Here is a 57671-nt window from a genome sequence, read left to right on the forward strand (position 1 = left end):
ATCCGGTGGTTACAGCAGTCTTCGGTGGAGCGGTAGTTCAGTCGGTTAGAATACCTGCCTGTCACGCAGGGGGTCGCGGGTTCGAGTCCCGTCCGTTCCGCCACTTATTAAGACATTAAGCCTGCCTTGTTGGCAGGCTTAATGGCAAAAAACTTTAGGGGCGTAGCTCAGTTGGTAGAGCACCGGTCTCCAAAACCGGGTGTCGCGAGTTCGAGTCTCTCCGCCCCTGCCATATAGAATCCTTTGCTTCGGCAAAGGATTTTTTTTGCCTGAAACACGGCAGATAATTCTCTTCTTAATTTCAGCCAGCATCCCTGCTGGCTGATGCATCAATCCATTACATTGATTTTTAAAAGATCTTTTATCTGAGATTGCTTATCACTGTTTTGCAGCCAAATTGCATACAGCGGCCTGGTAAGCGTGGTGGAATCCATCACGGTGTGCAGCCCTGCTTTAGTGTCTGCCCAGCGAACAGGTAACCAGGTACAACCTTTTAGCAGAGGCAGCTGCTGACAGGCGATCTCTGCCGAGCTGGTCGTTAACTGCGGAACATCATCAGGTGCAATCAGTCCCGTCTCGTGCTGCTGAAAATCCGGTCCCCATTCCAGGCGTAAATAGGTCAGGTCTGCCTTCATCATCGAAGGTTCGGACGCATAAAGTGCCAGGCCAAACTGGCCCACAATCTGGCTGCTAAATTCGTCCATCTTGGGGGCTTCGGTTGTGATCAGAAGATCAAGCTGGCGTTCATGAAGTTGCTTAACCAGCGACTGCCGTTGCGCAATCCTGGCTTCAAATTGCAGGTGGCCATGTGAATGATACAGCCGGGTAAGCCACTGACTTAGCATGCATTCCCACAGAGAAGCGCTGGCTCCTATCGAGAACTCATTATGCCTCGAAGTATGTGCCACCTCTTTACGTGCCGCCTGCCAGGTATTCATGAGCGTTTCTGCGTACGGCAGCAGTTTCTCACCGGCAGGCGTTAAGCGAATATTGTTGCGATGGCGGGTAAAAAGATTCACACCCAGTTGATTTTCCAGCTGTCGAATACGAAAACTGACTGCTGACTGCGTCAGGTAAAGGGCTTCAGCTGCTCGCCCAAAGTGACGTGTTCTGCTCACTTCAAGGAAAGTTTTAAGCAATTCCGTATCCACATCTTTCTCCGCAAAATTATTTGTCGTTATGATTTAAATGTTTTGTTTTACACTCTGTCAAGCGTAACTAATACTCCGCGCCATAAATAGCTCGGCCAAAGAATTAGGAGCGTGTAGGATGGCGGAAAGCTTTACGACGACTAATCGTTTTTTCGACAATAAACATTATCCGCGCGGGTTCTCTCGTCACGGCGATTTCACCATCAAAGAAGCTCAACTGCTTGAGCGCCATGGTTATGCCTTTAACGAGCTGGATCTGGGTAAGCGTGAACCTGCAACCGAAGACGAAAAACAGTTTGTTTCTGTTTGCCGTGGTGAGCGTGAGCCGGAGTCTGAAGCGGAACGCGTATGGATCAAGTACATGGCGCGCATTAAGCGTCCTAAGCGCTTCCATACGCTGTCTGGCGGCAAGCCGCAGATGGAAGGTGCAGAAGACTACACCGAGTCTGATGACTAAAGAGAAGAGAAGGGGCTACGGCCCCTTTTTTTATGCCAGCAATTTCTGCAAATGCAGCAGCAAACGATCGATAGCGCGGTAGCTCAGCGCCTCCTGCAAATGTTTCCTCTCAATGTCATTGCACCCCTCTACGTCAGCAATGGTTCTGGCCACCTTCAGCAAACGCTGCCACGCACGTATGGACAGCCCGAACCGCGTTAACGTCTCCTCCAGCCATCCCGCATCCTCAACATTAAGTGAACAAAACTGCCGGATCCCGGCATTATCCAGCCGCGCATTCAGCCTGTTCTGACGAGCGTACTGCCGTGTCTGGGCTGCAATCACCCGTTCGCGTACCTCCGCTGAGCTTTCACCCGTTATGCCCGTTTGCCTGAGCAGACCCGGCGGGGGAAGGGGAATTTCGAGGGATAAATCGAAACGGTCGAGGAACGGGCCGGATAACTTACCCAGATAGCGCAACGTTTGCTCTGGTGTACAGCGGTTATGGTTGCCCTGGTAGTGACCCGTCGGGCTGGGATTCATCGCCGCGACCAGCTGAAACTGTGCGGGATAGCTTATTTTGGCTCTGGTGCGTGAGATATATATCTCACCGGATTCAATGGGCTCCCTCAGTGCATCCAGCACGCGGCGCTCAAATTCAGGTAGTTCATCAAGAAACAGAATGCCATTGTGTGCCAGCGAGATCTCTCCCGGCCCCGGAATCGCCCCGCCGCCGACCATTGCCGTCAGTGAAGCGCTATGATGCGGCGAACGAAAAGGACGGCGGCGCCACTGTTTTTGCAACGATGTCGAACTGATAAGGCTAGATATGGCGGCGCTTTCCAGCGCTTCATGATTATTGAGCGGTGGAAGTAACCCACTCAACCTGCTTGCCAGCATGGTTTTACCCGTACCTGGCGGCCCAATTAACAGAAGATTGTGTCCACCTGCAGCCGTAATCTCCAGCGCCCGTTTCCCTTGCTCCTGTCCCATAATCTCGCTGAGATCCTCTGGTGCATCCGCTATAACATCATCACACTCCTCCGGCTCGGACAGTTCATGTCGCCCTTCCAGCCAGGCACAAACTTCCTGTAAATGCCCGGCGATGAGACACCCCTTCTCGGCGATAAGACTCACTTCTGATGCGTTTTCATTGGCGACAATGATTTGCCGCCCTGCTCGTATGGCTTCCAGCGCTCCCGATATCGCACCGGGAACGCCTCTTAACGCGCCTGTGAGCGCGAGTTCGCCAACGAACTCATACGAGCCTAGCCGTGTCGTATTAAGCTGCTCAGAAGCCGCGAGAAGGGCAATTGCGATAGGTAAATCGTATCGTCCCCCCTCTTTAGGCAAATCGGCGGGGGCAAGGTTGATGGTGATCTTCTTCGCGGGGAAGGTATAACCGCTATTTATTATTGCGCTGCGAACGCGATCCCTGGCCTCTTTAACCGTCGTTTCAGGTAACCCGACAAGCGTGAGTCCGGGTAGCCCATTGCTCAAATGAACCTCGACGGAAATAAGCGGTGCCTTTACCCCGAGAGCCGCACGCGTATAAACAACTGACAGTGACATTTGCACTACCTCCTGGCGTGACTATGCCAGCACCTGCTTTGTCTGTTTAGCGTCATTTTGCGAATTTACGCCGCCTGTTCAGGGATTTTAAGCGCACACTGAAACCCTTGCATAACCGTGGAAGCCTCCTCGCAGAATGTAAAAAGCCCCGTTTTGACGCTAAGAACCGCAGTGAAAAAATGAAAAATATTCATTTTCTAATTTCCGTATATAAAACAACGGTTTTAAGAAATATGATTCGCGGCCTAATCAAATCCGTCATAAATAAATCTTGTGTTTGATTTAAAAACTGTGATAACTCTTTAGGTATTCCTTCGAACAAGATGCAAAAAGAACTGAAAATGACAGCCCTTCTACGAGTGATTAGCCTGGTCGTGATTAGCGTGGTGGTGATTATTATCCCACCGTGCGGGGCTGCACTTGGACGAGGAAAGGCTTAGAAATCAAGCCTTAACGAACTAAGACCCCCGCACCGAAAGGTCCGGGGGTTTTTTTATGACTAAAAAATGTAAATGAGGAGCAGAGAATGACGACTAGCACAAAATTCTGTTTCTCCCGATTTATGACGGGGAACTAACTATGAATGGGGCACAGTGGGTAGTACATGCGTTGCGCGCGCAGGGAGTCGAAACCGTATTCGGTTATCCGGGTGGCGCAATTATGCCGATTTACGATGCACTGTATGACGGCGGCGTGGAACATCTCTTGTGCCGACACGAGCAGGGCGCAGCGATGGCAGCCATTGGCTACGCCCGCGCGACCGGTAAAACCGGCGTGTGTATGGCGACTTCAGGCCCGGGCGCAACGAACCTGATCACCGGCCTGGCTGACGCGCTGCTGGATTCCGTTCCCGTTGTCGCCATCACCGGGCAGGTGGCGTCGCCGTTCATCGGTACCGATGCTTTCCAGGAAGTTGACGTCCTCGGTTTATCGCTGGCCTGCACCAAACACAGCTTCCTCGTCCAGTCTCTGGAAGAGCTGCCGCGCGTAATGGCAGAAGCGTTCGACGTGGCAAACTCCGGTCGTCCCGGTCCGGTTCTGGTTGATATCCCGAAAGATATCCAGGTGGCTCTCGGCGATCTGGAACCTCACTTCTCTACCGTTGAAAGCGACGATGCGTTTCCGGAAGCGGAAGTTGAAGAGGCCCGTCAGATGCTGGCCCAGGCGAAACAGCCGATGCTGTACGTCGGCGGTGGCGTAGGCATGGCGCAGGCCGTTCCTGCCCTGCGCGAATTTATCGCAACAACGCAGATGCCAGCGACCTGCACGCTGAAAGGTCTCGGTGCAGTCGACGCGGATTACCCCTACTATCTGGGCATGCTGGGGATGCACGGCACCAAAGCGGCAAACCTGGCGGTGCAGGAGTGCGATCTGCTCATCGCTGTAGGGGCCCGTTTTGACGACCGCGTTACCGGCAAGCTGAATACCTTTGCGCCGAACGCCAAAGTCATCCATATGGATATCGACCCGGCGGAGATGAACAAGCTGCGTCAGGCGCATGTCGCCTTGCAGGGCGATCTCAACGCGCTCTTACCGGCATTGCAGCAGCCGCTGGATATCAACGCATGGCGTCAGCACACCGCTGATATGCGCGCCGAGCACGCCTGGCGTTACGACCACCCCGGCGAGGCCATCTACGCGCCGCTGCTGTTGAAGCAGTTGTCCGACCGTAAACCGGCTGACAGCGTCGTCACCACCGACGTAGGCCAGCACCAGATGTGGTCCGCGCAGCACATGACCTACACCCGTCCGGAAAACTTCATCACCTCCAGCGGGTTAGGGACGATGGGCTTCGGTCTGCCGGCAGCCGTTGGCGCGCAGGTTGCCCGCCCGAACGACACCGTTATCTGTATCTCCGGTGACGGCTCCTTCATGATGAACGTTCAGGAGCTCGGCACCGTTAAGCGCAAGCAGTTGCCGCTGAAGATCGTGTTGCTCGACAACCAGCGTTTAGGAATGGTTCGCCAGTGGCAACAGCTGTTCTTCCAGGAGCGCTACAGCGAAACGACTCTCACCGATAACCCCGATTTCCTCACCCTGGCCAGCGCCTTCGGCATCCCTGGTCAGCACATCACCCGTAAAGATCAGGTTGAAGCGGCGCTCGACACCATGCTGAACAGCGATGGGCCTTACCTGCTTCATGTCTCAATCGACGAACTCGAGAACGTCTGGCCGTTGGTACCGCCTGGTGCCAGCAACTCACAAATGATGGAGAAATTATCATGATGCAGCATCAGGTCGCCGTACAGGCTCGCTTCAACCCGGAAACCTTAGAACGCGTTTTGCGTGTGGTGCGTCATCGTGGTTTTCAGATTTGCTCTATGAATATGGAGACGGCCACTGACGCCCGGAATATCAGTATCGAATTAACCGTTGCCAGCCCGCGGTCGGTCGACTTACTGTTTAGTCAGTTATCAAAGCTGGTAGACGTTGCCCATGTTGCCATCTGCCAGAGCACAACCACATCACAACAAATCCGCGCTTAAGCGTGACAGGACGAAAAAATGACGACAAAAAAAGCTGATTACATTTGGTTCAACGGTGAGATGGTTCGCTGGGAGGACGCGAAGGTCCACGTGATGTCCCACGCGCTGCACTACGGTACCTCCGTATTTGAAGGCATCCGCTGCTACGATTCTCACAAAGGGCCAGTGGTGTTCCGCCATCGCGAACACATGCAGCGTCTGCATGACTCAGCCAAAATTTATCGTTTCCCGGTTTCTCAAAGCGTCGATGAGCTGATGGAAGCCTGCCGCGACGTTATCCGTAAAAACAACCTGACCAGCGCCTATATTCGTCCGCTGGTGTTTGTGGGCGATGTCGGTATGGGCGTGAACCCGCCAGCCGGCTATACCACAGATGTGATCATTGCCGCGTTCCCATGGGGTGCCTACCTGGGTGCAGAAGCCCTGGAGCAGGGGATCGACGCAATGGTCTCTTCCTGGAACCGCGTGGCGCCAAACACCATCCCGACCGCCGCGAAAGCAGGCGGTAACTATCTCTCCTCATTGCTGGTCGGTAGCGAAGCGCGCCGCCACGGCTATCAGGAAGGTATCGCCCTCGACGTAAATGGCTACATCTCTGAAGGTGCGGGCGAAAACCTGTTTGAAGTAAAAGACGGCATTCTGTTCACGCCGCCGTTCACCTCGTCCGCACTGCCGGGCATCACCCGTGACGCCATCATCAAGCTGGCGAAAGATCTGGGTATCGAAGTGCGCGAGCAGGTGCTGTCCCGCGAATCCCTGTATCTGGCGGATGAAGTGTTCATGTCCGGTACGGCGGCTGAAATCACGCCGGTACGCAGCGTGGACGGTATCCAGGTGGGCGAAGGCCGCTGTGGCCCGGTCACCAAACGTATTCAGCAAGCGTTCTTCGGCCTCTTCACCGGCGAGACAGAAGATAAATACGGCTGGTTGGATCAGGTTAATCACTAAGCATAAATTTGGGACGGCACGCACCGTCCCATTAAATAGTCAGACGGGAGTCAATAAAGCATGCCTAAGTATCGTTCAGCCACCACCACCCACGGCCGTAATATGGCGGGAGCCCGCGCGCTGTGGCGCGCCACCGGAATGACCGACGCCGATTTCGGCAAGCCGATTATCGCCGTGGTGAACTCCTTCACCCAGTTTGTACCGGGCCACGTGCACCTGCGCGATCTCGGTAAGCTGGTTGCCGAGCAAATCGAAGCCTCTGGCGGCGTGGCAAAAGAGTTCAACACCATTGCGGTGGATGACGGTATCGCGATGGGGCACGGGGGCATGCTCTATTCACTGCCGTCGCGCGAGCTGATCGCCGACTCCGTAGAGTATATGGTTAACGCCCACTGCGCCGATGCGATGGTCTGCATCTCCAACTGCGACAAAATCACCCCGGGGATGCTGATGGCCTCCCTGCGCCTGAACATTCCGGTGATCTTCGTCTCCGGCGGCCCGATGGAAGCGGGGAAAACCAAGCTCTCCGACAAAATCATCAAGCTCGACCTGGTCGATGCGATGATCCAGGGCGCGGACCCGAAAGTTTCTGACGAGCAGAGCGACCAGGTGGAACGCTCCGCGTGCCCGACCTGCGGCTCCTGTTCCGGTATGTTCACCGCCAACTCCATGAACTGCCTGACCGAAGCGCTGGGCCTGTCTCAGCCGGGCAACGGTTCGCTGCTGGCGACCCACGCCGACCGTAAGCAGCTGTTCCTCAACGCCGGTAAGCGCATCGTTGAGCTGACCAAACGCTACTACGAGCAGGACGACGCCAGCGCGCTGCCGCGCAACATCGCCAGCAAAGCCGCGTTCGAAAACGCGATGACGCTGGATATCGCCATGGGCGGCTCCACCAACACCGTTCTGCACCTGCTGGCTGCCGCGCAGGAAGCCGAAATCGACTTCACCATGAGCGACATCGACAAGCTGTCCCGCAAAGTCCCGCAGCTGTGTAAGGTCGCGCCGAGCACCCAGAAGTACCATATGGAAGACGTACACCGCGCGGGCGGCGTGCTGGGCATTTTGGGCGAGCTGGATCGCGCCGGGCTGCTGAACCGTGAAGTGAAAAACGTGCTCGGCCTGACGCTGCCGGAGTCGCTGGACCAGTACGACGTGATGCTGACCAAAGACGACGCGGTGAAAAAGATGTTCCGCGCCGGTCCTGCCGGGATTCGCACCACCCAGGCGTTCTCGCAGGATTGCCGCTGGGACACTCTGGACGACGACCGCGCCGAAGGCTGCATCCGCTCGCTGGAACATGCCTATAGCAAAGACGGCGGTCTGGCCGTGCTGTACGGTAACTTTGCGGAAAACGGCTGCATCGTGAAAACCGCAGGCGTGGACGACAGCATCCTGAAATTCACCGGTCCGGCGAAGGTATACGAAAGCCAGGATGAAGCGGTAGAGGCGATTCTCGGCGGCAAAGTGGTGGAAGGCGACGTGGTTGTCATTCGCTACGAAGGGCCGAAAGGCGGTCCCGGCATGCAGGAGATGCTCTACCCAACCACCTTCCTGAAATCTATGGGACTCGGTAAAGCGTGTGCGCTGATCACCGACGGGCGTTTCTCCGGCGGCACCTCCGGCCTCTCTATCGGCCACGTTTCCCCGGAAGCGGCAAGCGGCGGCAACATCGCCATCATCGAAGACGGCGACCTGATCGAAATCGACATTCCGAATCGCGGCATTCAGCTGAAGCTGAGCGACCAGGAAATTGCGGCCCGTCGTGAAGCGCAGGAAGCCCGCGGCGACAAAGCCTGGACGCCGAAAGACCGTCAGCGTGAAGTCTCCTTCGCCCTGCGCGCCTACGCGAGCCTTGCCACCAGTGCAGATAAAGGCGCGGTGCGCGATAAATCTAAACTTGGGGGCTAATGATGGCCGAGTCACAACCCTTATCCGCCGCCCCTGAGGGGGCGGAATACCTGAGAGCGGTGCTACGCGCGCCGGTCTATGAAGCCGTGCAGGTTACGCCCCTGCAGAAAATGGAAAAACTCTCTTCGCGCCTCGACAACGTCATTCTGGTGAAGCGCGAAGACCGCCAGCCGGTGCACAGCTTTAAGCTGCGCGGCGCCTACGCGATGATGGCCGGGCTGACCGACGAGCAGAAAGCGCGCGGCGTGATTACCGCGTCTGCGGGCAACCACGCCCAGGGCGTGGCGTTCTCGTCTGCTCGTCTGGGGCTGAAAGCGCTGATCGTGATGCCGGTCGCTACCGCAGATATCAAAGTCGACGCGGTGCGCGGTTTCGGCGGCGAAGTGCTGCTCCACGGCGCCAACTTTGACGAAGCCAAAGCCAAAGCGATCGAGCTGGCGCAGCAGCAGGGTTTCACCTGGGTGCCGCCGTTCGACCACCCGATGGTGATTGCCGGGCAGGGCACGCTGGCGCTGGAACTGCTGCAGCAGGATGCCCATCTCGACCGCGTCTTCGTCCCGGTAGGCGGCGGTGGCCTGGCCGCAGGCGTGGCGGTGCTGATCAAACAGCTGATGCCGCAGATCAAAGTCATTGCCGTTGAAGCGGAAGACTCTGCCTGCCTGAAAGCGGCGCTGGATGCCGGTCATCCGGTAGACCTGCCGCGCGTCGGGCTGTTTGCCGAGGGCGTGGCGGTGAAGCGTATTGGGGATGAAACCTTCCGCCTGTGCCAGGAGTATCTCGATGATATCGTCACGGTTGATAGCGACGCCATCTGCGCTGCGATGAAGGATCTGTTCGAAGATGTGCGTGCGGTGGCGGAACCGTCAGGCGCGCTGGCGCTGGCGGGGATGAAAAAATACATCGCGCAGCACAACATTCGCGGCGAGCGGCTGGCGCACGTGCTGTCTGGTGCGAACGTGAACTTCCACGGTCTGCGCTACGTTTCCGAGCGCTGCGAGCTGGGTGAACAGCGGGAAGCGCTGCTGGCGGTGACGATTCCTGAAGAGAAGGGCAGCTTCCTGAAGTTCTGCCAGCTGCTGGGCGGTCGTTCGGTGACGGAGTTTAACTACCGTTTTGCCGATGCCAAAGACGCCTGCATTTTTGTCGGCGTGCGTCTGAGCCGCGGCGTGGAGGAGCGTAAAGAGATCCTCAACCTGCTGCATGAGGGCGGCTATAGCGTGGTCGATCTTTCTGACGATGAGATGGCGAAGCTGCACGTGCGCTACATGGTCGGCGGGCGTCCATCAAAGCCGCTCAGGGAACGTCTGTTTAGCTTCGAGTTCCCGGAATCACCGGGCGCGTTGCTCAAGTTCCTGCACACGCTGGGCACGCACTGGAACATCTCTCTGTTCCACTACCGCAGCCACGGCACCGACTATGGCCGCGTGCTGGCGGCGTTCGAACTGGGCGAGCACGAGCCGGATTTCGAAACGCGGCTGAACGAGCTGGGCTATGAGTGTCACGACGAAACCCATAACCCGGCCTTCCGCTTCTTCCTGGCAGGCTAAGGGCTAAGCTGCGGGTAGGCCGGGTAAGCGCAGCGCCACCCGGCTTTAGTGGTTCGGCAATATCTGCCAGAACGCATCAATAAGCGGCTCATGCAGCCGCTTTTTTTGTGCGCACACGCCAAGCTCAAACGGCGTCTTCTCGTCGCTGCGCTCCAGAATCATCACGCGATTGCGCACCGGTTCGGGGCTGTTTTCCAGCACCACTTCCGGCAGCAGCGCCACGCCGCAGCCCAGCGCCACCATCGACACCATCGCCTCATGGCCGCTGACCGTGGCGTAAATCGACGGGTTGCTGATTTTCTGACGGCGGAACCACAGCTCGATACGGCGGCGCACCGGCCCCTGATCGGCCATGATAAACGGCACCGTCGACCAGTCCGGTTTTTCCACCGACACCTGGTTACGCACCGGGCAGGGCAGCGCCGGGGCAATCAGAACAACCGCCAGATTCTCCAGCATTGAGAATGCCACCGCGCCCGGCAGGGTTTCGGGTTTCCCGGCAATGGCGAGATCCGCTTCGCCCGTCACCACTTTTTCCATTGCGTCGGAGGCGTCGCCGGTGGTGAGCTTAATTTCAACCGACGGATGCGCCGCGCGGAAGCGGTCAAGAATGGGCGGCAGATGGCTGTAGGCGGCGGTCACGGAGCAGAAAATATGCAGCTCGCCGGAAAGCGACGGCCCCTGCTGGTCAATTGAGTGTCGCAGCTGCTGGTACTGTAGCAGCGTCTGCTGGGCAAAAATGCGCAGCTCTTCACCCGCTTCCGTGAGGGTGACGGTGCGGTTATCGCGCACGAACAGCGGCTGGCCGAGGTCCTCCTCAAGGCGCTGGATCTGGCGTGAAAGCGTGGAGGGGCTAACGTGCATCGCCCGGGCGCTGCGGCCAAAATGGCGGCTTTCCGCCAGGTGCAGGAACATTTTCAGATCGCGTAAATCCACCGATTCCACTCCCTCTTTTTACATTGCAAAAATTGCAATATGACGTTGTGAATATATCAATTTCCGCAATAAATTTCCTGTTGTAATGTGGGTACATTCTCGCTGAAACGCGAACCGAACAATAAGACACACAACATCACGAGGTATCATCCATGGCTAACTACTTTAATACACTGAACTTGCGCCAGCAGCTGGCGCAGCTGGGCAAATGCCGCTTCATGGCGCGCGACGAATTTGCCGATGGCGCGAGCTACCTTCAGGGTAAAAAAGTGGTCATCGTCGGCTGTGGCGCACAGGGTCTGAACCAGGGCCTGAACATGCGTGACTCCGGTCTGGATATCTCCTACGCCCTGCGCAAAGAAGCAATTGCCGAGAAGCGTGCTTCCTGGCGTAAAGCGACCGAAAACGGCTTCAAAGTGGGCACCTACGAAGAGCTGATCCCGCAGGCGGATCTGGTGGTTAACCTGACCCCGGACAAACAGCACTCTGACGTTGTGCGTTCCGTACAGCCGCTGATGAAAGATGGCGCCGCGCTGGGTTACTCCCACGGCTTCAACATCGTTGAAGTGGGCGAGCAGATCCGTAAAGACATCACCGTGGTGATGGTGGCACCGAAGTGCCCGGGTACGGAAGTGCGCGAAGAGTACAAACGTGGCTTCGGCGTGCCGACGCTTATCGCAGTTCACCCGGAAAACGATCCGAAAGGCGAAGGCATGGCGATTGCCAAAGCGTGGGCAGCGGCGACCGGCGGCCACCGTGCGGGCGTTCTGGAATCGTCCTTCGTTGCCGAAGTGAAATCTGACCTGATGGGTGAGCAGACCATTCTGTGCGGTATGCTGCAGGCCGGTTCTCTGCTGTGCTTCGACAAGCTGGTGGAAGAAGGCACCGACCCGGCCTACGCGGAAAAACTGATTCAGTTCGGCTGGGAAACCATCACCGAAGCGCTGAAGCAGGGCGGTATTACGCTGATGATGGACCGTCTGTCCAACCCGGCAAAACTGCGTGCTTACGCGCTGTCTGAACAGCTGAAAACCATCATGGCACCGCTTTTCCAGAAACACATGGACGACATCATCTCCGGCGAATTCTCTTCCGGCATGATGGCGGACTGGGCGAACGACGATAAAAACCTGCTGACCTGGCGTGAAGAGACCGGTAAAACCGCGTTCGAAACCGCGCCACAGTACGAAGGTAAAATCGGCGAGCAGGAGTACTTCGATAAAGGCGTATTGATGATCGCGATGGTGAAAGCAGGCGTTGAGCTGGCGTTCGAAACCATGGTGGATTCCGGCATCATCGAAGAGTCCGCGTACTACGAATCTCTGCACGAGCTGCCGCTGATCGCGAACACCATCGCCCGTAAGCGTCTGTACGAAATGAACGTGGTGATCTCTGATACCGCAGAATACGGTAACTACCTGTTCTCTTACGCCTGCGTACCGCTGCTGAAAGAGTTTATGACCACTCTGCAGACGGGCGATCTGGGTAAAGCGATTGCGGAAGGTGCCGTGGATAACGCGCAGCTGCGTGATGTGAACGAAGCGATTCGCAGCCACCAGATCGAGAAAGTGGGTCACAAACTGCGTGGCTACATGACCGATATGAAGCGTATCGCGGTAGCGGGTTAACACCTGGTGCGGGCTGATGCCCTCACCCCGCCCCTCTCCCACTGGGAGAGGGTGAAACATTCAAGGCCTTCTCTTAGAGAAGGCCTTGCTGTTTATTTCCGATACAGTACTTTAATAATGTGGTAGCCGAACTGCGTGTGCAGCGGGCCGGTTGGCTCCAGCACCGGGCAGGAGAACACCACTTTATCGAACGCCGGAACCATCTGGCCCTGGCGGAACTCACCCAGATCGCCGCCGCGTTTGCCTGACGGGCAGATGGAGTGCTTCTTCGCCAGCTTGCCGAAGTCGGCACCGTTTTTAATCTGCTCCAGAAGATCTAAAGCCAGTTTCTCTTCTTTAACGAGGATGTGCACTGCTGCTGCTGTTTTTGCCATGATCGTGCCTTGAATAGGTTGAAATAAATCGGGGCGCAATATACCACGCGTCAGCGGCGATAAAGCACCTTAATGATATGGTAGCCAAATTTGGTTTTTACCGGGCCGTAGGGCTTCAGGAGAGGGCAGCTAAAGACCGCCCGATCGAACGGGCCGACCATCGCACCTTGTTGAAACTCGCCGAGATCCCCGCCATTGCGCCCGGACGGGCATTTAGAGTAACGCTTCGCCAGATGATCAAAGCTGATGCCGCGCTCCAGCTTGACCAGGATCTCCTGAGCCAGTTTCTCCTCTTTTACCAGAATATGCAGGGCTGCTGCGGTCTTTTTCATGGTTCTGCTCTACGGGTTAAACGCGATTTCTCCACTTTATCATTAGCCGGTAAATCTGCGCCCGGCTTTCTGCTACAATCCACACCCCGTTCGAAGATTGAGCAACACTCCCATGCGTTTAAACCCTGGACAACAACAAGCGGTCGAATTCGTTACTGGACCATGCCTGGTGCTGGCAGGGGCCGGTTCGGGTAAAACCCGCGTGATCACCAACAAAATCGCCCATTTGATCCACAACTGCGGATATCAGGCGCGACACATTGCGGCGGTCACCTTTACCAATAAAGCGGCGCGCGAGATGAAAGAGCGCGTCGGTCAGACGCTGGGTCGTAAAGAGGCGCGCGGCCTGATGATCTCCACCTTCCACACGCTGGGGCTGGATATCATCAAACGCGAGTATGCGGCGCTGGGAATGAAGTCCAACTTCTCGCTTTTTGACGATACCGATCAGGTGGCGCTGCTCAAAGAGCTCACCGAGGGGCTGATCGAAGATGATAAAGTGCTGTTGCAGCAGCTGATCTCGACGATCTCGAACTGGAAAAACGATCTGATGACGCCGGCCCAGGCCGCGGCGATCGCCAAAGGCGAACGGGATCGGATTTTCGCCCACTGCTACGGTCTGTACGATGCGCATATGAAAGCGTGCAACGTGCTGGACTTTGACGATCTGATCCTGCTGCCCACGCTGCTGCTGCAGCGCAATGAAGAGGTGCGCGAGCGCTGGCAGAATAAAATCCGCTACCTGCTGGTGGATGAATATCAGGACACCAACACCAGCCAGTACGAGCTGGTGAAGCTGCTGGTGGGGCAGCGCGCGCGTTTCACCGTGGTAGGCGACGACGACCAGTCAATTTACTCCTGGCGCGGTGCACGCCCACAAAACCTGGTGCTGCTGAGCAAAGATTTCCCCGCCCTGCAGGTGATTAAGCTGGAGCAGAACTACCGCTCCTCCGGGCGTATCCTGAAGGCGGCAAACATCCTGATTGCCAATAACCCGCACGTGTTTGAGAAGCGTCTCTTCTCCGAACTGGGCTACGGCACGGAGCTGAAAGTGCTCAGCGCCAACAATGAGGACCATGAAGCGGAGCGTGTGACGGGCGAACTCATCGCTCACCACTTCGTCAACAAAACCGAATATAAGGATTACGCGATCCTCTATCGCGGCAATCACCAGTCGCGCGTCTTTGAAAAGATGCTGATGCAGAACCGCATTCCGTACAAAATCTCGGGCGGCACGTCGTTCTTCTCGCGGCCAGAAATCAAAGATCTGCTGGCCTATCTTCGCGTGCTCACAAACCCGGATGATGACAGCGCGTTTCTGCGCATCGTGAATACGCCTAAACGCGAGATTGGTCCGGCGACGCTGCAAAAGCTCGGCGAGTGGGCGATGACCCGCAACAAAAGTATGTTTACCGCCAGCTTCGACATGGGGCTGAGCCAGACGTTAACCGGACGCGGGTATGACTCGTTAACCCGCTTCACCCACTGGCTCGGCGAAGTGCAGCGTCTCGCGGAGCGGGAGCCGGTGGCGGCAGTGCGCGATCTCATTCACGGCATCGACTATGAGTCCTGGCTGTATGAAACCTCAGCCAGCCCGAAGGCGGCTGAGATGCGCATGAAAAACGTTAACCAGCTCTTCAGCTGGATGACCGAAATGCTGGAGGGCTCTGAAATCGACGAGCCGATGACCCTGACGCAGGTGGTCACCCGCTTTACCCTGCGCGACATGATGGAGCGCGGCGAGAGCGAAGAAGAGGCCGATCAGGTTCAGCTGATGACGCTGCATGCGTCAAAGGGGCTGGAGTTCCCGTATGTGTATCTGGTCGGCATGGAAGAGGGATTGTTGCCGCACCAGAGCAGCATTGATGAAGACAACGTCGACGAGGAGCGCCGTCTGGCCTACGTGGGGATCACCCGCGCGCAGAAAGAGCTGACGTTCACGCTGTGTAAAGAGCGCCGCCAGTACGGTGAACTGGTACGCCCGGAGCCGAGTCGTTTCCTGCTGGAACTTCCGCAGGATGACGTGATCTGGGAACAGGAGCGCAAAGTGATTACCGCAGAAGAGCGGATGCACAAGGGTCAGGCTAACGTGGCGAACATCCGCGCTATGCTGGCAAAAGCCAAAGAGAAAGGATGAGTTCGAAGGGGTTGTAGGCCGGGTAAGGCGAAGCCGCCACCCGGCAATGTTCAGCGTATTACTTTACCTCAAGCACCCAGTGCACGTAGCTCTGCCACTGGCACTCCTGCTCGATCATCTCTGCCCCTAACGGGTGACGATCAATCCATTTCTCCGGCAGCGCCAGCGAAAGCTTCTCGTCATCGGCCACCAGATTAATGGCAGGCAGCAAATCATCGCGGCGGCGGCTGGCAAACAGGATCGCCAGACGCAGCAGGCGGCACAGATGCTCGGCCACGCGAGGCGGTACGGCGTTTTGCTGATGCAAAGAGGAGAGATCGACGGCGTTGGTCTGGTTCAGCAGCAGCGTGGCCAGCAATTTTTTCTGCGCAGGCGTATAGCCCGGTAAATCCAGGTTTCGCACCAGATACGCTGCATGAGCCGGTGCCTGCTTAAAATCAATGCTCAGCCCCACTTCATGTAGCGCACAGGCGCTCAGCAGTAAATCCCGGCTCAGATGGTCAAGATCCCAGACGTTAGCAACCTGATCGGCGAAGCGTGACGCCAGCTGCGATACGCGTCCTGCCTGATCGATATCAACCAGAAAACGACGCTGAACGTTGCGCAGGGTACGGCTGCGGATATCCTGATCGACCGACAGATGTAACATCCCGTAGACCAGACCTTCGCGCAGCGCGCCGCCGGCCAGGGTCATACACTGGATGTTCAGCTCGGTGAAAATGGCGATAAGAATAGCCAGTCCGCTCGGGAAGACCAGCGCGCGTTCCAGCGTCAGGCCTTCAATTTCCAGCTCTTCCAGGCGTCCGCACTGAATGGCGCGCTGTTTCAGCTGCTGAAGTTTGGCAAGCGTAATCCGCTCGTCCATTCCCTGCGCCATCATGATTTCCTGCAGAGCCTGCACGGTACCCGAGGCACCCACGCAGACTTTCCAGCCGTGATAGCGCAGCTCGTCCATCACCGGGCGTAATACCTCGCGCGCGGCGTTTTCTGCCTCGTCGAAGTTCTCTTTCGCCAGGTTCCGATCGGTAAAGTAGCGCTCAAGCCAGGTCACGCAGCCCATCGACAGGCTGAACAGCGACGTTGCCTGCGCGCCGGTGCCGGTCACAAGCTCGGTACTGGCACCGCCGATATCCACCACCAGACGGCGATCGTCACCTCCCGTGGTGTGCGCAACGCCCTGGTAAATCAGGCGAGCCTCTTCTTCACCGCTGATAACCTGTACCGGACAACCCAGAATTTCCTGCGCTCTGGCAATGAAATCCACGGCGTTGACCGCCAGGCGGAGTGTCGCAGTGGCGACCACGGTGATTTGGGCGTGCGGGATATCCTGCAGACGTTCGGCAAAGAGCCGCAGACACTGCCAGCCACGTTCCATGGCTTCAGGGGAGAGGTGATTATCGCTGCTCAGGCCCGCCGCGAGGCGGACCTTGCGCTTGATGCGCGTCAGCGTTTGTATGCTTCCCGCCACCTCGCGCACAACCAGCATATGAAAACTATTCGAACCGAGATCAATTGCCGCATAAAGCGAGGTGGAGCTGAGCATATTTTCTTAACCTGAACGACGACGATTACGCGGCGCGCCACCTGAACGACGCGGACCATTGCCGGAGCGTGGGCGGGTTAGACGCTTAGGCGGCGGCAGTTCGCTTAACAGCGCTTCCGGATTGTATTTGCTCTGCGGAATAGAGTGACCGATATACGTCTCAATGGCTGGAAGATTCAGCGCATACTCTTCACACGCAAGGCTAATCGAGTGACCGCTTGCGCCCGCACGACCGGTACGACCGATACGGTGTACGTAGTCTTCGCAGTCGTCTGGCAGATCGTAGTTAAAGACGTGCGTCACGGCCGGAATGTGCAGACCACGAGCAGCAACGTCGGTTGCGACCAGAATATCGAGATCGCCACGGGTAAACTCTTCCAGAATACGCAGGCGTTTTTTCTGCGCCACGTCGCCGGTCAACAGGCCAACACGGTGACCGTCTGCAGCCAGATGGCCCCAGATGTCTTCACAACGGTGTTTGGTGTTCGCGAAGATAATGGCGCGATCTGGCCACTCTTCTTCAATCAGCGTTTGCAGCAGACGCATTTTCTCTTCATTGGAAGGGTAGAAGAGCTCTTCTTTAATGCGGTGACCCGTTTTCTGCTCCGGTTCCACTTCTACATATTCGGCGTTGTTCATCTGTTCGAACGCCAGCTCGCGTACGCGATAAGAAAGGGTAGCGGAGAACAGCATGTTCAGACGCTGATTGGCCGGCGGCATGCGGCGGAACAGCCAGCGAATGTCTTTAATGAAGCCCAGATCGTACATGCGGTCAGCTTCATCGAGCACCACAACCTGGATTGCGCCGAGGTTAATGTGGTTCTGTTTGGCGTAATCGATAAGACGGCCGGTAGTACCGATCAGGATATCCACACCGCTTTCCAGCACTTTCAGCTGCTTATCGTAGCCGTCGCCGCCATAGGCCAGGCCAAGCTTCAGTCCGGTAGACTGCGCCAGGGGTTCAGCGTCTGCGTGGATCTGTACCGCCAGTTCTCGCGTCGGGGCCATAATTAGCGCGCGCGGCTGGTTAACTTTGCGGTCTGCAATCGCTGGGTGAGAAAGTAAATAATGAAACGTTGACGTTAAAAACGCCATCGTTTTGCCGGTACCGGTTTGCGCCTGCCCGGCAACATCGCGACCGGCCAGCGTCAGCGGCAGCGCGAGGGCCTGAATGGGCGTGCAGTTATGAAACCCTTTATTTTCAAGGGCTTCAATCACCTTCGGGTGCAGCGCGAAGTCGGAAAACTTCTGTTCTGTTAAATGTGTTTTGCTCATAGTGTGGTAGAATATCAGCTTACTATTGCTTTACGAAAGCGTATCCGGTGAAATAAAGTCAACCTTTAGTTGGTTAATGCGACATCAACACGTCGTTGGTGGAGACAAAACCAACGTACCAGGCTTATTCCTGTGGAGTTATATATGAGCGATAAAATTATTCACCTGACTGACGACAGTTTTGACACGGACGTACTTAAGGCTGACGGGCTGATCCTCGTCGATTTCTGGGCTGAATGGTGTGGTCCTTGCAAAATGATCGCCCCGATTCTGGATGAGATCGCTGACGAATATCAGGGCAAACTGACCGTTGCCAAGCTGAACATCGACCAGAACCCGGGCACCGCACCAAAATACGGTATCCGTGGCATCCCAACCCTTCTGCTGTTCAAAAACGGCGAAGTGGCAGCGACCAAAGTGGGCGCACTGTCCAAAGGTCAACTGAAAGAGTTCCTGGACGCTAACCTGGCGTAAGGTTTCTCCGCTGTGCGTTCAGGGCTCCCGGCTAAATGATGTGGAACTCTGGACGCCCGGCTGAAGTCGTGCTAAGTTAGCTATGACTTCGTTTTAAACATATCTTGTTGTTTGAATCTTGTTTTACCCGATACTTCCCGTTGTTAACATGAACAGTGCGTGAAGTGGCTAAATTCCGGGCTTGTCACTCAATCCGTCTTGTCGTTTCAGTTCTGCGTTCTTTCCCTGTGACCAGACAGCGAACAGACATGAGTTGATGGCCGCTAAACAGGCATGGATGACCCTGCCATACCATTCACAACATTAAGTTCGAGAATCACCCCGAGTTTAAGAACCCACACCATTATGAATCTTACCGAATTAAAGAATACGCCGGTTTCTGAGCTGATCACTCTCGGCGAAAATATGGGACTGGAAAACCAGGCCCGTATGCGCAAGCAGGACATCATTTTCGCCATCCTGAAGCAGCACGCTAAGAGTGGCGAAGATATCTTTGGCGACGGTGTGCTGGAGATATTGCAAGACGGATTTGGTTTCCTCCGCTCTGCAGACAGCTCCTACCTCGCCGGCCCTGACGACATCTATGTATCCCCCAGCCAAATCCGCCGTTTCAACCTCCGCACTGGTGACACCATTTCAGGTAAGATTCGTCCTCCTAAAGAGGGTGAACGCTACTTTGCGCTGTTGAAAGTCAATGAAGTTAACTTCGACAAACCGGAAAACTCGCGTAATAAGATCCTCTTTGAGAACTTAACGCCGCTGCACGCGAACTCTCGCCTGCGCATGGAGCGTGGTAACGGTTCAACTGAAGACTTAACCGCGCGTGTTCTGGATCTGGCATCACCAATTGGTCGCGGCCAGCGTGGTCTGATTGTGGCACCGCCGAAGGCGGGTAAAACCATGCTGCTGCAGAACATCGCGCAGAGCATCGCTTATAACCACCCAGACTGCGTGCTGATGGTGCTGCTGATCGACGAACGTCCGGAAGAAGTGACCGAGATGCAGCGTCTGGTTAAAGGTGAAGTGGTTGCTTCTACCTTCGACGAACCGGCATCTCGCCACGTTCAGGTTGCGGAAATGGTTATCGAGAAGGCGAAACGCCTGGTTGAGCACAAGAAAGACGTGATCATCCTGCTTGACTCCATCACCCGTCTGGCGCGTGCCTACAACACCGTCGTTCCTGCGTCAGGTAAAGTGCTGACCGGTGGTGTGGATGCTAACGCCCTGCATCGCCCGAAACGCTTCTTCGGTGCCGCACGTAACGTGGAAGAGGGCGGCAGCCTGACCATCATCGCGACGGCGCTGATCGATACCGGTTCTAAAATGGACGAAGTAATTTACGAAGAATTTAAAGGTACAGGTAACATGGAACTGCACCTTTCTCGTAAAATCGCTGAGAAACGCGTCTTCCCGGCTATCGACTACAACCGTTCCGGTACCCGTAAAGAAGAGCTGCTCACCACGCAGGAAGAGCTGCAGAAAATGTGGATCCTGCGCAAAATCATCCATCCAATGGGTGAAATTGACGCGATGGAGTTCCTCATTAACAAACTGGCGATGACCAAAACCAACGACGATTTCTTCGACATGATGAAACGCTCGTAACGCAAATAAAGCCAGCGAACGCCACGTTTTTACGTGGCGTTTTCCTTTTATGGACTATACGCTAGTACCATCTACTCCCAATTTTGACCGGTCGGTGCGACAATAGGGTCGTTTGTGCAGCTAAAGAAATAATTGATTGAAAAATATACAAAGGGAGTAGTCAGAAGCCATCTTTATTACTTCTGAGGCTGTGGCTTCATGGTTATACTTCCGGGACTAACATTTGTTGAGAGCAATCCATTGTGAATCTATTCACCGCCGTTACTGAACTGATCAGTATTTTTTTATTCACAACCTGTTTTTTGTTCATTGCGCGCAAGGTGGCAAAACGAATAGGGTTGGTGGATAAGCCAAATTTTCGTAAACGCCATCAGGGACTTATTCCTTTAGTCGGCGGGATTTCTGTTTACGCAGGGATTTGCTTCACGTTTGGTATTGCCGATTATTATATCCCGCATGCCGCCCTCTACATCGCCTGCGCCGGTGTTCTGGTGTTAGTCGGGGCCCTTGATGACCGGTTCGATATTGCGGTGAAAATACGCGCTACCGTTCAGGCGGCGATTGGCGTGGTGATGATGGTAGTGGGCGGACTGTATCTGCGAAGCCTTGGCTATGTATTTGGCCCCTGGGAGTTAGTCCTGGGTCCATTTGGCTTCTTCCTGACACTCTTTGCCGTCTGGGCGGCAATCAATGCTTTCAACATGGTGGATGGCATTGACGGCCTGCTCGGTGGGTTGTCATCCGTCTCGTTCGCCGCTATCGGCATTATTTTATGGTTTGATGGTCAGTACAGTCTGGCAATGTGGTGTTTTGCCATGATTGCCGCCATTCTGCCTTATATCCTCCTAAACCTCGGTGTGCTGGGCCGTCGCTATAAAGTCTTTATGGGAGACGCGGGTAGTACGCTGATTGGTTTTACGGTTATCTGGATCCTGCTTGAAACCACACAGGGTCAAACCCATCCGATAAGTCCCGTAACCGCGCTGTGGATTATTGCCATTCCATTAATGGATATGGTGGCGATTATGTATCGCCGCCTGCGCAAAGGGATGAGTCCTTTCTCTCCTGACCGCCAACATATTCATCATCTCATCATGCGTGCGGGTTTTACTTCTCGTCAGGCGTTTGTGCTGATTACTCTGGCCGCCGCTATTTTGGCCGCGATTGGTGTAGCTGCAGAATATTCTCATATTATTCCTGAGTGGGTTATGTTGGCATTATTCTTGCTGGCATTTTTCCTGTACGGCTACTGCATTAAACGCGCATGGAAAGTGGCGCGATTTATTAAACGTCTTAAACGCAGGATGCGTCGTAACAGTGGCAAAAATACAACATTAACTAAGTAAAACCGGGACTATGATGACTCAACCGTTGGCGGGAGCGAAATCAGTGGTAACTGAGAATGAACTGGATATTCGGGGTTTGTTTCGCGTGTTATGGGCAGGCAAACTTTGGATTGCGGGGATCGCGCTGGGTTTTGCACTGTTAGCGCTGGCCTATACGTTCTTTGCAAAACAAGAGTGGAGCGCCACGGCAATTACAGACAAGCCAACGGTTAACATGCTCGGGGGATACTATTCCCAGCAGCAATTCCTGCGTAACCTGGACATCAAAGCCAGTCTTGCTACGCCAGACCAGGCTTCCGTTATGGATGAAGCCTATAAAGAGTTTGTGATGCAGCTGGCTTCGTGGGATACCCGACGCGATTTCTGGTCCCAGACGGATTACTACAAGCAGCGTCGGGTTGATAATACAAAAGCCGACGCCGCCCTGCTGGACGATCTGATTAACAATATTCAGTTTATGCCGGGCGACGCGCTGCGTAACGTGAATGACAGCGTCAAGCTGATTGCAGAAACCGCGCCGGATGCCAACAACCTGTTGCGTCAGTACGTCGCGTTTGCCAGCCAGCGTGCCGCAAGCCATCTTAACGAAGAGCTTAAAGGTGCCTGGGCGGCTCGTACCATCCAGATGAAAGCCCAGGTGAAACGTCAGGAAGAGGTGGCGAATACCATTTTCGGTCGCCGCGTGCATAACATTGAGCAGGCGCTGAAAATTGCGGAACAGCGCAATATTTCCCGTACTGAGACTGACGTGCCGGCCGATGAGCTGCCTGATTCAGAGATGTTCCTCCTTGGTCGCCCTATGTTGCAGGCGCGTCTGGAAAACCTCCAGGCCGTCGGTCCTGATTTTGACCTCGATTACGATCAAAATCGCGCGATGCTCAATACGCTTAATGTAGGTCCATCTCTGGACCCGCGTTTTCAGACCTATCGTTATTTGCGAACGCCTGAAGAACCTGTAAAACGCGATAGTCCGCGTCGTGCATTCCTGATGATTATGTGGGGGATTGTAGGCGCACTGACGGGCGCTGGCGTGGCGTTAACGCGTCGTCGCAAAAACTAAGAACGCCGTCTACGATGAAGGCTGCGGCCTTCATCGCCTAATCGAAGAGAATCGATGTGAAAGTACTAACCGTATTTGGCACCAGGCCGGAGGCCATTAAGATGGCACCTCTGGTTCATGCGCTGGCCTGCGATCCTGATATTGAAGCGAAAGTGTGCGTCACTGCTCAACACCGTGAGATGCTCGATCAGGTGTTAACGCTCTTCTCCATCGTCCCGGATTACGACCTTAATATTATGAAACCGGGGCAAGGATTAACGGAGATAACCTGTCGCATTCTGCAAGAGCTTAAGCCGATCCTGGAGTCATTCAAGCCTGACGTGGTGCTGGTTCACGGTGACACCACCACAACCGTGGCGACAAGCCTGGCCGCGTTTTACCAGCGAATTCCCGTGGGGCATGTTGAGGCGGGTCTGCGTACCGGCAATCTTTATTCACCGTGGCCGGAGGAGGCCAACCGCACGTTAACGGGTCATCTGGCGATGTACCACTTTGCGCCAACGGAAAACTCCCGTCAGAACCTGCTGCGTGAAAATATCGCCGATAACAAAATCTTTGTGACCGGCAATACGGTCATTGACGCGTTAATTTGGGTACGTGACCGCGTCCTGGCAAATAGCGAGCTTCAGAAAGAACTCGCTGCCCGCTATCCGTTCCTTCACAACGGTAAAAAAACCATTCTGGTTACTGGCCACCGTCGCGAAAGCTTTGGCCGGGGTTTCGAGCAAATCTGTCACGCGCTGGCTGAAATCGCCGCGCAGAACGATGATGTGCAAATTGTCTATCCAGTACACCTTAACCCTAACGTCAGCGAGCCGGTTAACCGGATCCTGGGCCATGTCGACAATGTCCTTCTGATTGAACCTCAGGACTACATGCCGTTTGTCTGGCTGATGAACCACGCCTGGCTGATCCTCACCGATTCCGGCGGAATTCAGGAAGAAGCGCCATCCCTCGGCAAACCGGTGCTGGTGATGCGTGAAACGACCGAACGTCCGGAAGCCGTCAAAGCCGGTACGGTGCGGCTGGTCGGCACCAACGCGCAGCTCATCGTCGAAGAGGTCACGCGCCTGCTGCATGACGATGAAGCGTATCAGGCGATGAGCCGGGCCCATAATCCGTACGGAGACGGGCAGGCTTGTGGCCGTATTTTGCAAGCACTTAAACACAATCGGGTATCGCTATGAGTTTTACTACCATCTCGGTCATTGGTCTTGGCTACATTGGCTTGCCTACTGCGGCCGCGTTTGCCTCTCGTCAGAAACAGGTTGTCGGTGTGGATATCAACGCACGGGCGGTAGAAACCATTAACCGTGGCGAGATTCATATTGTGGAGCCCGATCTTGACCGCGTGGTGAAAGAGGCGGTGGAGGGGGGCTTCCTGCGTGCCAGCACGACGCCAGTTGAAGCGGATGCCTACCTGATTGCCGTCCCCACTCCATTTAAAGGCGACCACGAGCCCGACATGGCGTTCGTCGAGGCGGCGGCAAAATCCATCGCGCCTGTGCTGAAGAAAGGGGCGCTGGTGATCCTGGAATCAACATCTCCGGTCGGCGCTACCGAGCAGATGGCACAGTGGCTGGCCGACGCGCGCCCTGATTTAAGCTTCCCGCAGCAGGCGGGTGAACAGGCGGATATCAACATCGCTTACTGTCCGGAGCGCGTGTTACCGGGTCAGGTGATGGTCGAACTGATTAAAAACGACCGCGTCATTGGCGGTATGACGCCCGTCTGTTCCGAACGTGCCAGCGCGCTGTACAAGATTTTCCTGGAAGGTGAATGCGTGGTGACCAACTCCCGCACCGCCGAGATGTGCAAGCTGACGGAGAACAGCTTCCGCGACGTCAATATCGCCTTTGCGAACGAACTGTCGCTGATCTGTGCCGATCAGGGGATTAACGTCTGGGAGCTGATTAGTCTGGCGAATCGCCATCCGCGCGTGAATATTCTCCAGCCAGGTCCGGGCGTGGGCGGACACTGTATCGCCGTCGACCCGTGGTTTATCGTGGCGCAAAATCCGGCGCAGGCGCGTCTGATTCGCACCGCGCGTGAAGTGAACGACAGCAAGCCTCACTGGGTACTCAATCAGGTTAAAGCGACGGTAGCGGATTGTCTGGCAGAGAGCGGCAAGCGCGCCAGCGAGCTGAAAATTGCCTGCTTTGGTCTGGCATTCAAACCCAATATTGACGATCTGCGTGAAAGCCCGGCGATGGAAATTGCTGAGATGATTGCCGAATGGCACAAGGGTGAAACGCTGGTGGTTGAGCCGAATATCCATCAATTGCCGGCAAAACTGGCGGGACAACACTGCACGCTGACGGCGCTGGACGACGCGCTGGCGACGGCGGACGTGCTGGTGCTGCTGGTGGATCATAAAGAGTTTAAAGCAACGTCCGGCGATGCCGTTCGTCAGCAGTATATTGTGGATACCAAAGGTGTCTGGCGTTGAACAGCCTGAATGGGGTGCTCGAGTCCCTGCAGTGGGAGAGTGCCTTTTTCGGCCTGCCGTCGGCCATCGTGCGTCTGCGTGATGATGCGTCGGTGCTGGCTGAACCGGATTTTATCGCCTGGCAACGGGTGCAGGCTAAGATCCCGGCGGAGCGAGCCGATCTGCTTGATGCGCTCCAGCAACACGGCTTTCAGCTGGTTGAAGGTGAGGTAGACCTTTCCATTAACCTTACCCGGCACGATGCGTCCGGCGCGGAAATTGCAACAGAGCAGGACATCCCCGTGCTGCGTCAGATGGCGGCCCAGGCGTTTGCTCAGAGCCGCTTTCGTGCGCCCTGGTATGCGCCTGACGATAGCGGACGTTTCTATGCCCAGTGGATAGAGAATGCGGTCAAAGGCACCTTTGACCACGTCTGCCTGGTTTTCCGTGCAGGGGACGGTCAAATCCAGGGGTTCGTCTCGCTGCGTAAGCTCAACGAGCGCGAGGCGCGTATCGGCTTATTAGCCGGGCGCGGCATGGGTGAGAAACTCATGCAGGCGGCGCTGCACTGGGCGCAGCAGCAACAGCTTGTGACGCTGCGGGTCGCGACCCAGCTGGGCAACACCGCCGCGCTTAAACGTTATATTGCGAGTGGTGCCAACATCGACGCCACCGCCTACTGGTTATACAGGTGACAAGATGATTCCATTTAACGCACCACCCGTTGTCGGAACTGAACTCGACTATATGCAGTCTGCCATGGGCAGCGGCAAACTCTGTGGTGACGGCGGTTTTACCCGTCGCTGTCAGCAGTGGATGGAACAGCGTTTTCGCAGCGCCAAAGTGCTGCTGACCCCGTCCTGTACGGCATCGCTGGAAATGGCGGCACTGCTGCTGGATATCCAGCCCGGTGATGAAGTGATTATGCCGAGCTATACCTTCGTTTCCACCGCAAACGCCTTTGTCCTGCGCGGAGCGAAAATCGTCTTTGTGGATATCCGCCCGGACACCATGAACATTGATGAGACGCTGATTGAAGCGGCGATCACTGACAAAACACGCGCGATCGTGCCGGTTCACTACGCGGGCGTGGCCTGTGAAATGGACACCATCATGGCCATCGCCAAAAAACATAATCTGTTCGTGGTGGAAGATGCCGCGCAGGGCGTGATGTCCACCTACAAGGGACGCGCGCTGGGCACGATCGGCCACATTGGCTGCTTTAGCTTCCACGAAACCAAAAACTACACGGCGGGTGGAGAAGGTGGCGCGACGCTGATTAACGACCGGGCTCTCGTGGAGCGTGCGGAAGTGATCCGCGAAAAAGGCACCAACCGCAGCCAGTTCTTCCGGGGACAGGTAGATAAATACACCTGGCGCGATATCGGCTCCAGCTATCTGATGGCGGATCTGCAGGCGGCGTACCTGTGGGCGCAGCTGGAAGCGGCGGAACGTATCAACCTTCAGCGTCTTTCCCTGTGGCAAACGTATTACGATGCGCTTGAGCCTCTGGCCAAAGCCGGGCGTATTGAGCTGCCGACCATCCCGTCAGATTGCGTCCACAACGCGCATATGTTCTACATCAAGCTGCGCGATAACGACGACCGCAGCGAGCTCATCGCCTGGCTGAAAGAGGCCGAAATTATGGCGGTGTTCCACTACATCCCGCTGCACTCCAGCCCGGCCGGCGAAGCGTTTGGCTCGTTCGCGGGTGAAGATCGTTACACCACCAAAGAAAGTGAGCGTTTGCTTCGCCTGCCACTGTTCTACAACCTCGCGCCTGTTAACCAGCGTACGGTGATTAATACCCTTCTGAGTTATTTCGGCTGATATGTCTCTGGCAAAAGCATCGGTGTGGACCGCCGCGTCCACGCTTGTAAAAATTGGCGCCGGGCTGCTGGTCGTCAAGCTGTTGGCCGTCTCATTTGGCCCCTCTGGTGTCGGGCTGGCAGGTAATTTCCGCCAGCTCGTTACCGTCCTTGGCGTGCTGGCCGGTGCCGGTATCTTCAACGGCGTCACCAAATACGTTGCGCAGTATCACGATGATGCGGCTCAGCTGCGCAGAGTGGTGGGTACCTCTTCGGCGATGGTCACGGGTTTTTCGACCCTGATGGCGATTGTCTTTCTGCTGGCGGCGGCGCCCATCAGCCAGGGATTGTTCGGGCACACCCATTATCAGGGGCTGGTGCGTCTGGTCGCGTTGGTTCAGATGGGTATTGCCTGGGCTAACCTGCTGCTGGCGCTGATGAAAGGTTTTCGTGATGCCGCCGGGAACGCGCTTGCCTTAATCCTGGGCAGCGTCATCGGCGTGATTGCCTATTACTTTTGCTATCGCCTGGGCGGCTATGAAGGCGCACTGCTGGGGCTGGCGCTGGTCCCGGCACTGGTTGTTGTACCTGCGGCATTTATGCTGATGCGTCGGGGCGTCATCCCTCTGAGCTACCTGAAACCGCAATGGGACACGATGCTTGCCAGCCAGCTGGGTAAATTTACCCTGATGGCGCTCATCACCTCCGTCACGCTGCCGGTAGCCTACGTGATGATGCGAAATTTGCTGGCGGCGCATTATAGCTGGGATGAAGTGGGGATCTGGCAGGGCGTAAGCAGTATTTCCGACGCCTATCTCCAGTTTATTACGGCTTCCTTTAGCGTTTACCTGCTGCCAACCTTATCGCGTCTGACGTCCAGACAGGATATTACCCGTGAGATTTTCCGATCGCTGCGCTTTGTGCTGCCAGCCGTCGCGGCGGCCAGCTTTACCGTCTGGCTACTGCGCGATGTCGCCATCTGGCTGCTGTTCTCGGCGAAGTTCACCGCCATGCGCGATCTCTTTGCCTGGCAGCTGGTGGGTGATGTGCTGAAAGTGGGTGCTTACGTCTTTGGCTATCTGGTGATTGCAAAAGCGTCCCTGCGGATGTATATCCTGGCGGAAATTAGCCAGTTTGCGTTACTGACAGCATTTTCACACTGGCTGATACCCGCGCACGGTGCGCTGGGGGCGGCTCAGGCCTATATGACAACCTATATCGTTTATTTCGCCGCCTGTTGCGGCGTATTTTTATTGTGGCGTAAACGCGCATGACTGCACTGATTCACATCCTGGGATCGGATATCCCACACCATAACCAGACCGTTTTGCGGTTCTTCAACGACGAGCTGGCATCGGGTAATCCTGATGCGCGTGAGTTTATGGTTGCAGGTCAGGATAAGGGCCTGAGCGAGGCGTTTCCGGCGCTGACGATTCGCTTCTGGCCGGATAAGGCCGCGCTGGCGAAGGCGGTCGTTGCCAGAGCCAAGGCGGATCGTAAGCAACGTTTCTTTTTCCACGGGCAGTTCAATACCGGCCTGTGGCTGGCGCTGCTCAACGGGGGGATTAAACCCTCCCAGTTCAGCTGGCATATCTGGGGAGCCGATCTCTACGAAGTCTCCCGCGGCTGGAAATTCCGTCTTTTCTATCCGCTGCGCCGCATGGCGCAGGGGCGCGTAGGCTGTGTGTTTGCCACCCGAGGCGATCTCAACTATTTTGCTAAACAGCACCCGAACGTGCGCGGAGAACTACTCTATTTCCCAACCCGCATGGATCCGGCGCTGAACGCCATGGCGAATGACGCGGTGCGTGAAGGCAAGCTAACGATCCTGGTGGGGAATTCCGGCGATCGCAGTAACGAACACGTCGCGGCGCTCAGGGCGGTGCATCAGCAGTTTGGCGACACGGTAAACGTGGTGGTGCCGATGGGCTATCCCGCCAACAACGACGCCTATATTGCTGACGTTCGCCAGCAGGGACTTGCGCTGTTTAGTGCAGAAAATCTGCACATCCTCAGCGATAAGCTGGAATTTGATGAGTATCTTGCGCTGCTGAGAAAATGCGATCTTGGCTATTTCATCTTTGCCCGACAGCAGGGAATCGGCACGCTGTGTCTGCTGATTCAGGCGGGTGTACCGTGCGTGCTCAACCGCGACAACCCGTTCTGGCAGGACATGGCCGAGCAGCATATTCCGGTGCTGTTTACCTCAGACACGCTGAATGTCGAGGTGGTACGGGAAGCCCAACGCCAGCTCACGCTGGTGGATAAAAATAGCATCGATTTTTTCAGCCCGAATTACCTCACGCCGTGGCATCGCGCGCTGCGCATCGCTTCAGGAGACAAAGCATGAGTCAGTTGCAATTCAGCGGCTTACTGGTTGTCTGGCTTCTGAGCGCCCTGTTTATCGCCACGCTTACCTGGTTTGAATTCCGCCGGGTGCGGTTCAACTTTAACGTATTCTTCTCGTTACTGTTTCTGCTGACCTTCTTTTTCGGCTTCCCGCTGACCAGCATTCTGGTCTTCCGTTTTGACGTGAGCGTCGCACCGCCGGAAATCCTGCTCCAGGCCCTTCTGGCGGCGACCTGCTTCTATGCCGTCTACTACGTCACCTATAAAACGCGTCTGCGTTCAGCGCAGGCTGCTGCCCCGCGCCGGCCGCTTTTTACCATGAATCGGGTGGAAACCCACCTGACGTGGGTGATGCTGATGACCATCGCCCTGGTCAGCGTCGGTATCTTCTTCATGCATAACGGCTTTCTGCTGTTTAAGCTCCACTCCTACAGCCAGATTTTTTCGGCCGAAGTCTCGGGCGTGGCGCTTAAGCGTTTCTTCTACTTCTTCATCCCGGCGATGCTGGTGGTCTTTTTCCTGCGCCAGGACAGCAAAGCGTGGCTGTTCTTTCTGGTCAGCACCGTCGCGTTTGGCATTCTGACCTACATGATTGTGGGCGGCACGCGCGCGAACATTATTATCGCCTTCGCTATCTTCCTGTTTATAGGCATCATCCGCGGCTGGATCTCGCTGTGGATGCTGGTTGCGGCAGGCGTGTTTGGCATTGTCGGGATGTTCTGGCTGGCGCTGAAGCGCTACGGGATGAACGTGGCGGGCGATGAGGCGTTTTACACGTTCCTCTACCTGACGCGCGATACCTTCTCGCCGTGGGAAAACCTGGCATTGCTGCTGCAAAACTATGACAAGATTGATTTCCAGGGGCTGGCGCCGATTGTTCGCGACTTCTACGTCTTTATCCCTTCCTGGCTATGGCCGGACCGGCCCGGCGTGGTGCTTAACACGGCGAATTACTTTACCTGGGAAGTGCTGAACAACCATTCCGGTCTGGCAATCTCGCCAACGCTGATTGGTTCCCTGGTGGTGATGGGGGGGGCGTGGTTCATTCTGCCCGGGGCAGTTGCCGTGGGGCTGATTATCAAGTGGTTCGACTGGCTTTACCTGCGCGGCAACGAAGAGACCAACCGCTATAAAGCCGCCATTTTGCACAGTTTCTGCTTTGGTGCCATTTTCAATATGATCGTTCTGGCGCGCGAAGGGCTGGACTCGTTCGTTTCGCGCGTGGTGTTCTTCATGGTTGTTTTCGGCCTCTGCCTGTTGCTGGCCAAACTGTTGTACTGGCTGTTTGACAGCGCAGGTCTTGTGCACAAGCGCGAGCGGCAGGGCAGCACAACGCTGTCGCAAGTCTGAGTAAGGATAGTAATGACTGATAAAATTTCTGCACCGCGCTACGCGCTACGTGGCCTGCAGCTTATTGGCTGGCGCGACATGCAGCACGCGCTGGACTTTCTGTTCGCCGACGGCCAGATGAAATCCGGTACGCTGGTGGCCATCAACGCGGAAAAAATGCTGGCGGTTGAGGATAATGCGGAAGTCAAAAGCCTGATTGAAGCGGCTGAATTTAAATACGCGGACGGGATCAGCGTGGTCCGCTCTATCCGTAAAAAGTATCCTGACGCTAATGTATCCCGCGTGGCGGGGGCCGATCTCTGGGAGCAGCTTATGGCCCGCGCAGGTGCGCAGGGTACGCCCGTGTTCCTGATTGGCGGGAAGCCGGAGATACTGGCCCAGACGGAGGAGAAACTGCGTCGTCAATGGAATGTTAATATCGTCGGCAGCCAGGATGGTTACTTCAAACCGGAAGATCGACAGGCTCTGTTTGAGCGCGTTCGTGACAGCGGGGCGAAAATTGTCACCGTGGCGATGGGCTCCCCGCGCCAGGAGATCCTGATGCGTGACTGCCGTCTGGTCTGTCCTGATGCCCTCTACATGGGCGTCGGCGGCACGTACGACGTCTTTACTGGCCACGTTAAGCGTGCGCCAAAGGTCTGGCAAAATCTGGGGCTGGAGTGGCTGTACCGCCTGCTATCGCAACCGACGCGCATTAAACGACAGATCCGTCTGCTTCGCTACCTCGCCTGGCATTACACCGGAAAAATGTAATCAAAATGTAGCGCGATATGCTATTCGCGCTGCAACTCGCCTGCAAAACTGCTGATAATCTGTGCAATGCATTCATTTTTTTAATGCATCGTTTGCCATTTGGCAGATTTTAGGAAACCATTCGCTCCGTATTTTAGTACCCCTAAAAAACAATACCCGGTATTAAGCCGGGAAACAGCAAACACAATCGAGGATCTATGGCAGAGAAACAACCGGAGCTACAGCGTGGGCTGGAAGCTCGTCATATTGAACTGATAGCGCTGGGCGGCACTATCGGCGTGGGCCTGTTTATGGGCTCCGCAAGCACGCTCAAATGGGCAGGCCCTTCCGTATTACTGGCGTATATTATCGCCGGGCTGTTTGTTTTCTTCATTATGCGTTCCATGGGCGAAATGCTCTTCCTGGAGCCGGTAACCGGCTCTTTCGCCGTTTACGCGCATCGCTATATGAGCCCCTTCTTCGGCTACCTGACGGCCTGGTCATACTGGTTTATGTGGATGGCGGTGGGCATCTCAGAGATCACCGCGATAGGGGTCTACGTCCAGTTCTGGTTCCCGGACATGGTCCAGTGGATACCCGCGCTCATTGCCGTGGGGCTGGTGGCGCTGGCAAACCTGGCCGCCGTGCGCCTTTACGGTGAAATTGAGTTCTGGTTCGCAATGATCAAAGTCACCACGATTATCGTGATGATTGTCGTCGGCCTGGGCGTGATTTTCTTCGGCTTTGGCAACGGTGGACACGCTATCGGCTTTGGCAACCTGACCGAAAACGGCGGCTTCTTCGCCGGCGGCTGGAAGGGCTTCCTGACGGCGCTGTGTATCGTTGTGGCCTCGTATCAGGGCGTGGAGCTGATCGGTATTACCGCCGGTGAAGCGAAAAACCCGCAGGTCACGCTGCGTAGCGCGGTGGGCAAAGTGCTGTGGCGTATCCTGATTTTCTATGTGGGCGCGATCTTCGTCATCGTGACCATCTTCCCGTGGAACGAAATTGGCACGACGGGTAGCCCGTTTGTATTAACCTTCGCCAAAATTGGTATCACGGCGGCGGCGGGTATCATCAACTTTGTGGTCCTGACGGCAGCGCTGTCAGGCTGTAACAGCGGGATGTACAGCTGCGGGCGTATGCTCTATGCGCTTTCGAAGAATAACCAGCTGCCTGCGGCGATGAGTAAAGTCTCACGTGCCGGCGTACCGGTGGCGGGTGTGGCGGTCTCCATTGTAATCCTGCTGATTGGCTCTTGCCTGAATTACATCATTCCTAACCCGCAGCGCGTGTTCGTTTACGTCTACAGCGCCAGCGTACTGCCGGGCATGGTGCCGTGGTTTGTTATCCTCATCAGCCAGCTGCGTTTCCGTCATGCGCATAAAAAAGCGATTGAAAGCCATCCGTTCCGCTCAATTCTGTTCCCCTATGCGAACTATTTGACGATGGCGTTCCTGATTTGCGTATTAATCGGCATGTACTTTAATGAAGATACCCGCATGTCGCTGTTTGTCGGGATGATCTTCCTGGCGGCTGTAACGGCTGCATATAAGCTTTTTGGTCTGGGTCGCCGCGCCACCACGCAGAAAGTGGAGGAATAAGCGGCAAAATGTGCAAACCATAACCAAACGCGCATTTTTTTCAAAAAAGCACTAGACAGCGGGGACGGAGGTACGTAATATCCAGCCCCGCAACGGCGCTAAGCGCCCGTAGCTCAGCTGGATAGAGCGCTGCCCTCCGGAGGCAGAGGTCTCAGGTTCGAATCCTGTCGGGCGCGCCATTTTAGTCCCGGCGCTAGAGCTGCGGTGGTCTGAGAAGTAGTCAGTACCGCGTGAAAGAATACAGTGGTGGCTATAGCTCAGTTGGTAGAGCCCTGGATTGTGATTCCAGTTGTCGTGGGTTCGAATCCCATTAGCCACCCCATTATTTGAAAGAGTTGTGAATTGCGAAGGTGGCGGAATTGGTAGACGCGCTAGCTTCAGGTGTTAGTGTCCTTTGGATGTGGGGGTTCGAGTCCCCCCCCTCGCACCACGACTTTTTAAATGAATTGAACTAAAAATTCAAAAAGCAGTACATCGGCGAGTAGCGCAGCTTGGTAGCGCAACTGGTTTGGGACCAGTGGGTCGGAGGTTCGAATCCTCTCTCGCCGACCAATTTTGAACCCCGCTTCGGCGGGGTTTTTTGTTTTCTGCGAGTTCTCATCCCTGTAGTCATGCCCCGACAGCGCCCTTTTTCTTTGTCGCAATCCAGCGACATGCAACTCATTGAAAATTAAAAAAATAACCATTTATGGGTTTTGCTGTCTCCTCCTGGAGACATATTCCCGTCTTTTCCCGATACGTTGTAGAGCCTAAGACGGCGCCAGGCAGCATAATTTCCTTTTATCTTAAAATGTTGCGTCATGTAAAAGTTCTGGGTGTCATGTTGGCACGTTACGTGCAATAATATGCGTGTAGATGCTCATTCCATCTCTTATGTTCGCCTTAGTGCCTCATAAACTCAGGAATGACGCAGAGCCATTTACGGTGCTTATCGTCCACTGACAGATGTCGCTTCGGCCTCATCAGACACCATGGACACAACGTTGAGTGAAGCACCAAATATGTTGTCTTACAGACCTGTTTTAACGCCTGCTTTTATAGCAGGCGTTTTTTTATGCCTTATTCCCGATACAGGCGCATGATCAGGGCAACCATCAGCAGCGCCGATGCAGAGACAGCATAGAGCGCCTGTACTGAGCCAAACCCTGAAGCCACCGCCGCTGCAATGCCGGTGAAAAGAGAGGCGCTGAGCGTTTGCCAGCGCCAGGCTTTACCGCTGGCCGAAGCGGTTTGCGTGAGATGAAAACTACTGAGTACCCCAAACGTGCCCGCTGCGAAGAGAACATTCGAGGCCAGATGCGCGATAAAGATCATCCCCAGCGCGCATACTGTCCACCCGGACAAAAAAGGCAGCATGCCATAAGCGGCCAGAAAGATGCTCAGGCAAACGATTATTCGCGGCGTGTGGGCCGCAAAGCGCGTCAGGCTCTCTTTTTTTAGCAGCAGGGGGCCACAAAGCTGCCCCAGACTCCTCGCGAAAAGCAGAGGCAAAGCAAGGCCCGCCGCATCCTGAGGACTAAGCTGCTGGGCCAGTGCCGGAAGAAGCGCCATCGCCGGTGAGCCGACGGCAGCCAGCGCCGGCAGGATGAGCAGGCTGCGTTTTTGCCGAACGGTCAACGCCTGCCAGCGTAATGTTGCAGAAACTCCCCTTTCCATAGCGGTGGGATGTGGTGCCGGAGAAAACCGGCGCCCAGCCAGCCATAGCAGTACCACTGACCCGAGAAAGCTGGCGGCATCAATAGCCAGCAGGGTAAACACGGATGTCTTCTGAAACAGCACCACGCCCAGGCCGGTCCCTAACAACACCTGAGAAGCAAAAATCACATTTTCCAGACAGGTTGCAGCGGGCAGCTCCGCTTCGCTGAGACCGCGCTTAAAGAGCAATGTCAGCGCGGGCCAGCTCATCCCGCTGAGCAGGGCTTCGGTGGATTGCACGGCGAGCAATGCGGCAACGCTGTGGTAACCCACACCAAGCAGGGGAAAGAGCAGGGCGAGCAGGCCCAGCCCCTCGGTCAGTATCAGCAGGGATATCGGCGAAAAGCGCGAGCACAGCTTTTCGCCGAAGATACTGCCGATGAACCCTGGTACCGTAGCGAAAAGAAAAGCGAGAGTAAGCAGAGCGGGCGGGGCTGACCACGCCAGCAGCAAACCGAAGACCACGACCTGGGTTAAGCCATTCCCCAGCGAAGAAAAGATAAAAGCACAGGCAAGCAGGCGCAGCCAGCGGTGGCAGCGCAGCGCCTGGATAAGCGCATACAAAAGCGAGTTCATTGATATTTCCTTTCAAAAACGATTTAGTCCACGCTGCAAAATGTGCGCGTGTGTGAAAAAAGGTTAATGAAAAGACATCGTTACATTGGCGGATTCGTTTGCGGATGTGGGTGTAAAGAATGTAGCAGGAGAAAGGCGATAAAAAAAGGAGGCCCTCTGGCCTCCTTTTTATTTACTGCTGCGTACCGTTATTTTGCAGCGTTAACAGCAACCCATCACGCCGCATGGCGGCTGCCTCTTCCGGCTTGTGCTGCTTGTCCAGCGTATCGGCAAGCCACGCGTAATCAAACGCGTCCGGACGCTGCTTCAGCGCCGCGCGGAAGGCGAGGCTCGCCTCCTGCCATTCTCCGTGCTTCATCAGCGACTGACCGAGCGTGCTCCACAGCAGCGGGCGGTCACCGACGGTTTTAATCTGCTGACGCAGCACTTTTTCGATTTGCTCAGGATTATTGGTTTTCAGGCGCGGGATCACCATCACCAGACGATCGTCATACTGGCGCTTCAGGCCATCGAGGAGGATCTCCTGAGCCGTGTCATGATCGTCACATTCAATAAGATGTTCCGCCATGGCGACCTGCAGAGGAACCTGCTGGCGCGTCTTACGGCTCTGATTCTTCCACCACGTTTTCAGACCGTCGCTGCCCAGGTCGGCGCGCGCCTGATCCATGAGGCCAATCCATGCCAGACGCTGAAGCTCATCACGATGTTCATCGTCGCCCACCTCGGCCTTTGCCATCGACGGAATGATGTCCAGCAGCGAGCCCCAGGCGCCGGTACGAATATACGCCTGCTCGGCAAGACGCAGCACTTCCGGATGACGTGGCGCAACTTCCAGCAGGCGATCGATACCGTGACGCGCCGCGTGATTTTCATTGCGCGCCAGCTGCAGGCGAACGCGCGTGATCTCTACAGGAATCGGGTCGCCTTGAGCCAGCTCTGCCGCCCGCTCCAGATGCTGATTGGCGCGGGCTTCGTCACCGCGCTGCTGCGCCGCTTCGGCAGCGAGCAGATAATTCACTACCGGCTGTTCGGCATGGTCGGCGTTTTTCGACATCAGCTTTTCAACCTGCTGATAGTCACCCTCGGCAAGCTTAAGCAGCGCCTGTTCGGTCTGCTTGCGGGCGCGGCGGCGTTTACGGCCAACGAACCAGCCGCGCGTGTGGGCACCGGTGCGGAAAATGCGGCGCAGGATCCACTCGATCGCAAACAGCACCACCACGCCGAGGATCAGAATGATCGTCAGGCCGGTTACGCTGGTTTCAATGTTGTAGTTATCCGTCTGGATCAGGACGTAACCCTGATGACCCGCAAGCATAGGTCCCAGCACGATCCCGGCGATCAGCAGGATGAAGAGTAAGAGAACTTTTAGCATCATTACTCTCCTTGCGGTGCGCTTTCAGGCGCCGGAGCCGGGGCAGGTGCCGCTCCGTCCGTCGGCTCTGCCGGTACGCCCGGCTGCGCCAGCAGGTTACGTACGCGCGTCTGCATCAGTTTCTCCAGAATCGGCTGGCTGGCCAGCTTATCCGGCACGTTCATGGTGATGTTCTGCTGGCTCAGCTTATCAATGTCTTCGAGGAAGGCTGTGGTGGTCGCATCATCGGTGTTGTAGTAGGCGCGTACCCACGTTGAGACATTATCCAGCGCCTGTTTGTACGTCTCTTCCTGATGACGCGGCACGGCCTGAGCCGCCACCAGCAGGCGGGAACGAATGTTCTCGCGCAGATAGATATCCTGGTTCGGCGCCAGCAGCGGCACGGCGGTTTCGTCGCGACGGCGGATAGTGATGAAGCTGTCCATAAAGTTCTGCCAGCTTTTCTGCAGGTTTATGCGCCATTCGCTCAGGGAGCTGGAAAGCTCGGTACCGTCGGAATCCATCGGGGAATCGTCGTCGTTGTTATCCGCCAGCTGCAGGTTATCAATCTGATTCGACAGCTGGTTCACCTTAAGGATAATGCCGTCGTAATCCACCTGCGAGACGGCGGAGAGGCTGGCGATGTCCTCGGTGATCGCGCGACGGGCCGTGATAAGGCTCGGGTCGTTCATGTCTGCCAGGCTCGCGTCGGCGCTTTTCAGCAGCGCGGCGGCAGTGGTGACGTCCTGATCGCTCCAGAGCTTACGTCCGGCGAGCTTCACCAGGAAGTCAGCCTGCGAGAGCAGCCAGGTTTTGGCATCGGTACCGGAAATCGTGGCGACTTTCTGCTGCACGTCGCCCAGCTGTTTAGCCAGCTCTTCCTGTTTGCTGTTCGCCTCGGCAAGCGCGGCGGCCTGCTGCTTAATCACCGTTTCCAGCTCGGTTTTCTGCGTCTCCTGCGCTTTTTGCAGGGCAGTGAGCTGATTCACCAGCGCATCGCTGGTGGACGTCTGATTCGCACCCTGTTGCTTCACCAGACCGTACAGGCCAACCCCTGCTGCCAGCGCAATGGCGATGGCAATCGCGCTCAGCGCGAGGCTCGTTTTGTTGCTGCCGTTTTTCTTCTCAGCGGTTTTCTCAGTCGTCTCTGGCTGTGGCGTCGTCTCCACAGTCTCCCTGGTCTCTTCAACCACGGCGGAGGATTTGTCGTGTTCCGTCATTATGGCTTCCCATTTGAGAGTTATTGTAATGCGCGCAGCAGCGCATCGTTGTCGGCGTTATCAGCGATCCGAATATCCTGCCAGCCCAGTTCCCGGGCCTGGTTCGCCAGACGCTCACTGACGACCAGAAGCCGACAGCGGAGTAACCAGTTTTCGCGATACCAAAGCGGTATCAGCGACCAAAGCTGTTGTAACATTTCACCGCTGGTGACCACCAGCGTATTAATGCCGCGCGCGTGCCATCGCATCGCCTCTTCCGCGCCATCGTAGTGTTTTGCACAGCGCTGATAGCACTCAACGAACGTTACGTCTGCACCGCGTTCACGCAGCGTTTCGCCCAGCATTTCGCGGCCACCGTTGCCGCGCAAAATGAGCGCACGCTTTCCGGCAATAGTTTGTAATTCAGGTAATTGTAGCAAGACTTCGCTGATTTCCCGATCTAACGGGTAACGAACGTCCGCGCTGCTTACGGTATGCAGCGCCAGTGCCGTTGTGCGGCCAATCGCGAAATAGCGGGGGGCAAGTGGCCAGGCTAAACCCTGCTGTTGCAGCTGCGCGTGGGCAAATTCCACGGCATGTTGCGACAGCGCAAACAGCAGGTCGCCTTCCTGAAGGGTATTCATCTGGTCGGCGAGTGCAGAGAGCTCCCGACCGGGGGAGAATTCAATGAGCGGAAAACTCCAGGCCACCTGCCCCAGTGTGCGCAGACGGCTCACTAACTGCTCTCCTGCGGGAGAAGGGCGGGTGACAAGAATACTCATGCAGGGGGCTCTCCATTATAAACGTCAGCCAGAATCTCGCGGGCGCCGTTATCCAGCAGCTCTTCCGCCAGCGACACGCCAAGCTGCTCGGCATCTTGCGCTTTACCGCGACGTTCGCCGCGTACCATCTGGGAACCGTCCGGAGCGCCCACCAGCGCGCGCAGCCACAGTTCACCTTCTGTTAATTCAGCATAGCTGCCAATCGGTACCTGACATCCTCCTTCGAGGCGGGTATTCATCGCACGCTCGGCTTTTACGCGGATAGCGGTCTCGTCATGGTTCAGCGGTGCGAGCAGTTCGCGGGTACGCGCATCGTCCAGACGGCACTCGATGCCGACGGCACCCTGGCCCACGGCCGGAAGCGAAAGCTCTGGCGGCAACGCCACGCGAATGCGCGACTCCAGCCCCAGACGCTTGAGGCCGGCAACGGCGAGGATAATGGCATCGTAATCGCCGTTATCCAGCTTGCCCAGACGCGTTCCGACGTTACCGCGCAGCGAGCGAATGATCAGGTCAGGACGGCGCTCTGCCAGCTGACACTGACGGCGTAAACTGGACGTGCCAACCACGCTACCCTCCGGCAGCGCGTCGAGCGAGTCATAGTGGTTAGAGACAAACGCATCGCGCGGATCTTCGCGCTCGCAGATGGTCACCAGCCCCAGCCCTTCCGGGAACTCGACGGGCACGTCTTTCATTGAATGTACGGCGATATCGGCGCGGTTCTCAAGCAATGCCAGTTCCAGCTCTTTGACAAACAGGCCTTTGCCGCCCACTTTCGCCAGGGGCGTGTCGAGGATCACGTCACCGCGCGTGACCATCGGCACCAGCTCGACGCGCAATCCACTGTGGCAGGCTTCAAGGCGCTGCTTCACATAATGTGCCTGCCAGAGCGCGAGGGGGCTTTGGCGTGTGGCAATTCTCAAAACATTGTCTAACATGCTTGTTACCGTCATTATCAATCGCTAACCATCCTAACATTGTTGACTCTGGGATGGCAGTTTTACGGTTGATGAAGCGTGAGAGGGACAAGGCGGCGTATTCGTCAGCCATAGCCGTATTCAGGAATTTACACGTACAGAACGGTGCTACACTTGTATGTAGCGCATCTTTCTTTACGGTCAACCGGCAAGGTGTTAAATTGATCACGTTTTAGACCATTTTTTCGTCGCTACCACCAAAAATGATAAGGGCGAAAAAGGGTAACGGTTATCTTTTTGAAATACTGCGGGTCCGCTGTTATTCGTGTTTTGAATAGCTTGCGACACCCGGAAACATCAGGCGATACGTCTTGTACCTCTATATTGAGACTCTGAAACAGAGACTGGATGCCATTAATCAACTGCGTGTGGATCGCGCGCTTGCTGCCATGGGCCCTGCTTTCCAGCAGGTATACAGTCTGCTGCCGACATTATTGCACTATCACCATCCGCTGATGCCTGGCTACCTTGACGGTAACGTTCCCCAGGGCATTTGCCTTTTCACGCCTGATGAAACCCAACAGCATTACCTGAACGAGCTGGAACTCTACCGCGGCATGCCGCCACAGGAGTCTCCAAAAGGTGAACTGCCGATTACCGGCGTTTACTCTATGGGGAGCACCTCATCGGTAGGGCAAAGCTGTTCTTCGGACCTGGACATCTGGGTCTGCCATCAGTCCTGGCTCGATAACGACGAGCGTCAGCTGCTGCAACGCAAGTGCAGCCTGCTGGAGAGCTGGGCGGCCTCGCTCGGCGTGGAAGTAAGCTTCTTCCTGATTGATGAAAACCGTTTCCGCCATAACGAAAGCGGCAGTCTGGGTGGTGAGGACTGCGGCTCGACTCAGCACATCTTACTGCTGGATGAATTTTACCGTACTGCCGTGCGTCTGGCCGGGAAGCGTATTCTGTGGAATATGGTCCCGTGCGAAGAAGAAGAGCATTACGATGACTACGTCATGTCGCTTTACGCGCAGGGTGTACTGACGCCAAACGAATGGCTGGACCTCGGCGGCCTCAGCTCTCTGTCAGCCGAAGAGTACTTTGGCGCAAGCCTCTGGCAGCTCTATAAGAGTATCGACTCACCGTACAAAGCGGTGCTGAAAACGCTGCTGCTGGAAGCCTATTCCTGGGAATACCCTACGCCGCGCCTGCTGGCGAAAGATATCAAGCAGCGTCTGCACGACGGGGAGATCGTCTCCTTCGGGCTGGACGCCTACTGCATGATGCTGGAGCGCGTGACCGAATACCTGAAAGCTATTGATGACACCACGCGTCTTGACCTGGTGCGTCGATGTTTCTATCTCAAAGTCTGTGAGAAATTGAGCCGCGAGCGCGCCTGCGTGGGCTGGCGTCGTGAAGTGGTCAGTCAGTTAGTGAAAGAGTGGGGATGGGACGAAGCGCGTCTGTCGATGCTCGACAACCGGGCCAACTGGAAAATCGATCAGGTGCGTGAAGCGCACAACGAACTGCTCGATGCGATGATGCAAAGCTACCGTAACCTGATCCGCTTTGCGCGCCGTAACAACCTCAGCGTTTCCGCCAGCCCGCAGGACATCGGGGTATTGACCCGTAAGCTGTACGCCGCGTTTGAAGCGCTGCCGGGCAAAGTCACCCTGGTTAACCCGCAGATTTCGCCAGACCTGTCAGAACCGAACCTGACCTTTATCTACGTGCCGCCGGGCCGCGCAAACCGCACCGGGTGGTATCTGTATAACCGTGCGCCAAGCATGGACTCAATCATCAGCCATCAGCCGCTGGAGTATAACCGCTACCTGAACAAGCTGGTGGCCTGGGCCTGGTTTAACGGCCTGCTGACCTCGCGCACGCGCCTGTTTATCAAAGGCAACGAGGTGGTTGATCTCGCTAAGCTGCAGGAGATGGTCGCGGATGTGTCGCACCACTTCCCGCTGCGTCTGCCTGCCCCAACGCCGAAAGCGCTCTACAGCCCGTGCGAAATTCGCCATCTGGCGATTATCGTCAACCTGGAATATGACCCGACGGCGGCCTTCCGCAATCAGGTGGTTCACTTTGACTTCCGCAAGCTGGACGTTTTCAGCTTTGGCGAACAGCAAAACTGCCTGGTGGGCAGCGTGGATCTGCTGTACCGCAACTCGTGGAACGAAGTGCGTACCCTGCATTTCAACGGCGAGCAGGCGATGATCGAAGCGCTGAAAACCATTCTCGGCAAGATGCACCAGGATGCCGCACCGCCTGACAGCGTTGAGGTGTTCTGCTACAGCCAGCACCTGCGCGGTTTAATTCGTACCCGCGTGCAGCAGCTGGTTTCTGAGTGTATCGAACTGCGTCTGTCCAGCACCCGTCAGGAAACCGGACGCTTTAAAGCGCTGCGCGTCTCCGGTCAGACCTGGGGCCTGTTCTTCGAACGTCTGAACGTGTCGGTACAGAAGCTGGAAAACGCCATCGAGTTCTACGGCGCGATTTCACACAACAAGCTGCATGGCCTGTCTGTGCAGGTGGAAACCAACCACGTTAAGCTGCCGCAGGTGGTGGACGGATTCGCCAGCGAAGGGATTATTCAGTTCTTCTTTGAAGAGTCGGGCGACGATGCCGGGTTCAACATCTACATTCTGGATGAAACCAACCGCGCCGAGGTGTATCACCACTGTGAAGGCAGTAAAGAGGAGCTGGTGCGCGACGTCAGCCGCTTCTACTCCTCTTCGCATGACCGTTTCACCTACGGCTCAAGCTTTATCAACTTTAACCTGCCGCAGTTCTACCAGATTGTGAACGTCGACGGACGTACGCAGGTGATCCCGTTCCGTACCCAGGCCGTAACGCCTGCCGCGCCTGCCAATCAGGACACCGCGCCGCTGTTGCAGCAGTATTTCTCCTGAGCCTTTTCGCTCGCCCGGTGGCGGCTACGCCTTACCGGGCCTACAACAGCTCGAACCCGTAGGCCGGGTAAGCGCAGCGCCACCCGGCAACAAAACTACCTGAAACTCACAGCCTCACCCGCCTGCGCGGTCGCCGCCTGTTCCAGCAGATCCCAGAACGGTACGCCGCTGCGGTCGCAAACCCATTCTCCGTCCTTCAGATCGAAATGATAGCCGCCCTGTTTCGCGGCCAGCCACACCTGGTGAAGCGGCTCCTGGCGGTTAATAATAATTTTGCTGCCATTTTCGAAGCTCAGGGTCAGAATGCCGCCGTTGATTTCACAATCGATATCGCTGTCGCCGTCCCAGTCGTCAAGACGCTCTTCGATGGTCATCCACAGGTTGTCGGCAAGGCGATGGAATTCACTGTCGTTCATGGTTTTGTTCCTGTTTTTCGTGATGCCGGCAGTATAACCCTAAATAATTCCCGTTGCAGGAAAGCGGCAAACTCTTGCTTTTGTGTCTTCTCCTGCGATGATAGAAACAGATTTGAACTTACGGGCAACTTTATAATGAAAAACGCTTTCCGAACGCTTGCCGTTCTCATCACGCTGTTTAGCCTGACTGGCTGCGGACTGAAGGGACCACTGTACTTCCCACCTGCGGATAAAACCGCGCCGCCGCCGACGAAACCCGTGCAAAGCGGCATTGAGTCCACCACGCCAAATACTAACGATCGTGGCGACAACGGTGGCCCGACTCAGGTTAATCTCTGACGACAACGTTCTGTACCCGCGCAATGGAGCAAATGATGCAGTTCTCTAAAATGCATGGCCTTGGCAACGATTTTATGGTCGTCGACGCGGTAACGCAGAATGTGTTTTTCTCCCCGGAACTGATCCGTCGCCTGGCGGATCGGCATCTGGGCGTGGGGTTCGATCAGCTGCTGGTGGTTGAGCCACCGTACGATCCCGACCTCGATTTCCACTACCGTATTTTTAACGCGGACGGCAGCGAAGTTAACCAGTGCGGCAACGGCGCGCGCTGTTTTGCCCGCTTTGTCCGCCTGAAAGGGCTGACCAACAAGCGTGATATTCGCGTCAGCACGGCCAATGGCCGCATGGTGCTCAGCGTCACCGATGATGAGCTGGTGCGCGTGAACATGGGCGAGCCTAACTTCGAGCCCTCCGTCGTGCCGTTTCGCGCAAACAAAGCGGAAAAGACCTATATTATGCGTGCGGCCGAGCAGACAGTATTGTGCGGCGTCGTCTCAATGGGTAACCCACACTGCGTGATTCAGGTTGATGATGTGGAAACCGCCGCGGTCGAAACGCTCGGCCCGGTGCTGGAAAGCCACGAACGTTTCCCGGAGCGCGCGAACATCGGCTTTATGCAGGTGGTGAAGCGCGAGCACATTCGCCTGCGGGTTTACGAGCGCGGCGCGGGCGAGACTCAGGCCTGCGGAAGCGGTGCCTGTGCAGCGGTGGCCGTTGGCATCTCCCAGGGGTTACTGGCTGAAGAGGTTCGCGTGGAATTACCGGGCGGTCGGCTTGATATCGCCTGGAAAGGACCGGGTCATCCACTGTATATGACTGGCCCGGCGGCACATGTCTATGACGGGTTTATCCATCTATGAAACAACCAGGGGAAGAACTGCAGGAAACAGTGACGGAACTGGACGACAGAGCTGTTGTTGATTATCTGCTGCGCAATCCTGAGTTTTTTATTCGTAATGCACGCGTCGTCGAAGAGATGCGCGTGCCGCATCCGGTTCGCGGGACCGTGTCGCTGGTCGAATGGCACATGGCGCGCTCGCGCAACCACATCAATCAGCTAGAAGAGAACATGACGCTGCTGATGGAGCAGGCCAGCACCAACGAAAGCCTGTTCTATCGTCTGCTGCATCTGCAGGCGCGTCTGGCGTCGGCGCACAGTCTTGACGAGTTCCTCAGCCGCTTCCACCGCTGGGCTCGTGAGCTTGGGCTGGCGGGCGCGACGATTCGCCTGTTCCCGGACCGCTGGCGCATTGGCGCACCGTCGGGGTTCACCCATCTGGCGCTCAGCCGTCAGGCGTTTGAACCGCTGCGCATTCAGCGTCTGGGCCATGAGCACCACTATCTGGGGCCGCTGAACGGGCCTGAGCTGCTGGTGGTGTTACCGGAAGCCAAAGCGATTGGCTCGGTGGCGATGTCGCTGATGGGGCGCGATGGCGATCTGGGAGTCATGTTATTTACCAGCCGCGATGCGCATCACTATGAGCAGGGGCAAGCCACGCACCTGCTGCAGGAGATCGCCCTGATGCTGCCCGAGCTGCTGGAGCGCTGGATTGAGCGCGTATGATGGACGGACTGCTCGCCACTGACGTCTCGCGCTTTCTGCGCTATCTGGGCGTGGAGCGTCAGCTTAGCCCCATTACCCTGCTCAACTACCAGCGTCAGCTTGATGCCATCATGCAGATCGCCGACGAAATCGGCCTGAAAAGCTGGCAACAATGTGACGCTGCGACGGTACGCGGGTTCGTCGTGCGTAGCCGTAAAAAAAATCTCAGCCCGGCAAGCCTGGCGCTCAGGCTCTCAGCGCTGCGCAGTTTCTTCGACTGGCTGGTCAGCCAGGGGGGCTTAAAAGCCAACCCGGCAAAGGGGATCGCCACGCCGAAAGCGCCGCGCCATCTGCCTAAAAATATCGACGTTGACGACGTAAACCGCCTGCTGGATATCGACCTTAACGATCCGCTCGCCGTGCGCGACCGCGCGATGCTGGAGGTGATGTACGGTGCCGGGCTGCGTCTGTCCGAGCTGGTTAATCTTGATATCAAACACCTCGATCTGGAGTCCGGTGAAGTGTGGGTAATGGGTAAGGGCAGCAAAGAGCGCCGCCTGCCGATTGGCCGCAATGCGGTTTCCTGGATTGAGCACTGGCTTGACCTGCGCGGGCTGTTTGGCAGCGAAGAGGATGCGCTGTTCCTGTCGAAGCTCGGCAAACGGATCTCGGCGCGTAACGTCCAGAAGCGCTTTGCGGAGTGGGGCATTAAGCAGGGGCTGAACAGCCACGTTCACCCGCACAAGCTGCGCCACTCCTTTGCGACACACATGCTTGAGTCGAGCGGCGATCTGCGCGGCGTGCAGGAACTGCTTGGCCACGCGAACCTGTCGACCACACAAATTTATACCCACTTAGACTTCCAACACCTTGCCTCGGTGTATGACGCGGCGCATCCACGCGCCAAACGGGGGAAATAATGCGTTTTTACCGCCCACTCGGTCAGATCTCAGCTCTGACGTTTGACCTTGATGACACCCTTTATGACAACCGCGAGGTGATCCTGCGTACCGAGCAGGAGTCGCTGGCGTTTGTGCAGAACTACCACCCCGCGCTGAAAGCGATACAGAACAAGGACTTTCAGAAGCTCCGTCAGTCCCTGCGGGAAACCGAGCCGGACATTTACCACGACGTGACCGAATGGCGTCGTCGTGCGGTTGAGCAGGCGATGCTTAATGCCGGCCTGAGCGCGCAGGACGCGGCCATCGGGGCCGAAGCGGCCATGGAAAACTTTGCTAAATGGCGCAGCCGTATCGACGTGCCGCAGGAGACCCACGGCACGCTGGCGAAGCTTGCCGAAAAGTGGCCGCTGGTGGCCATCACCAACGGCAATGCCCAGCCCGAGCTGTTTGGTCTCAGCGATTACTTTGAATTTGTGCTGCGCGCGGGCCCGCACGGGCGCGCGAAGCCGTTTAATGATATGTACCATCTGGCGGCGGATAAGCTTAACCTGCCGCTGGGTAACATTCTGCACGTGGGGGATGACCTGACCACGGACGTGGCCGGTGCTATTCGCTGCGGGATGCAGGCCTGCTGGATCAAGCCGGAAAATGCGGAACTAATGACCGCAACCGACAGCCGTCTTCTGCCGCACGTGGAAATTTCACGGTTGGCATCCCTCACGACGCTGATATAATCACCATTAATATTGTATAAATTACCAGGGGTTTGCAGTTGTAGGCCCGGTAAGCGAAGCGCCACCGGGCGCTTCGCTGTGTTCCTGAATACTATGTGACGGTGCCAATGGACGTTTCTTACCTGCTCGACAGCCTTAATGACAAACAGCGTGACGCGGTTGCCGCCTCGCGCACCAACATGCTGGTGCTGGCTGGGGCGGGCAGTGGTAAGACGCGCGTGCTGGTTCACCGTATCGCCTGGCTGCAGAGCGTGGAGAACTGCTCCCCGTACTCCATCATGGCGGTGACGTTTACCAACAAGGCGGCAGCAGAGATGCGCCACCGTATCGCTCAGCTGATGGGCACCAGCCAGGGCGGCATGTGGGTTGGCACCTTCCACGGCCTGGCGCACCGCCTGCTGCGCGCGCACCATATGGACGCCAACCTGCCGCAGGATTTCCAGATCCTCGACAGCGAAGACCAGCTCCGCTTGCTGAAGCGCCTGATCAAGGCGATGAACCTCGACGAGAAGCAGTGGCCGCCGCGTCAGGCGATGTGGTACATCAACGGCCAGAAGGACGAAGGGCTGCGCCCGCACCACATTCAGAGCTTCGGCAACCCGGTCGAGCAGACCTGGCAGAACGTTTACAAGGCCTACCAGGAAGCGTGCGATCGCGCCGGCCTGGTGGATTTCGCCGAGCTGCTGCTGCGCGCCCACGAGCTGTGGCTCAACAAGCCGCACATCCTGCAGCACTACCGCGAACGCTTCACCAATATCCTGGTGGACGAATTCCAGGATACCAACAACATCCAGTACGCGTGGATCCGCCTGCTGGCCGGTGATACCGGCAAGGTGATGATCGTGGGCGACGATGACCAGTCGATCTACGGCTGGCGCGGGGCGCAGGTGGAGAATATCCAGCGCTTCCTCAACGATTTCCCCGGCGCGGAAACCATCCGTCTGGAGCAGAACTACCGTTCAACCAGCAACATCCTGAGCGCGGCCAACGCCCTCATTGAGAACAACAACGGGCGTCTGGGTAAAAAGCTGTGGACCGATGGCGTCGACGGCGAACCGATTTCGATTTACTGCGCCTTCAACGAGCTCGACGAAGCCCGCTTCGTGGTGAACCGCATCAAAACCTGGCAGGACAACGGCGGCGCGCTGGAGCAGTGCGCCATTCTCTACCGCAGCAACGCCCAGTCGCGCGTGCTGGAAGAGGCGCTGCTGCAGGTGAGCATGCCGTACCGCATTTATGGCGGTATGCGCTTCTTCGAACGTCAGGAAATCAAAGATGCGCTGTCGTATCTGCGCCTCATTGCGAACCGTAACGACGACGCGGCGTTTGAACGCGTGGTCAATACGCCGACCCGCGGGATTGGCGACCGCACGCTGGACGTTGTGCGTCAGGCCTCGCGCGATCGCCAGCTGACGCTGTGGCAGGCGTGCCGCGAGCTGCTGCAGGAAAAAGCGCTCGCCGGACGTGCCGCCAGCGCATTACAGCGCTTCCTTGAGCTGATTGACGCTCTGGCGCAGGAAACCGCCGACATGCCGCTGCACGTGCAGACCGACCGGGTGATTAAAGACTCCGGCCTGAGAACCATGTACGAGCAGGAGAAAGGCGAGAAGGGCCAGACCCGTATTGAGAACTTAGAGGAACTGGTCACGGCGACGCGCCAGTTCAGCTACAACGAAGAAGACGAAGACCTGATGCCGCTGCAGGCGTTCCTCTCCCACGCCGCGCTGGAAGCGGGTGAAGGGCAGGCGGACACCTGGCAGGATGCGGTTCAGCTGATGACCCTGCACTCCGCCAAAGGCCTGGAGTTCCCGCAGGTGTTTATTGTCGGGATGGAAGAGGGGATGTTCCCGAGCCAGATGTCGCTGGATGAAGGCGGACGTCTGGAAGAGGAGCGTCGTCTGGCCTACGTGGGCGTGACGCGCGCAATGCAAAAGCTGACGCTAACCTACGCCGAAACCCGCCGCCTGTACGGTAAAGAGGTCTATCACCGTCCGTCGCGCTTTATCGGCGAACTGCCGGAAGAGTGCGTGGAAGAGGTGCGTCTGCGGGCGAGCATCAGCCGTCCGGTCAGCCATCAGCGCATGGGCTCGCCGATTGCGGAAACCGACACCGGCTACAAGCTGGGCCAGCGCGTGCGCCATTCGAAGTTTGGCGAAGGCACTATTGTGAATCTGGAAGGCAGCGGCGAGCATAGCCGCCTGCAGGTGGCGTTCCAGGGGCAGGGGATCAAATGGCTGGTGGCGGCCTATGCGAAGCTGGAAACAGTCTAACATTCAGAAAAATATCATTATTTTGTAATAATCTGCTAGCCTTATACAGCGAAGGTCAATTAATGCCCTTCAGCGTTCCGTTGCGTGTTGACGCCATAGTTATAGCTGGCGTAACATGCGCGCACGATTACGCTAAGAGGACATTCGCCTTGGACACACCCAGTAGATACTGGCTCAATTCCCTGTCATCCAGGAACAACTCCTAAGGCTATCTCCTCTTGCTGATGGCCTTAGTGGTTGTCAGCGACCTGCATTATTCCCGTCGCGCTGAGTCAGGCTGTTTAATGGTCTGAAACCCAATTTGTTTCTGTGTGCCCACCGAACTGTCCGATATTTTTTGCATTGGGAGTCCCGGTCATGTTGAGCGCATTTCAACTCGAAAATAACCGACTGACTCGGCTTGAAGCCGAAGAGTCACAGCCCCTCATTGATGCCGTATGGGTGGATCTGGTCGAGCCGGACGACGATGAACGCCTTCGCGTACAATCTGAACTGGGGCAAAGCCTGGCAACCCGCCCGGAACTGGAAGACATCGAAGCATCCGCGCGTTTTTTTGAAGACGAAGACGGTCTGCATATTCACTCCTTCTTCTTCTTTGAAGATGCGGAAGACCACGCGGGTAACTCCACCGTGGCGTTTACCATTCGCGACGGCCGTCTGTTTACCCTGCGCGAGCGCGAGCTGCCGGCATTCCGCCTCTACCGCATGCGCGCCCGCAGCCAGGCAATGGTGGACGGTAACGCTTACGAGCTGCTGCTCGATCTGTTCGAGACCAAAATTGAACAGCTGGCGGACGAAATTGAAAACATCTACAGCGATCTGGAAAAGCTGAGCCGCGTGATCATGGAAGGCCATCAGGGCGATGAATACGACGAAGCGCTCTCCACGCTGGCGGAGCTGGAAGATATCGGCTGGAAGGTGCGCTTGTGTCTGATGGATACCCAGCGCGCGCTGAACTTCCTGGTGCGCAAGGCGCGTCTGCCGGGCGGTCAGCTGGAGCAGGCGCGTGAGATCTTACGCGATATCGAATCCCTGCTGCCGCACAACGAATCTCTGTTCCAGAAGGTGAACTTCCTGATGCAGGCGGCGATGGGCTTTATCAACATCGAGCAGAACCGCATCATCAAGATCTTCTCGGTGGTGTCCGTGGTGTTCCTGCCGCCGACGCTGGTGGCGTCCAGCTACGGGATGAACTTTGAGTTTATGCCGGAGCTGAAGTGGAGTTTTGGCTACCCGGGGGCGATTATCTTCATGATCCTCGCGGGGCTGGCGCCGTATCTGTACTTTAAGCGCCGGAACTGGCTGTAAAAATCTGGCGGGTGGCGCTTCGCTAACCCGCCCTACGATCGAATTCCCTCTCCCAGTGGGAGAGGGTTAGGGTGAGGGCAACATCACAACCCTTTGCGCACCCTGCGCTGGGTATAAATCGCATCCGCAACAAAGATTGCCAGCGCCACCCAGATAAAGGCGAACGTCACCATCTTATCCGCCCCCGGCACCTCACCGTAGAACACCACCGCCAGCAGGAACATCAGCGTCGGGCCAATGTACTGGAAGAAGCCCAGCGTGGAGAGACGCAGGCGCGTCGCGGCACCGGTGAAGCACAGCAGTGGAATGGTGGTCACCACGCCCGCCGCCATCAGCATCAGGTTCAGCGACCACGGGTTGCTGCCCATATGGCTGGTGGCGCTGTCGGCGATGCCGAAGAGATAAATCGCCGCCACGGGCAGCAGCCACAGGGTTTCAAACAGCATCCCCGTCTGCGCTTCCACCGCAATCTTCTTACGCACCAGGCCGTAGAACGCAAAGCTGAACGCCAGGCCGAGGGCAATAATCGGCAGCGAGCCGAAGGTCCAGAGCTGCACCAGTACGCCGCAGAAGGCCAGAATCACCGCCACCCACTGCATCCGGCGGAAGCGCTCACCGAGGAAAATCATCCCCAGCACGATATTCACCAGCGGGTTAATGAAGTACCCCAGGCTCGCTTCGAGCATGTGATGGTTATTCACCGCCCAGATAAACAGCAGCCAGTTGCCGCCAATCAGCACCGCGGAGAGCGCCAGCAGGAAAATCTTTTTCGGGGTTTGCAGTAGCGTTTTGACGCCCGACCACTGACGGCTGAGGCTCATCAGTGCAATCATAAAGAAGAATGACCAGATAACACGGTGAGTCAGGATCTCATCGGCCGGAACGTAGGCGATAAGCTTGAAATACGCCGGGGCGATACCCCAAATAAAATAAGCGGCAAGGGCGAGTAAAACGCCCTGCCGCGTCTGTTTAGCATCCATCGGGAAAATCCGTTACAAAAAAGTGAATTAATTTTACCCGATTTTGCCGCCTCAACCCACCATATAAGTGGCGGTTGCGCTGGCGATATATACCTGCTCTTCGTTGTGTAATTCAACGCGTGCCACGGCAACTTTATTTCCCGCGCGCAGTAGGCTGCTGGTACAGGTAAAGCGATTTCCGCGCCCCGGGCGAAGATAGTCGACGCGCAAATCAATGGTGCCCATGCGCGCCAGACGCTGGCGGAGTTCGTCTTCGTTGATGGTGTCATGGCGGGTCAGCGTGCTGCCCACGCAGACCAGACCTGCCGCCACGTCCAGCGCGGAGGCAATCACGCCGCCGTGCAAAATACTTTGCGCCCAGTTACCCACCATCATCGGCTGGTTGTTAAAGCTCAGCTGGGCAAAATCTTTCTCGTAACGCTCCAGCTCCAGTCCCAGCGCGCGATTAAACGGCATATGGTAAACAAAAATCTCGCCCACGAGTTTTAACACTTCTTCGGCGGTAAGCATGGCTGACATGAGGCATCACATCCTTATTGTTAACGAAATGTTGATTTTATGCCTCGGCAACAAGGAATTCCACTTTCAGAAACGAGGATGCAGCAGTTGTCGCAGAAGTCTGTAGAATGTTCGCCACATAACTATTCAGCTAATTTTACTCTTTTGCAGGAGAACACCACCGATGCGGACGTATCTGGCCTGGTTACTGGCGGCGGTTGCGCTGCCCCTCACAGCATATGCGCAGGAAGCGACGATCAAAGAGGTGCATGATAAACCTGCCGTTCACGGTAGCATTATCGCGAACCTTCTTCAGGAGCATGACAATCCGTTCACGCTCTATCCGTATGACACCAACTACGTGATTTATACCCAGACCAGCGATCTCAACAAAGAGGCGATAAGCTCCTATAACTGGTCTGATAATGCCCGTAAAGATGAGGTGAAGTTCCAGCTCAGCCTCGCGTTCCCGTTCTGGCGCGGTATTCTGGGGCCGAACTCGGTGCTCGGGGCGTCTTACACCCAGAAATCCTGGTGGCAGCTCTCTAACAGCGGAGAATCCTCGCCGTTCCGTGAAACCAACTATGAGCCGCAGCTGTTCCTCGGTTTTGCAACGGATTATGAGTTTGCGGGCTGGACGCTGCGTGACGTCGAAGTGGGCTTTAACCACGATTCCAACGGTCGCTCTGATCCTACCTCGCGCAGCTGGAACCGTGCCTATACGCGTCTGATGGCGCAGAACGGTAACTGGATGGTGGAAGTGAAGCCGTGGTATGTGGTGGGCGAAACCGATGACAACCCGGATATCACCAAATATATGGGCTACTACCAGCTCAAAGTCGGCTATCAGTTGGGTGATGCCGTGCTCAGCGCCAAAGGCCAGTACAACTGGAACACCGGCTACGGCGGTGCGGAAGTGGGCTTAAGCTATCCAATGACGAAGCATGTCCGCATCTATACTCAGGTGTACAGCGGTTACGGCGAGTCGCTTATCGATTACAACTTCAACCAGACCCGCATCGGCGTGGGCGTGATGCTGAACGATATTCTCTAGGCTGTTCGAATGTTTTTGCGTTAAACGTTGAAGTTTCTCTCTCAGGCGCTGAAAATAGCGCCTGTTTCATTTCTGGCATATGGGGTTAACGTGGCGCAGGCGGAAGTATTGAATCAGGAGTCGCTGGCTAAACAGGTTTTGCATGAAACCTTTGGCTACCAGCAGTTCCGCCCCGGCCAGGAAACCATCATTGAAACGGTGCTGGAAGGTCGTGATTGCCTGGTGGTGATGCCGACCGGCGGCGGTAAGTCCCTCTGTTATCAGGTGCCCGCGCTGGTGCTTAACGGCCTGACGGTCGTGGTATCCCCCCTTATTTCTCTGATGAAAGACCAGGTTGACCAGCTGCTCGCCAACGGCGTGGCGGCGGCCTGTCTCAACTCGACCCAAACCCGGGAGCAGCAGCAAGAGGTGATGGCCGGTTGTCGTACCGGGCAGATCCGCCTGCTGTATATCGCGCCGGAACGCCTGATGCTGGATAACTTCCTCGATCACCTGGCGCACTGGAACCCGGTCCTGCTGGCGGTGGATGAAGCGCACTGTATTTCCCAGTGGGGGCACGATTTCCGCCCGGAATACGCCGCTCTCGGCCAGCTGCGTCAGCGCTTCCCCGAGCTGCCGTTTATGGCGCTTACCGCCACGGCGGATGACACCACCCGTCTGGACATCGTTCGTCTGCTCGGGCTGAACGACCCCTATATTCAGGTCAGCAGCTTCGACCGCCCTAACATCCGCTATATGCTGATGGAAAAATTCAAGCCGCTGGATCAGCTCCTGCGCTACGTCCAGGAGCAGCGCGGCAAGTCCGGCATCATCTACTGTAACAGCCGTGCGAAGGTGGAAGACACCGCCGCGCGTCTGCAAAACCGCGGCTTTAGCGCCGCCGCCTATCACGCCGGATTAGAGAACCACATCCGCGCCGACGTGCAGGAGAAATTCCAGCGCGATGACCTGCAGATCGTGGTCGCAACGGTGGCGTTTGGGATGGGGATCAACAAGCCCAACGTGCGCTTTGTGGTGCACTTCGACATCCCGCGCAATATCGAATCCTACTATCAGGAAACCGGCCGCGCCGGGCGTGACGGTCTGCCTGCGGAAGCGATGCTGTTTTACGATCCGGCCGATATGGCGTGGCTGCGCCGCTGTCTGGAAGAGAAGCCGCAGGGACAGCTGCAGGATATCGAGCGCCACAAGCTCAACGCGATGGGCGCGTTTGCCGAAGCGCAAACCTGCCGCCGTCTGGTACTGCTCAACTACTTTGGTGAAGGCCGCCAGGAGCCGTGCGGCAACTGCGATATCTGCCTCGATCCGCCGAAACAGTACGATGGCCTGATGGACGCGCGTAAAGCGCTCTCGACCATTTACCGTGTGAATCAACGCTTCGGGATGGGCTACGTGGTTGAGGTGCTGCGCGGCGCCAATAACCAGCGTATCCGCGAAATGGGCCACGACAAGCTGCCGGTCTACGGTATTGGCAAGGAGCAGAGCCACGAACACTGGGTGAGTATCATTCGCCAGCTGATCCACCTCGGCTTCGCCACGCAGAACATTGCCCAGCACTCCGCCCTGCAGCTGACTGAGGCGGCGCGTCCGGTCCTGCGCGGTGACGTTGAACTCAAGCTCGCCGTGCCGCGCGTCATCGCCCTGAAGCCACGCGTGATGCAGAAATCCTACGGCGGCAACTACGACCGCAAGCTGTTCGCCAAACTGCGCAAGCTGCGTAAGGCCATCGCCGACGAAGAAAACATCCCGCCTTACGTGGTGTTCAACGACGCGACGCTGATCGAGATGGCCGAGCAGATGCCGCTCAGCGCCAGCGAAATGCTCAGCGTCAACGGCGTGGGAACGCGCAAGCTGGAGCGCTTCGGTAAAGAGTTTATGGCGCTCATCCGCTCTCACGCCGACGGTGATGATGAGGAGTAGTCAGCCGGGCGAAAAAGTGCCAGGATGATGACTCACTAAATTATTTCCCCGCGAGCTAATTATGTTAATGCTATTTCTCACCGTGGCGTTGGTGCACATCGTTGCGCTGATGAGCCCCGGCCCGGATTTTTTCTTCGTATCACAAACGGCCGTCAGCCGCTCCCGCAAAGAGGCGATGATGGGCGTGCTCGGTATCACCATGGGCGTTATGGTCTGGGCGGCCGTTGCGCTGCTCGGTCTGAACCTTATCCTGGCGAAGATGGCCTGGCTGCATAACATCATTATGGTCGGCGGCGGGCTGTACCTGTGCTGGATGGGCTACCAGATGCTGCGCGGGGCGCTGAAGAAAGAAGAGAAAAAACCGCAAGAGCCGAAGGTCGAGCTGGCTACGGGCGGTCGCAGCTTTGTAAAAGGGCTGCTGACCAATCTGGCGAACCCAAAAGCGATTATCTATTTCGGCTCGGTGTTCTCGCTGTTTGTCGGCGATAGCGTCGGCGCGGGCGCACGCTGGGGCATCTTCCTGCTGATCGTCGTTGAAACCTTTGCCTGGTTTACCATCGTAGCCAGCCTGTTCGCCTTACCGGCAATGCGCCGCGGCTACCAGCGTATCGCGAAGTGGATTGACGGCTTCGCCGGCGCGCTGTTCGCCGGCTTCGGCATTCATCTCATCATTTCTCGCTAAGCATGACGCGCTGACGCAAGCAGCGCGCCAACCAGCATAAACAGCGAGCCAAAGACTTTATTCAGGGCCTTCATCTGCTTAGGCCCTTTAATCCACGCCGCAATTCGCTGCGCCAGCGTCGCGTAACCAATCATCACGATGATATCGACAATAATGGTGGTCGCGCCCAGCACCACGTACTGCATCACCTGCGGCTGATGCGGAACGATAAACTGCGGGAACAGCGCGGCGAGGAAAACGATGCTCTTCGGGTTGGTCAGGTTGACGAACACCGCACGTTTAAACAGATGGCCGCGGTTTTGCGTCTGAGCCAGCGTATTCAGGTTGATGGAGCCTGCCGCGCGCCACTGCTGGATGCCGAGCCAAATCAGATACGCTGCCCCGGCCCATTTCAGCACCTCAAAGGCCAGCACGGAGCGGGAGAACAGGGTCCCCAGACCGATCCCGACCAGCACAATATGAATGCCCAGCCCGGTCTGCAAACCGGCAATCGACGCTGCCGCACCGCGGTAGCCGTGGTTGATGGAGGTGGTCATGGTGTTAATAGCACCCGAACCCGGAGAAAGGCTGAGGATAATGGATGTCAGCAGGTAGGCGAACCACCATTCGAAGGTCATTTGAAACTCCCGAACCGTCTATTTTTATGCCACAATACGCTATTATTGAGTCATTTTGTGACCGGTGACGAAAAAAACGATATTCCCTGGATTACGTGAGTGGAAACCCAATGTTTCAGCAGAAAAAGGACTGGGAAACACGAGAAAACGCTTTTGCTGCTTTCTCTATGGGGCCGCTGACCGATTTCTGGCGGCAGCGTGAGGAAGATGAGTTTACGGGCATCGGGGGCGTCCCGGTGCGTTTCGTTCGTTTCCGAAATGAAAAAAATGACCGGGTGATTGTGGTCTGCCCTGGGCGTATTGAAAGCTACGTTAAATACGCCGAGCTGGCCTATGACCTGGTCCATATGGGGTTCGATGTCCTGATCATCGACCATCGTGGACAGGGGCTGTCCGGACGTATGCTGCCGGACACGCACCGTGGGCACGTCGATCGCTTCAGCGATTACGTCGACGATTTTGCCGCGTTCTGGCAGCAGGACGTTCAGCCCGGTCCCTGGCGCAAGCGGTATATTCTTGCGCACTCCATGGGCGGCGCCATTTCGACGCTGTTTTTGCAGCGTTACGCGCACCAGTGCGACGCCATTGCGCTCACCGCGCCGATGTACGGTATCGTCATCCGTTTTCCTGACTGGATGGTGCGCCATCTTCTTGACTGGGCTGAGGGCCATCAGCGCATTCGTGAAGGTTACGCCATTGGCACAGGACGCTGGCGCGCGCTGCCGTTCGCCATCAACGTCTTAACCCACAGCCGGCAGCGTTATCGCCGCAACCTGCGCTTTTATGCCGATGAACCGCGCTTGCGCGTCGGCGGCCCGACCTGGCACTGGGTGCGGGAGGGTATTCTGGCCGGTGAGCAGGTGCTGGCGGGCGTAGGCGATGATGACACGCCGACGCTTCTGATCCAGGCGGAAGAAGAGCGTGTGGTGGATAACCGCATGCATGACCGCTATTGTGAACTGCGCGCTGCAGCCGGTCACCCTTGTGAAGGGGGTAAACCGCTGGTCATTAACGGCGCGTTCCATGAGATCCTTTTTGAAAAGGACGCTATGCGCTCAGTCGCGCTTAACGCCATTGTTGAATTTTTCAACAGGCATAATTGATTCTTGTTTTCCACCAGAGGTTGAAATCCCTATGTACCAGGTTGTTGCATCTGATTTAGATGGCACGCTGCTTTCCCCCGACCACACCCTGTCGCCTTACGCGAAAGAGACCTTAAAACTCCTGACTGCCCGTGGCGTGAACTTTGTGTTCGCCACCGGCCGCCACCACGTGGACGTGGGGCAGATCCGCGATAATCTTGAGATCAAATCGTACATGATCACCTCCAACGGTGCGCGCGTGCATGATACCGACGGCAACCTGATCTTTACCCACAACCTGGATCGCGATATCGCCGCCGATCTGTTCGGCGTGGTGCATAACAACCCGGCTATCGTCACTAACGTTTACCGCGACGACGACTGGTTTATGAACCGCCATCGCCCGGATGAAATGCGTTTCTTCAAGGAAGCGGTATTCAACTACTCCCTCTACGAACCGGGCCTGCTGGAGCCGGAAGGGATCAGCAAGGTGTTCTTCACCTGTGACAGCCACGAAGAGCTGCTCCCGCTTGAACAGGCGATCAACGCCCGCTGGGGCGATCGCGTCAACGTGAGCTTCTCAACCCTGACCTGTCTGGAAGTGATGGCGGGCGGCGTCTCTAAAGGTCACGCGCTGGAAGCGGTTGCGAAACGTCTGGGCTTCGGGCTGAAAGACTGTATCGCCTTTGGTGACGGCATGAATGACGCCGAGATGCTTTCGATGGCGGGCAAGGGCTGCATCATGCAGAACGCGCACCAGCGTCTGAAGGATCTGCACCCTGAGCTGGAAGTGATTGGTTCTAACGCTGACAACGCGGTACCGAAGTATCTGCGCAAACTGTTCCTTGAATAATCTTCA

General features: G+C 56.5%; 53 protein-coding genes and 6 tRNA genes. 43 read left to right on the plus strand and 16 right to left on the minus strand.

The window, feature by feature from the left end; all coding sequences use genetic code 11:
• The first annotated feature begins 26 nt into the window (after positions 1–26).
• Both USF70_RS20490 and USF70_RS20495 read left to right on the plus strand, forming a co-directional pair.
• Positions 27–103, plus strand: a tRNA-Asp gene (locus USF70_RS20490).
• Between the two features lie 53 nt (positions 104–156).
• A tRNA-Trp gene (locus USF70_RS20495) sits at positions 157–232 on the plus strand.
• A 97-nt stretch (positions 233–329) separates the two neighbouring features.
• On the opposite strand, the gene hdfR is transcribed toward USF70_RS20495, so the two are convergent.
• Complete coding sequence (hdfR, locus tag USF70_RS20500; RefSeq protein ID WP_023309659.1) at positions 330–1151, minus strand: HTH-type transcriptional regulator HdfR; 822 nt, start codon at positions 1149–1151, stop codon at positions 330–332.
• Positions 1152–1269: 118 nt separating this feature from the next.
• On the opposite strand from hdfR, the gene USF70_RS20505 reads away from it, so the two are divergent.
• On the plus strand, positions 1270–1608 hold the full coding sequence (locus USF70_RS20505; RefSeq protein ID WP_023309658.1) for a DUF413 domain-containing protein: 339 nt from the start codon (positions 1270–1272) through the stop codon (positions 1606–1608).
• Between the two features lie 30 nt (positions 1609–1638).
• Here USF70_RS20505 and USF70_RS20510 read toward each other — a convergent pair whose 3' ends face one another.
• Positions 1639–3159, minus strand: a complete 1521-nt coding sequence (locus USF70_RS20510; protein ID WP_320735967.1) for a YifB family Mg chelatase-like AAA ATPase — start codon at positions 3157–3159, stop codon at positions 1639–1641.
• A gap of 341 nt (positions 3160–3500) precedes the next feature.
• On the opposite strand from USF70_RS20510, the gene ilvL reads away from it, so the two are divergent.
• From ilvL to ilvA, 7 genes are all read left to right on the plus strand, one after another.
• Complete coding sequence (gene ilvL / locus USF70_RS20515; RefSeq protein ID WP_001311244.1) at positions 3501–3599, plus strand: ilv operon leader peptide; 99 nt, start codon at positions 3501–3503, stop codon at positions 3597–3599.
• 86 nt (positions 3600–3685) lie between these two features.
• A complete protein-coding gene (ilvX, locus tag USF70_RS20520) occupies positions 3686–3736 on the plus strand; it encodes a peptide IlvX (protein ID WP_166792073.1) in 51 nt (16 codons plus the stop codon).
• 2 nt (positions 3737–3738) lie between these two features.
• Complete coding sequence (ilvG, locus tag USF70_RS20525) at positions 3739–5385, plus strand: acetolactate synthase 2 catalytic subunit (protein ID WP_045889364.1); 1647 nt, start codon at positions 3739–3741, stop codon at positions 5383–5385.
• Positions 5382–5645 (plus strand): acetolactate synthase 2 small subunit, encoded by a 264-nt coding sequence (gene ilvM / locus USF70_RS20530; protein ID WP_024907956.1) that lies wholly within the window; start codon positions 5382–5384, stop codon positions 5643–5645. Before ilvG ends, ilvM begins: the two co-directional genes overlap by 4 nt.
• Before the next feature lie 18 nt (positions 5646–5663).
• Positions 5664–6593 (plus strand): branched-chain-amino-acid transaminase, encoded by a 930-nt coding sequence (gene ilvE, locus USF70_RS20535; protein WP_023309654.1) that lies wholly within the window; start codon positions 5664–5666, stop codon positions 6591–6593.
• Between the two features lie 60 nt (positions 6594–6653).
• Positions 6654–8504, plus strand: a complete 1851-nt coding sequence (ilvD, locus tag USF70_RS20540; RefSeq protein ID WP_059347432.1) for a dihydroxy-acid dehydratase — start codon at positions 6654–6656, stop codon at positions 8502–8504.
• 2 nt (positions 8505–8506) lie between these two features.
• A complete protein-coding gene (ilvA, locus tag USF70_RS20545) occupies positions 8507–10051 on the plus strand; it encodes a threonine ammonia-lyase, biosynthetic (protein WP_024907958.1) in 1545 nt (514 codons plus the stop codon).
• A gap of 45 nt (positions 10052–10096) precedes the next feature.
• Here the strand turns inward: ilvA and ilvY are convergent, their stop codons facing one another.
• Positions 10097–10987, minus strand: coding sequence for an HTH-type transcriptional activator IlvY (gene ilvY / locus USF70_RS20550; protein ID WP_032641403.1), 891 nt, complete (start codon positions 10985–10987; stop codon positions 10097–10099).
• 152 nt (positions 10988–11139) lie between these two features.
• Between ilvY and ilvC the strand changes: the two genes are divergently transcribed.
• A complete protein-coding gene (gene ilvC, locus USF70_RS20555; RefSeq protein WP_023333828.1) occupies positions 11140–12615 on the plus strand; it encodes a ketol-acid reductoisomerase in 1476 nt (491 codons plus the stop codon).
• Positions 12616–12707: 92 nt separating this feature from the next.
• Here ilvC and ppiC (USF70_RS20560) read toward each other — a convergent pair whose 3' ends face one another.
• Positions 12708–12989 (minus strand): peptidylprolyl isomerase PpiC, encoded by a 282-nt coding sequence (ppiC, locus tag USF70_RS20560; RefSeq protein ID WP_023309650.1) that lies wholly within the window; start codon positions 12987–12989, stop codon positions 12708–12710.
• A 50-nt stretch (positions 12990–13039) separates the two neighbouring features.
• Entirely contained in the window at positions 13040–13321 is a 282-nt protein-coding gene (gene ppiC, locus USF70_RS20565) for a peptidylprolyl isomerase PpiC (RefSeq protein WP_048979297.1), read from the minus strand.
• 112 nt (positions 13322–13433) lie between these two features.
• Between ppiC (USF70_RS20565) and rep the strand changes: the two genes are divergently transcribed.
• Positions 13434–15458 (plus strand): DNA helicase Rep, encoded by a 2025-nt coding sequence (gene rep / locus USF70_RS20570; RefSeq protein ID WP_032646096.1) that lies wholly within the window; start codon positions 13434–13436, stop codon positions 15456–15458.
• Between the two features lie 58 nt (positions 15459–15516).
• On the opposite strand, the gene gppA is transcribed toward rep, so the two are convergent.
• Positions 15517–17001 (minus strand): guanosine-5'-triphosphate,3'-diphosphate diphosphatase, encoded by a 1485-nt coding sequence (gene gppA, locus USF70_RS20575; protein WP_033146916.1) that lies wholly within the window; start codon positions 16999–17001, stop codon positions 15517–15519.
• 6 nt (positions 17002–17007) lie between these two features.
• Entirely contained in the window at positions 17008–18276 is a 1269-nt protein-coding gene (gene rhlB / locus USF70_RS20580; RefSeq protein WP_023309646.1) for an ATP-dependent RNA helicase RhlB, read from the minus strand.
• A gap of 144 nt (positions 18277–18420) precedes the next feature.
• Between rhlB and trxA the strand changes: the two genes are divergently transcribed.
• The 17 genes from trxA to USF70_RS20665 all read left to right on the plus strand — a co-directional run bounded on the left by trxA (position 18421) and on the right by USF70_RS20665 (position 33584).
• Positions 18421–18750 (plus strand): thioredoxin TrxA, encoded by a 330-nt coding sequence (gene trxA, locus USF70_RS20585; RefSeq protein WP_006179218.1) that lies wholly within the window; start codon positions 18421–18423, stop codon positions 18748–18750.
• 345 nt (positions 18751–19095) lie between these two features.
• Positions 19096–20355, plus strand: coding sequence for a transcription termination factor Rho (gene rho, locus USF70_RS20590; RefSeq protein WP_008501566.1), 1260 nt, complete (start codon positions 19096–19098; stop codon positions 20353–20355).
• 242 nt (positions 20356–20597) lie between these two features.
• Positions 20598–21701 carry a UDP-N-acetylglucosamine--undecaprenyl-phosphate N-acetylglucosaminephosphotransferase gene (wecA, locus tag USF70_RS20595; RefSeq protein ID WP_023309645.1) on the plus strand — a complete coding sequence of 368 codons (1104 nt, stop codon included), beginning with the start codon at positions 20598–20600 and terminating at the stop codon, positions 21699–21701.
• 13 nt (positions 21702–21714) lie between these two features.
• Positions 21715–22761, plus strand: coding sequence for an ECA polysaccharide chain length modulation protein (gene wzzE / locus USF70_RS20600; RefSeq protein WP_033146914.1), 1047 nt, complete (start codon positions 21715–21717; stop codon positions 22759–22761).
• A 56-nt stretch (positions 22762–22817) separates the two neighbouring features.
• Complete coding sequence (wecB, locus tag USF70_RS20605) at positions 22818–23948, plus strand: non-hydrolyzing UDP-N-acetylglucosamine 2-epimerase (protein WP_065419804.1); 1131 nt, start codon at positions 22818–22820, stop codon at positions 23946–23948.
• Positions 23945–25210, plus strand: coding sequence for a UDP-N-acetyl-D-mannosamine dehydrogenase (wecC, locus tag USF70_RS20610; RefSeq protein WP_143347703.1), 1266 nt, complete (start codon positions 23945–23947; stop codon positions 25208–25210). Before wecB ends, wecC begins: the two co-directional genes overlap by 4 nt.
• Positions 25207–25884 (plus strand): dTDP-4-amino-4,6-dideoxy-D-galactose acyltransferase, encoded by a 678-nt coding sequence (gene rffC / locus USF70_RS20615; protein WP_064673092.1) that lies wholly within the window; start codon positions 25207–25209, stop codon positions 25882–25884. The genes wecC and rffC overlap by 4 nt, the downstream gene beginning before the upstream one ends.
• Positions 25885–25888: 4 nt before the next feature.
• Entirely contained in the window at positions 25889–27019 is a 1131-nt protein-coding gene (rffA, locus tag USF70_RS20620; RefSeq protein WP_219940319.1) for a dTDP-4-amino-4,6-dideoxygalactose transaminase, read from the plus strand.
• A gap of 1 nt (position 27020) precedes the next feature.
• Complete coding sequence (gene wzxE / locus USF70_RS20625; protein ID WP_320711525.1) at positions 27021–28271, plus strand: lipid III flippase WzxE; 1251 nt, start codon at positions 27021–27023, stop codon at positions 28269–28271.
• Complete coding sequence (locus tag USF70_RS20630) at positions 28268–29347, plus strand: TDP-N-acetylfucosamine:lipid II N-acetylfucosaminyltransferase (RefSeq protein WP_320735968.1); 1080 nt, start codon at positions 28268–28270, stop codon at positions 29345–29347. The genes wzxE and USF70_RS20630 overlap by 4 nt, the downstream gene beginning before the upstream one ends.
• The gene (gene wzyE / locus USF70_RS20635) at positions 29344–30696 is read left to right on the plus strand and encodes an ECA oligosaccharide polymerase (RefSeq protein WP_047059105.1); all 1353 of its coding nucleotides are present in this window, start codon (positions 29344–29346) and stop codon (positions 30694–30696) included. Before USF70_RS20630 ends, wzyE begins: the two co-directional genes overlap by 4 nt.
• Positions 30697–30708: 12 nt before the next feature.
• The gene (wecG, locus tag USF70_RS20640) at positions 30709–31449 is read left to right on the plus strand and encodes a lipopolysaccharide N-acetylmannosaminouronosyltransferase (RefSeq protein WP_029739560.1); all 741 of its coding nucleotides are present in this window, start codon (positions 30709–30711) and stop codon (positions 31447–31449) included.
• A 197-nt stretch (positions 31450–31646) separates the two neighbouring features.
• Positions 31647–33032 (plus strand): bifunctional threonine/serine APC transporter ThrP, encoded by a 1386-nt coding sequence (gene thrP, locus USF70_RS20645; protein WP_039264257.1) that lies wholly within the window; start codon positions 31647–31649, stop codon positions 33030–33032.
• Positions 33033–33134: 102 nt separating this feature from the next.
• A tRNA-Arg gene (locus tag USF70_RS20650) sits at positions 33135–33211 on the plus strand.
• A 67-nt stretch (positions 33212–33278) separates the two neighbouring features.
• Positions 33279–33354 (plus strand) — tRNA-His (locus USF70_RS20655).
• Between the two features lie 22 nt (positions 33355–33376).
• Positions 33377–33462, plus strand: a tRNA-Leu gene (locus USF70_RS20660).
• A 45-nt stretch (positions 33463–33507) separates the two neighbouring features.
• A tRNA-Pro gene (locus tag USF70_RS20665) sits at positions 33508–33584 on the plus strand.
• A gap of 507 nt (positions 33585–34091) precedes the next feature.
• Here USF70_RS20665 and USF70_RS20670 read toward each other — a convergent pair.
• From USF70_RS20670 to hemC, 5 genes are all read right to left on the minus strand, one after another.
• Positions 34092–35303 carry an MFS transporter gene (locus tag USF70_RS20670; RefSeq protein WP_320735969.1) on the minus strand — a complete coding sequence of 404 codons (1212 nt, stop codon included), beginning with the start codon at positions 35301–35303 and terminating at the stop codon, positions 34092–34094.
• A gap of 172 nt (positions 35304–35475) precedes the next feature.
• On the minus strand, positions 35476–36675 hold the full coding sequence (gene hemY, locus USF70_RS20675; protein ID WP_241174635.1) for a protoheme IX biogenesis protein HemY: 1200 nt from the start codon (positions 36673–36675) through the stop codon (positions 35476–35478).
• Between the two features lie 2 nt (positions 36676–36677).
• Positions 36678–37874: a uroporphyrinogen-III C-methyltransferase gene (hemX, locus tag USF70_RS20680; RefSeq protein WP_033146905.1), complete on the minus strand. Its 1197-nt coding sequence runs from the start codon at positions 37872–37874 to the stop codon at positions 36678–36680.
• 20 nt (positions 37875–37894) lie between these two features.
• Positions 37895–38635, minus strand: a complete 741-nt coding sequence (hemD, locus tag USF70_RS20685; protein ID WP_320735970.1) for a uroporphyrinogen-III synthase — start codon at positions 38633–38635, stop codon at positions 37895–37897.
• Entirely contained in the window at positions 38632–39573 is a 942-nt protein-coding gene (gene hemC / locus USF70_RS20690) for a hydroxymethylbilane synthase (protein ID WP_033146903.1), read from the minus strand. The genes hemD and hemC overlap by 4 nt, the downstream gene beginning before the upstream one ends.
• Positions 39574–39923: 350 nt before the next feature.
• Between hemC and cyaA the strand changes: the two genes are divergently transcribed.
• A complete protein-coding gene (gene cyaA, locus USF70_RS20695; protein ID WP_023309629.1) occupies positions 39924–42467 on the plus strand; it encodes a class I adenylate cyclase in 2544 nt (847 codons plus the stop codon).
• A gap of 95 nt (positions 42468–42562) precedes the next feature.
• Here cyaA and cyaY read toward each other — a convergent pair whose 3' ends face one another.
• Positions 42563–42883, minus strand: a complete 321-nt coding sequence (gene cyaY, locus USF70_RS20700) for an iron donor protein CyaY (RefSeq protein WP_023333807.1) — start codon at positions 42881–42883, stop codon at positions 42563–42565.
• 135 nt (positions 42884–43018) lie between these two features.
• Here cyaY and lptM point away from each other — a divergent pair, with 135 nt between their 5' ends.
• From lptM to corA, 8 genes are all read left to right on the plus strand, one after another.
• Positions 43019–43222, plus strand: a complete 204-nt coding sequence (gene lptM, locus USF70_RS20705) for an LPS translocon maturation chaperone LptM (RefSeq protein WP_014885650.1) — start codon at positions 43019–43021, stop codon at positions 43220–43222.
• Between the two features lie 35 nt (positions 43223–43257).
• Positions 43258–44082, plus strand: coding sequence for a diaminopimelate epimerase (gene dapF, locus USF70_RS20710; protein ID WP_008501545.1), 825 nt, complete (start codon positions 43258–43260; stop codon positions 44080–44082).
• The gene (locus USF70_RS20715; RefSeq protein WP_023309626.1) at positions 44079–44786 is read left to right on the plus strand and encodes a DUF484 domain-containing protein; all 708 of its coding nucleotides are present in this window, start codon (positions 44079–44081) and stop codon (positions 44784–44786) included. The genes dapF and USF70_RS20715 overlap by 4 nt, the downstream gene beginning before the upstream one ends.
• Positions 44783–45685, plus strand: a complete 903-nt coding sequence (xerC, locus tag USF70_RS20720) for a tyrosine recombinase XerC (protein ID WP_033146901.1) — start codon at positions 44783–44785, stop codon at positions 45683–45685. The genes USF70_RS20715 and xerC overlap by 4 nt, the downstream gene beginning before the upstream one ends.
• Complete coding sequence (gene yigB / locus USF70_RS20725) at positions 45685–46401, plus strand: 5-amino-6-(5-phospho-D-ribitylamino)uracil phosphatase YigB (RefSeq protein WP_320735971.1); 717 nt, start codon at positions 45685–45687, stop codon at positions 46399–46401. The genes xerC and yigB overlap by 1 nt, the downstream gene beginning before the upstream one ends.
• Positions 46402–46508: 107 nt before the next feature.
• Positions 46509–48671 (plus strand): DNA helicase II, encoded by a 2163-nt coding sequence (gene uvrD / locus USF70_RS20730; protein WP_033146899.1) that lies wholly within the window; start codon positions 46509–46511, stop codon positions 48669–48671.
• Between the two features lie 149 nt (positions 48672–48820).
• Complete coding sequence (gene ysgD / locus USF70_RS20735; protein WP_212743980.1) at positions 48821–48877, plus strand: YsgD/CorL family protein; 57 nt, start codon at positions 48821–48823, stop codon at positions 48875–48877.
• A 151-nt stretch (positions 48878–49028) separates the two neighbouring features.
• Positions 49029–49979, plus strand: coding sequence for a magnesium/cobalt transporter CorA (gene corA / locus USF70_RS20740; protein WP_008501540.1), 951 nt, complete (start codon positions 49029–49031; stop codon positions 49977–49979).
• A gap of 83 nt (positions 49980–50062) precedes the next feature.
• On the opposite strand, the gene rarD is transcribed toward corA, so the two are convergent.
• Together rarD and yigI are read right to left on the minus strand one after the other, a co-directional pair.
• Positions 50063–50959, minus strand: coding sequence for an EamA family transporter RarD (gene rarD, locus USF70_RS20745; RefSeq protein ID WP_023309622.1), 897 nt, complete (start codon positions 50957–50959; stop codon positions 50063–50065).
• 51 nt (positions 50960–51010) lie between these two features.
• Positions 51011–51478, minus strand: coding sequence for an acyl-CoA thioesterase YigI (gene yigI / locus USF70_RS20750; RefSeq protein WP_008501538.1), 468 nt, complete (start codon positions 51476–51478; stop codon positions 51011–51013).
• A gap of 163 nt (positions 51479–51641) precedes the next feature.
• Here yigI and pldA point away from each other — a divergent pair, with 163 nt between their 5' ends.
• From pldA to rhtC, 3 genes are all read left to right on the plus strand, one after another.
• Entirely contained in the window at positions 51642–52511 is an 870-nt protein-coding gene (gene pldA, locus USF70_RS20755; RefSeq protein WP_087822933.1) for a phospholipase A, read from the plus strand.
• Between the two features lie 90 nt (positions 52512–52601).
• Positions 52602–54431, plus strand: a complete 1830-nt coding sequence (recQ, locus tag USF70_RS20760) for an ATP-dependent DNA helicase RecQ (RefSeq protein ID WP_064673084.1) — start codon at positions 52602–52604, stop codon at positions 54429–54431.
• A 61-nt stretch (positions 54432–54492) separates the two neighbouring features.
• The gene (gene rhtC, locus USF70_RS20765) at positions 54493–55113 is read left to right on the plus strand and encodes a threonine export protein RhtC (protein WP_025757538.1); all 621 of its coding nucleotides are present in this window, start codon (positions 54493–54495) and stop codon (positions 55111–55113) included.
• On the opposite strand, the gene rhtB is transcribed toward rhtC, so the two are convergent.
• On the minus strand, positions 55110–55730 hold the full coding sequence (rhtB, locus tag USF70_RS20770; RefSeq protein WP_008501533.1) for a homoserine/homoserine lactone efflux protein: 621 nt from the start codon (positions 55728–55730) through the stop codon (positions 55110–55112). The two genes, rhtC and rhtB, sit on opposite strands and share 4 nt — an antisense overlap.
• Positions 55731–55840: 110 nt before the next feature.
• Here rhtB and pldB point away from each other — a divergent pair, with 110 nt between their 5' ends.
• Together pldB and yigL are read left to right on the plus strand one after the other, a co-directional pair.
• Complete coding sequence (gene pldB / locus USF70_RS20775; RefSeq protein WP_033146896.1) at positions 55841–56833, plus strand: lysophospholipase L2; 993 nt, start codon at positions 55841–55843, stop codon at positions 56831–56833.
• 31 nt (positions 56834–56864) lie between these two features.
• A complete protein-coding gene (yigL, locus tag USF70_RS20780; RefSeq protein ID WP_029741831.1) occupies positions 56865–57665 on the plus strand; it encodes a sugar/pyridoxal phosphate phosphatase YigL in 801 nt (266 codons plus the stop codon).
• The last annotated feature ends 6 nt before the right edge of the window (positions 57666–57671 follow it).

The organism is Enterobacter sp. 237C8 (assembly GCF_034106865.1).
GTDB classification, from domain to species: domain Bacteria; phylum Pseudomonadota; class Gammaproteobacteria; order Enterobacterales; family Enterobacteriaceae; genus Enterobacter; species Enterobacter asburiae_B.

Coding starts and splice junctions, on each gene's coding strand:
- USF70_RS20505 (WP_023309658.1), top strand. CDS start 1,270: ATGGCGGAAAGCTTTACGACGACTAATCGTTTTTTCGACAATAAACAT.
- USF70_RS20510 (WP_320735967.1), bottom strand. CDS start 3,159: ATGTCACTGTCAGTTGTTTATACGCGTGCGGCTCTCGGGGTAAAGGCA.
- ilvL (WP_001311244.1), top strand. CDS start 3,501: ATGACAGCCCTTCTACGAGTGATTAGCCTGGTCGTGATTAGCGTGGTG.
- ilvG (WP_045889364.1), top strand. CDS start 3,739: ATGAATGGGGCACAGTGGGTAGTACATGCGTTGCGCGCGCAGGGAGTC.
- ilvM (WP_024907956.1), top strand. CDS start 5,382: ATGATGCAGCATCAGGTCGCCGTACAGGCTCGCTTCAACCCGGAAACC.
- ilvE (WP_023309654.1), top strand. CDS start 5,664: ATGACGACAAAAAAAGCTGATTACATTTGGTTCAACGGTGAGATGGTT.
- ilvD (WP_059347432.1), top strand. CDS start 6,654: ATGCCTAAGTATCGTTCAGCCACCACCACCCACGGCCGTAATATGGCG.
- ilvA (WP_024907958.1), top strand. CDS start 8,507: ATGGCCGAGTCACAACCCTTATCCGCCGCCCCTGAGGGGGCGGAATAC.
- ilvC (WP_023333828.1), top strand. CDS start 11,140: ATGGCTAACTACTTTAATACACTGAACTTGCGCCAGCAGCTGGCGCAG.
- ppiC (WP_023309650.1), bottom strand. CDS start 12,989: ATGGCAAAAACAGCAGCAGCAGTGCACATCCTCGTTAAAGAAGAGAAA.
- ppiC (WP_048979297.1), bottom strand. CDS start 13,321: ATGAAAAAGACCGCAGCAGCCCTGCATATTCTGGTAAAAGAGGAGAAA.
- rep (WP_032646096.1), top strand. CDS start 13,434: ATGCGTTTAAACCCTGGACAACAACAAGCGGTCGAATTCGTTACTGGA.
- gppA (WP_033146916.1), bottom strand. CDS start 17,001: ATGCTCAGCTCCACCTCGCTTTATGCGGCAATTGATCTCGGTTCGAAT.
- rhlB (WP_023309646.1), bottom strand. CDS start 18,276: ATGAGCAAAACACATTTAACAGAACAGAAGTTTTCCGACTTCGCGCTG.
- trxA (WP_006179218.1), top strand. CDS start 18,421: ATGAGCGATAAAATTATTCACCTGACTGACGACAGTTTTGACACGGAC.
- rho (WP_008501566.1), top strand. CDS start 19,096: ATGAATCTTACCGAATTAAAGAATACGCCGGTTTCTGAGCTGATCACT.
- wzzE (WP_033146914.1), top strand. CDS start 21,715: ATGACTCAACCGTTGGCGGGAGCGAAATCAGTGGTAACTGAGAATGAA.
- wecC (WP_143347703.1), top strand. CDS start 23,945: ATGAGTTTTACTACCATCTCGGTCATTGGTCTTGGCTACATTGGCTTG.
- rffA (WP_219940319.1), top strand. CDS start 25,889: ATGATTCCATTTAACGCACCACCCGTTGTCGGAACTGAACTCGACTAT.
- wzxE (WP_320711525.1), top strand. CDS start 27,021: ATGTCTCTGGCAAAAGCATCGGTGTGGACCGCCGCGTCCACGCTTGTA.
- USF70_RS20630 (WP_320735968.1), top strand. CDS start 28,268: ATGACTGCACTGATTCACATCCTGGGATCGGATATCCCACACCATAAC.
- wzyE (WP_047059105.1), top strand. CDS start 29,344: ATGAGTCAGTTGCAATTCAGCGGCTTACTGGTTGTCTGGCTTCTGAGC.
- wecG (WP_029739560.1), top strand. CDS start 30,709: ATGACTGATAAAATTTCTGCACCGCGCTACGCGCTACGTGGCCTGCAG.
- thrP (WP_039264257.1), top strand. CDS start 31,647: ATGGCAGAGAAACAACCGGAGCTACAGCGTGGGCTGGAAGCTCGTCAT.
- USF70_RS20670 (WP_320735969.1), bottom strand. CDS start 35,303: ATGAACTCGCTTTTGTATGCGCTTATCCAGGCGCTGCGCTGCCACCGC.
- hemY (WP_241174635.1), bottom strand. CDS start 36,675: ATGCTAAAAGTTCTCTTACTCTTCATCCTGCTGATCGCCGGGATCGTG.
- hemX (WP_033146905.1), bottom strand. CDS start 37,874: ATGACGGAACACGACAAATCCTCCGCCGTGGTTGAAGAGACCAGGGAG.
- hemD (WP_320735970.1), bottom strand. CDS start 38,635: ATGAGTATTCTTGTCACCCGCCCTTCTCCCGCAGGAGAGCAGTTAGTG.
- hemC (WP_033146903.1), bottom strand. CDS start 39,573: ATGTTAGACAATGTTTTGAGAATTGCCACACGCCAAAGCCCCCTCGCG.
- cyaY (WP_023333807.1), bottom strand. CDS start 42,883: ATGAACGACAGTGAATTCCATCGCCTTGCCGACAACCTGTGGATGACC.
- lptM (WP_014885650.1), top strand. CDS start 43,019: ATGAAAAACGCTTTCCGAACGCTTGCCGTTCTCATCACGCTGTTTAGC.
- dapF (WP_008501545.1), top strand. CDS start 43,258: ATGCAGTTCTCTAAAATGCATGGCCTTGGCAACGATTTTATGGTCGTC.
- USF70_RS20715 (WP_023309626.1), top strand. CDS start 44,079: ATGAAACAACCAGGGGAAGAACTGCAGGAAACAGTGACGGAACTGGAC.
- xerC (WP_033146901.1), top strand. CDS start 44,783: ATGATGGACGGACTGCTCGCCACTGACGTCTCGCGCTTTCTGCGCTAT.
- yigB (WP_320735971.1), top strand. CDS start 45,685: ATGCGTTTTTACCGCCCACTCGGTCAGATCTCAGCTCTGACGTTTGAC.
- uvrD (WP_033146899.1), top strand. CDS start 46,509: ATGGACGTTTCTTACCTGCTCGACAGCCTTAATGACAAACAGCGTGAC.
- corA (WP_008501540.1), top strand. CDS start 49,029: ATGTTGAGCGCATTTCAACTCGAAAATAACCGACTGACTCGGCTTGAA.
- rarD (WP_023309622.1), bottom strand. CDS start 50,959: ATGGATGCTAAACAGACGCGGCAGGGCGTTTTACTCGCCCTTGCCGCT.
- yigI (WP_008501538.1), bottom strand. CDS start 51,478: ATGTCAGCCATGCTTACCGCCGAAGAAGTGTTAAAACTCGTGGGCGAG.
- pldA (WP_087822933.1), top strand. CDS start 51,642: ATGCGGACGTATCTGGCCTGGTTACTGGCGGCGGTTGCGCTGCCCCTC.
- rhtC (WP_025757538.1), top strand. CDS start 54,493: ATGTTAATGCTATTTCTCACCGTGGCGTTGGTGCACATCGTTGCGCTG.
- rhtB (WP_008501533.1), bottom strand. CDS start 55,730: ATGACCTTCGAATGGTGGTTCGCCTACCTGCTGACATCCATTATCCTC.
- pldB (WP_033146896.1), top strand. CDS start 55,841: ATGTTTCAGCAGAAAAAGGACTGGGAAACACGAGAAAACGCTTTTGCT.
- yigL (WP_029741831.1), top strand. CDS start 56,865: ATGTACCAGGTTGTTGCATCTGATTTAGATGGCACGCTGCTTTCCCCC.